Below are 56,991 nucleotides of genomic sequence, written 5' to 3' on the forward strand. Positions count from 1 at the left end.
GATTGAGTGCGATGGCAGTACAGGCAAATGAATTGCCGAATGGCCCGCATATTGTAACTTCGGGTACCGCCAGCGTAGCCGCTGTGCCGGATATCGCCACCCTGGCGATTGAAGTGAACGTTGCAGCGAAAGACGCCGCGTCGGCGAAAAAGCAGGCCGACGATCGCGTGGCGCAGTATCTCTCTTTCCTCGAAAAGAACGGCATCGCCAAAAAAGATATTAACTCAGCCAACCTGCGCACCCAGCCTGATTACGACTATCAGAATGGCAAAAGCATCCTGAAAGGCTACCGCGCGGTGCGCACCGTCGAAGTGACGTTGCGTCAGCTGGACAAGCTGAACGGTCTGCTGGATGGCGCGCTGAAAGCGGGTCTGAATGAAGTTCGTTCTGTTTCGCTGGGCGTTGCGCAACCGGATGCCTATAAAGACAAAGCGCGTAAAGCGGCCATTGATGACGCGGTGCATCAGGCGCAAGAGCTGGCGTCAGGTTTCCATAGCAAGCTGGGACCGGTTTATAGCGTTCGCTACCATGTTTCGAACTACCAGCCGAGCCCGATGGTACGCATGATGAAGGCTGCCGATGCGGCCCCGGTTTCGGCGCAGGAAACCTACGAGCAGGCGACCATTCAGTTTGACGATCAGGTCGATGTTGTTTTTGAACTGCAGCCTGCTCAGCCAGCCCCGGCCCCCGCTGCGCCGGCTAAGCAGCCTGATGCGGCACAGTAAGCCATAAAATAAAAAGCCACTTCATCTGAAGTGGCTTTTTTTATCGCCAGCGCTTAGTCCTGACGCAGCACCTTGTGGCCGTAATCGATCAGTGCGTCGGTGACCCGGCGCATCATCCGGCTTTCCGGCGCGAAGCGATGCCAGTAGAGCATCCGACGCTGAAACAGTCCCGGCGTGAGGTCGATAAGCTCGCCGCTGTTGAGCTCTTTTTCAATCTGCAGATGCGGGATCATGCAGCAGGTCGTGCCCTGGCGCGCCAGCTGTACAAAGGCTTCCGAAGAGTTAACGATATGGCACGGGACGCTGCCCGGCGGCAAATCGAAGTTCTGCTGTAAAAACGCCTGATGCATATCATCCAGATGATCGAACGCGACAACCGGCGCTTTCAGCAGCGCCGAGCGGGTTACGCCATTAGGGAAATAGCGTTGCGCAAACTCTTTCGAGGCGACGAACAGATAGTCCAGCGCCCCGAGTTGATCCACCAGGCAGCTCGGCAACGCCTGCGGCTGGATACTCACTGCACCGACCACTTCACCGCGGCGTAAGCGTTCCTGAGTACGCGTTTCATCTTCCACCTGCAGATTGAGGCGGATAGGGGAGTCGGAAAGGACGTTAGACAGCGCGGGCAGCAGCCAGGTGGCCAGACTGTCGGCGTTGACCGCCAGCGACAGCAGCAGCGGCGTCGATCCGGTCTGTTCATCGCCCAGCCACTCCTCTTCCAGCAGCTCAACCTGACGCAGCAGGGCCAGCAGTTTCTGTCCTTGTTCGGTCGGACGCGGCGGCACGGTACGGACCAGCAGCGGTTGGCCGAACATATTTTCCAGCTGTTTAATACGCTGAGAGACGGCGGACTGTGTAATGCAGAGCTTCTGCGCGGCGCGCTCAAACCCACGTTCTCTTATTACCGCATCCAGCGCCTGTAGTGTTCTGTAGTCCGGTCGTTTCATTATTCTGGCGTACCCCTATCACTTTTCATTAACTCGCACTATGACATAAATTCGTTTTTGATGAAGATGAAAAATGGTCTGTTCAGTTGTGTGACCCTGCCGCAGGGACAATTCCCCCCCCGGTGTTCTATAATGCGCCACAGGTATTCACATCTCGGACCATAATCATGACGCAAGATGAACTGAAAAAAGCAGTAGGCTGGGCGGCATTGCAGTATGTACAACCGGGCACCATTGTCGGTGTCGGTACGGGTTCCACGGCCGCGCATTTTATCGATGCGCTGGGCACCATGAAAGGGCAGATTGAAGGCGCTGTTTCCAGCTCTGATGCCTCCACCGAAAAACTGAAAAGCCTCGGCATTCCGGTTTTCGATCTGAACAGCGTGGACCGCCTGGGGATCTATGTTGATGGCGCCGACGAGATTAACGGCCATATGCAGATGATCAAAGGCGGTGGGGCGGCGTTAACACGTGAAAAGATTATCGCCTCGGTAGCAGACAAGTTTATCTGCATCGCCGATGCCTCCAAGCAGGTGGATATTCTGGGCAAATTCCCGCTGCCGGTTGAAGTCATTCCGATGGCGCGTAGCGCCGTCGCGCGCGAGCTGGTGAAGCTGGGCGGCCGTCCGGAGTATCGCCAGGGGGTGGTGACCGATAACGGTAACGTGATTCTTGACGTGTTCGGCCTGGAAATTCTTGATGCCATCGCGCTGGAAAACAAAATTAACGGTATTCCTGGCGTCGTCACCGTCGGCCTGTTTGCCAACCGCGGCGCGGATGTGGCACTGATTGGAACCGCCGATGGCGTAAAAACCATCGTAAAATAATATTATCGGGGGAGCGAATGGCTCCCTCGCAAATATTTTTTCTCCAGGCCAAATTTGGTGACTTCTGTCACATTTATGCGGTCAGCCTTAGTAACAATCTACCTTTTCTTTTCTTTCTGGTGTTTTGTCCTGCCATTTCCCTCTGTGTGATATTTCTTCAGGTCGTCGACGCAAACGTTCATATTGCCGCGATAGTTTTTTTTGATATGTTGCTGAGAAGAACTTTCGTTCGGCACGACATCAGATAAGACAAAACAGGACGGGGAAATGGCTAAGGTATCACTGGAAAAAGACAAAATTAAGTTTCTGCTGGTTGAAGGTGTGCATCAAAAAGCGGTGGAGAATCTTCGCGCGGCAGGTTACACCAACATCGAATTTCATAAAGGCGCGCTGGACAGCGAAGAGCTGAAAGCGTCGATCCGTGATGCCCATTTCATTGGCCTGCGTTCCCGTACTCATCTGACTGAAGAGATCTTCGCCGCTGCGGAAAAACTGGTGGCGGTCGGCTGTTTCTGTATCGGCACCAACCAGGTTGATTTAGACGCCGCAGCGAAACGCGGGATTCCCGTTTTCAACGCGCCATTCTCAAATACCCGTTCCGTTGCCGAGCTGGTCATTGGCGAACTGCTGCTGATGCTGCGCGGCGTACCGGAAGCCAACGCGAAAGCGCACCGCGGCGTGTGGAACAAGCTGGCGGTCGGCAGTTTTGAAGCGCGTGGTAAAAAACTGGGGATTATCGGCTACGGGCACATCGGCACGCAGCTGGGTATTCTGGCTGAATCTCTGGGGATGCACGTCTATTTCTATGATATCGAAAGCAAACTGCCGCTGGGCAATGCTACTCAGGTCCAGCACCTCTCTGACCTGCTGAATATGAGCGATGTGGTCAGTCTGCATGTGCCGGAAAACGCCTCCACCAAAAATATGATGGGCGTAGAAGAGCTGGCGCTGATGAAGCCAGGCGCGCTGCTGATCAACGCCTCGCGCGGTACGGTCGTGGATATCCCGGCGCTGTGCGATGCGCTGGCGCGTAAGCACCTGGCAGGGGCCGCGATTGACGTCTTCCCGACCGAACCAGCGACCAACAGCGATCCGTTCAGCTCACCGCTGTGTGAGTTTGACAACGTGATCCTGACGCCGCACATCGGCGGTTCCACTCAGGAAGCGCAGGAGAATATCGGTCTGGAAGTGGCCGGTAAGCTGGCGAAGTATTCCGATAACGGTTCGACCCTCTCTGCGGTGAACTTCCCGGAAGTGTCGCTGCCGCTGCACGGCGGTCGTCGTTTGCTGCACATCCACGAAAACCGCCCGGGCGTGCTGACCGCTATCAACCAGATCTTTGCCGCACAGAGCATCAACATTGCTGCACAGTATCTGCAAACCACGCCGCAGATGGGCTACGTGGTTATTGATATTGAGGCCGAAGAAGATGTGGCCCAGCAGGCGCTGCAGGCCATGAAGGCGATCCCGGGCACCATCCGCGCTCGTCTGCTGTTCTGATTGACGAAAGGATCCCTGCGGGGATCCCTTTAAATGATGAGCACATCGCTACAGAATACCGGTGTCTTCCTGCTGCTGCTGATCCTGGCATGGACGGGGTTGGGCACCCACGATAGCCTCACCTGGCTGATGGAAGTGACGCCGGTCATTATCATCGTTCCGCTGCTGCTTGTGACGCGTTCACGCTACCCGCTCACGCCGCTTCTCTACACGCTTATCTTCTTCCACGCCATTATTTTGATGGTCGGGGGGATGTATACGTATGCGAAAGTACCGATTGGATTTGATGTGCAGGCGTGGCTGAATTTAAGTCGTAACCCGTACGATAAGCTTGGCCACTTTTTCCAGGGGTTGGTTCCGGCGCTGGCGGCGCGGGAAATTCTACTGCGCGGCGGCTATGTGCGCGGGCGCAAGATGCTTTCATTTCTGGTGTGCTGCATTGCGCTGGCGATCAGCGCCACCTACGAGCTTATCGAATGGTGGGCGGCACTGGCGATGGGGCAAGGGGCGGATGATTTTCTCGGCACCCAGGGCGATCCGTGGGACACGCAGTCGGATATGTTCTGCGCGCTACTGGGGGCGCTGACGACGATCTTGTTACTGAGCGGATGGCATAACCGGCAACTGAAGAAGCTCGGGACGCCTTAGCTTACGGCCACTGCCACAGCGCCGAGGGAGTAATCACCGCGGGCAGCGGAATATCCCAGTGCTCGGTTGGCAGCGCGTCGACCTGCTGGCAATCGTGGGCATAGCCAACAGGCTGCAGGGAATAATCCTGCCAGTTCTGCAATGTTCTGTCGTAGAAGCCGCCTCCCATTCCCAGCCGCTGTCCGGCGACATCAAAGGCAACCAGCGGGACTATCAGTACATCGAGCTGGCTTAGCGGCAGGACGTCGCGTACATCGAGCTTCGGCTCGTCGATTTTAAGCCGGTTGGTCACCAGTTCACTGCGCGGGTGATAGTGCAAAAACAGCAGATTTCCCGGGCTGAACGGGTGGAGTACGGGCAGATAAACCTGCTTGCCGGCCTGCCACAGCCGATCGATCAGCGGTCGGGTATCGAGTTCGCCATCAAATGACAGAAACAGAGCGACGGTTTGCGCCTGTGCGACGGGCGGGTATGCCATCACGCGATCGGCACCCTGTCGGGCGAACTGTGCCTGCTGTTCTGCCGTCAGCGCACGGCGTTGCTGGCGAATCTGTTGACGAATCCGCTGTCGGGTAGTTTGCGTGTCAGAAAGTTGAGTCATGACGGGTCGCCTGATTTAGCATGAGCACGGTAATACGTGGGTCAGTTGCATGTTGGCGTAGTGTAATACACAAGGTGATAAAAACCGAAAAGGAAGCCACGAGGGATGGAACTGAAAAGAAGGGAATCTCCGAGATGCCGCCGCAGGCTGTAACCCTTGAACCCTTGGTTCAAGGTGAATGCGTCGTCACAGTTTTAAGGCTTCTCGGACGGACCGAGCATGCTCACCAACCATGGAGCGCCACATTCTTGTGGTATGAAATATCGGCTCAGGGGACTGGCCCGCTTGCAAACATCTCAGAGAAATTTTGTTCTTGCGCTTACTCTAACACAGTTAATTGCAAAGTGTTATTCAAACTTCGGCCCGGTTCTTTCGCTTATGCGACCTTGCTCAAGCAACGCTTGTTCGATGGTCTGCTGAAGCATCCGAATACGCTGTTCCATGCTGGAGGCGTAATCGCGGGTTTTCGCTTTTTCCTGAGTCAACTCATAGCTGATGTTCAACGCGGCGATGAAGACCAGCTGCTCAGTATTTGTGACTCTAGTGCGTTCTTTTAAATCTTGCAACCGCTGATTCAGGTCATCAGCTGCCTGATTCAAGGCATCCCTTTGTTCAGGCGGGCAATTCACGCGGAGTGAACGGCCAAAAATTTGGAGATCGACGGGTTGTGCAGACATGCCACCTTCCTGCTGATTGACTGCGCGGCCTTCACGCCCGAATCCGGGACTGCAAAGGGGCGACACTATAGCTACCCTGGTGCGAAGGTACAAGCCCTATTCTGGTTCACCAGGGTCCAAAGTGGTAGCATACCATGAATATTCCTCCCAACGATGACGAATGCGCATGTCTATACAGAACGAAATGCCTGGTTACAACGCCGTAGACCAGTTACTGAACCAACAGGGCGTGGGCTTAACCCCGGCCGAAATGCACGGTTTGATCAGTGGGATCCTGTGCGGCGGCAATAAAGACAGCAGCTGGCAACCGCTGGTGCACGACCTGACTAACGAAGGCCTCGCATTTGGTCACGAGCTGGCCGAGTCTCTGCGCACCATACATTCCGTGACCAGCGACTCGCTGGAAGACGACGGTTTCTTGTTTCAGCTCTATTTACCGGAAGGTGACGCGGTAAGCGTGTTTGAACGCGCCGACGCGCTGGCCGGTTGGGTTAACCATTTCCTGCTCGGTCTGGGCGTCACGCAGCCTAAACTGGATAAAATCAAAGACGAAACCGGCGAAGCTATCGACGACCTGCGTAACATTGCGCAACTGGGGTACGACGAAGACGAAGATCAGGAAGAGCTGGAGATGTCGTTGGAAGAGATTATCGAGTACGTGCGCGTCGCTGCGCTGCTGTGCCACGAAACCTTTTCTCGCCAGCAGCCAACCGCACCGGAAGTTCGCAAGCCAACATTACACTAATGATAATTTGTTGAGGGGGCGTCATGACACAGCAGGAATTTCTTTCTCGTCGCCAGGCATTGCTGGCGCAGATGCAGCCAGGCAGCGCCGCGCTGATTTTCGCCGCACCGGAAGCGGTCCGCAGCGCAGATTCAGAATACCCCTACCGGCAGAACAGCGATTTTTGGTACTTCACGGGATTTAATGAGCCGGAAGCCCTGCTGGTGTTGATTAAAAGCGACGACACCCACAACCATAGCGTGCTGTTTAACCGCGTCCGCGATCTGACCGCAGAGATCTGGTTCGGCCGTCGTCTGGGGCAGGAGGCCGCGCCATCGAAGCTGGGCGTCGACCGCGCTCTGGCGTTCAGCGAAATTAACCAGCAGCTGTTCCAGCTGCTTAACGGCCTCGATGCGATCTATTTTGCCCAGGGCGAATATGCCTACGCTGACAAAATCGTCTTCAACGCGCTGGAAAAACTGCGTAAAGGCGGGCGCCAGAATCTGCAGGCGCCCGGCTCTGTGATTGACTGGCGGCCGATGGTGCATGAGATGCGCCTGTTTAAATCGCCGGAAGAGCTGGAGGTGATGCGCCGCGCTGGTGAAATTTCCGCGCTGGCTCATACCCGCGCAATGCAGAAATGCCGTCCGGGCATGTTCGAATACCAGCTGGAAGGAGAAATTCTGCATGAATTCAACCGCCACGGCGCCCGTTTCCCCTCCTATAACACCATCGTGGGCGGTGGGGAAAACGGCTGTATTCTCCATTACACGGAAAACGAATCCGAGCTGCGCGATGGCGATTTGGTGCTGATTGACGCCGGCTGTGAATACCGCGGCTATGCGGGCGATATCACCCGCACCTTCCCGGTAAACGGGAAATTCAGCCCGGCGCAGCGCGAGATTTACGATATTGTCCTCGCGTCGCTGGAAACCGCGCTGGAGCTTTACCGTCCTGGCACCTCCATTCAGCAGGTTAACCAGCAGGTGGTGCGCATTATGATCACCGGTCTGGTGCGCCTCGGCATCCTGAAAGGGGATGTTGACGAGCTGATGGAGAACAACGCCCACCGTCCATACTTTATGCATGGTCTGAGCCACTGGCTGGGACTCGATGTCCATGATGTTGGCCGCTACGATGTCGATCGCTCGCGTCTCCTTGAGCCGGGCATGGTATTGACCGTTGAACCGGGTCTCTATATTGCCGCCGACGCCGACGTGCCGCCACAGTATCGCGGCATCGGCGTGCGTATTGAAGACGATATCGTCATTACCGAAGACGGCAACGAAAACCTCACCGCCGGCGTGGTGAAAAAAGCCGACGATATTGAGGCGCTGATGGCGGCGGCGCGGCGGTCATGAGCATCCTGATCGTTGGCGGGGGGATGACCGGGGCAACCCTGGCGTTAGCAATCTCGCGCTTAACCCACGGCGCGCTGCCGGTACATCTGGTCGAGGCGGCGCAGCCGGATTCGTCGCAGCATCCGGGGTTTGATGCCCGCGCGATTGCGCTGGCGGCGGGGACCTGCCAGCAGCTGGCGCGTACCGGCATCTGGCAAGGCATTGCCGATTGCGCGACGCCGATTCAGCGTGTTCACGTCAGCGACCGCGGACATGCGGGATTCGTGACCCTTGATGCGCAGGATTACGGCCTGGCGGCGCTTGGCCAGGTGGTAGAATTGCACGATATCGGCCAGCGATTGTTTGCGCAACTGCGCGAAGCGCCGGGCATTACCTTACACTGCCCGGCGAAAGTCGAAGACGTCACCCGGTGGCAGGAGGGAGTCAGCATCACCCTGGATAGCGGCGAGACGATCGAAGGCCGGCTGCTGGTTGCCGCCGATGGTTCGCGCTCCACGCTGGGCGCCCGCTGCGGCATGAGCTGGCAGCAGCAGCCTTACGAGCAGCTGGCGATTATTGCCAACGTCAGCACGGCGTTGCCCCATGAAGGGCGTGCCTTTGAACGCTTCACCGAACATGGTCCGCTGGCCATGCTGCCGATGTCACACGGACGCTGTTCGTTGGTATGGTGTCACCCGCAGTCGCGGCGCGATGAGGTCCTGGGTTGGTCCGATGCGCAATTTTGCGAGCAGCTGCAGCAGGCATTTGGCTGGCGGCTGGGGCGCATCACGCATGCCGGGAAGCGCAGCGTTTATCCCTTGACGTTGACCACCGCTATGCGCCCGGTTTCCCATCGCCTGGCGCTGGTCGGTAATGCGGCGCAGACGCTGCATCCCATCGCCGGGCAGGGCTTTAATCTCGGTCTGCGGGATGTGATGAGCCTGGCGGAAACGCTGGCGCAGGCCTGCGCTAACGGGCAGGACCCCGGCGATTACTCACTTCTTTGTCACTATCAGGCGCGGCGAGCGGATGATAAGGCCGCGACTATCGGCGTGACCGATGGGCTGGTGCATCTGTTTGCTAATCGTTGGGCGCCGCTGGTGGCGGGGCGTAACGTGGGTCTGATGGCGATGGAATTATTTACCCCGGCGCGTGACGCGCTGGCGCAGCGTACCCTTGGTTGGGTTCCTCGTTAAGGAGTTGAACGTGCAAAGTGTTGATGTTGCCATTGTTGGCGGTGGCATGGTGGGCCTGGCGGTAGCCTGCGGTTTGCAGGGGAGCGGGCTGCGGGTTGCGGTGCTGGAACAAGCCGAGCCGCAGCCGTTAAACGCCGATGCGCCGCCGGCGCTGCGGGTATCAGCCATTAACGCCGCCAGCGAAAAACTGCTGACCCGGCTGGATGTCTGGCCGGAGATTATCGCCCGGCGCGCCAGCTGTTATCACGGTATGGAAGTGTGGGATAAGGACAGCTTTGGCCACATCAGCTTTGATGACCAGAGTATGGGCTTCAGCCACCTTGGTCATATTATTGAAAATGCGATCGTTCATCATGCGCTGTGGCAAAAGGCGCAGCGTTGCGCCGACGTCACGCTGCTGGCCCCGGCTCAGCTGCAGCAGGTGGCGTGGGGAGAAAACGAAGCATTTCTCAGCTTGCAGGATGGCAAGATGCTGACCGCCAGGCTGGTGGTCGGCGCCGACGGAGCAAACTCCTGGTTGCGCAACAAAGCGGATATACCGCTGACGTTCTGGGACTACCGCCATCATGCGCTGGTTGCCACTATCCGAACCGAAGAACCGCATCAGGCGATTGCCCGTCAGGCGTTTCACGGCGATGGCATTCTGGCGTTTCTGCCGCTGAACGATCCGCATCTGTGTTCGATCGTCTGGTCGCTGTCGCCGCAGGAAGCACAGCGGATGCAGCTGGCCGACGAGGCGGTGTTTAATCAGGCGCTGAATATTGCCTTCGATAACCGGCTTGGCCTGTGCCAGCTTGCAAGCGAGCGTCAGACCTTCCCGTTGACCGGTCGCTACGCGCGCCAGTTCGCCGCGCATCGTCTGGCGCTGGTTGGCGATGCCGCGCACACTATCCACCCGCTGGCCGGCCAGGGGGTAAATCTGGGCTTTATGGATGCAGCGGAACTGATCGATGAACTCCGTCGTCTGCATGCGCAGGGCAAGGATATTGGTCAGTACCTGTATCTACGTCGCTATGAACGTAGCCGTAAGCACAGCGCCGCGCTGATGCTGGCGGGGATGCAGGGCTTCCGCGAAATGTTCTCTGGCAGCCACCCGGCGAAGAAACTGCTGCGCGATATTGGCCTCAAACTGGCGGATACGCTACCGGGCGTCAAACCGCAGTTGATTCGCCAGGCCATGGGCTTAAACGATCTTCCTGCCTGGTTACGTTAAGCGCGTCACACTTCTCTCTCCCGGCCCCGGCGCCGGGTTTTCTCCTCTCATTTGAAATAATCTAATCTCACCCATTTTTTCGCATTAGTTTTATTAATGCCTCTCTTTTTTTGCAACAGAAAACAGGCCTCTTTTTTCGCATAAAATACCATCATGCTCGGTAATATCAGGTCATGATGTTAATTTTATGTGGCATAAATCGCTTTTTTCCAGTCAATAACTCTGTAGTCTTTTTGGCGACTTTTAGTCATAAGCTAATGTGATGTCCTGATTTAGCTTATGGTTTAGCGCCGGGTTCGGTGGTAAGTTCAGGCAAAAGAGAACGTTTGCGTCGGTGCCCGGACATGGCGCCGACGGCGGATTTCGTGGTGCGAAATCGCCCCAATGACATCGCCCAACCCAGTAGCGGGTTCCGTTTTATTCGATGAGGAAAAGATGGCTCAACAGACTCCGTTGTATGAACAACACACGCTGTGCGGCGCTCGCATGGTGGACTTCCATGGCTGGATGATGCCGCTACATTACGGTTCCCAGATTGATGAGCACCACGCGGTGCGGGGCGACGCCGGTATGTTCGATGTCTCGCACATGACCATCGTCGACTTCCACGGCAGCCGCATCCGGGAGTTTCTGCGCTATCTGCTGGCTAACGATGTCGCGAAGCTGACGGTACCCGGCAAAGCGCTGTATACCGGTATGCTTACCGCGTCAGCCGGCGTCATCGATGACCTGATTGTCTATTTCCTTACCGAAGATTATTTCCGCCTCGTTGTTAACTCCGCCACCCGTGAAAAAGACCTCGCCTGGATTACTCAGCAGGCTGAACCCTATGGTCTTGAAATGACCGTCCGTGACGATCTTTCGCTGATTGCCGTACAGGGGCCACAGGCGAAAGCGAAAGCGGCAACCCTGTTCACCGACGCACAGCGTCAGGCCGTAGAAGGGATGAAACCGTTCTTTGGCGTGCAGGCCGGCGATCTGTTTATTGCGACCACCGGTTATACCGGTGAAGCCGGGTACGAAATCGCCATGCCGAATGAGCAGGCTGCTGATTTCTGGCGTGGCCTGCTGGACGCAGGCGTGAAGCCGTGCGGTCTGGGCGCTCGCGATACCTTGCGTCTGGAAGCGGGGATGAACCTGTATGGCCAGGAGATGGATGAAAGCATCTCTCCGCTGGCTGCAAATATGGGCTGGACCATTGCCTGGGAACCGGCAGATCGCGCGTTCATCGGCCGCGAAGCGCTGGAGCTGCAGCGTGAAAAAGGTACCGAGCAGCTGGTGGGTCTGGTGATGACCGAGAAAGGCGTCCTGCGCGGCGGTTTGCCGGTGCGCTTTAGCGATGCAGACGGTAATCAGAAAGAAGGTATTATCACCAGCGGCACCTTCTCCCCGACGCTGGGCTACAGTATCGCGCTGGCGCGCGTACCGGCCGGTATCGGCGAGACGGCCATTGTGCAGATTCGCAACCGCGAAATGCCGGTAAAAGTGACTAAACCTGTTTTTGTACGCAACGGCAAAGCCGTGGTGTGATTCCCCCTTTTTGGAGATTAATTGATGAGCAACGTACCAGCAGAACTGAAATACAGTAAAGAACACGAATGGCTGCGCAAAGAAGCTGACGGCACCTACACCGTCGGGATCACCGAACATGCCCAGGAACTGCTTGGCGATATGGTTTTCGTCGATCTGCCGGACGTTGGCGCAACCGTTGAAGCGGGTGACGACTGCGCGGTTGCCGAGTCGGTGAAAGCTGCTTCGGATATTTATGCCCCGATTAGCGGCGAGATTGTGGCGGTGAACGAAGAGCTCAACGACTCTCCGGAGCTGGTGAACAGCGACCCGTACGCGGACGGCTGGATCTTTAAAATTAAGGCCAGCGATGAAGCGCAGGTTGCGGCTCTGCTTGACGCGGACGCCTATGCGGCGCTGCTGGAAAACGAGTAAATATCTTGCCCCTTCACGCTGCGGGCATCTGCTGCCGGCAGCGTGAATGATTTTTGCCTGTTCAGGTAAGTAAAGACACATACGATTCACTGCACGTTTCAGGAACCATCGCTCATGACTCAGACTTTAGGTCAGCTTGAAAACCGCGGCGCCTTTATTGAACGTCACATCGGTCCGGATGCTCAGCAACAGCAGGAGATGCTGAACACCGTCGGCGCCGATTCGCTTAACGCCCTGATTGGCCAGATTGTGCCGCAGGATATTCAGCTGGCGACACCCCCGCAGGTGGGTGACGCGACTACCGAATTCGCCGCGCTGGCGGAACTGAAGGCGATCGCCGGTCGCAACAAGCGCTTCAAGTCTTACATCGGCATGGGTTACACCGCCGTGCAGCTGCCGCCGGTTATTCAGCGCAATATGCTGGAAAATCCGGGTTGGTATACCGCTTACACCCCTTACCAGCCGGAAGTTTCCCAGGGCCGCCTGGAATCACTGCTGAATTTCCAGCAGGTGACCCTCGATCTGACCGGGCTGGATATCGCCTCCGCGTCACTGCTGGATGAGGCGACCGCCGGCGCTGAAGCGATGGCGATGGCCAAACGCGTCAGCAAACTGAAGAATGCGAACCGCTTCTTCGTTGCCGCCGATGTACATCCGCAGACCCTTGATGTGGTGCGCACCCGCGCCGCAACCTTTGGCTTTGACGTCATCGTTGATGAGGCGGAAAAAGCGCTCGACCATCAGGACGTTTTCGGCGTGCTGCTGCAGCAGGTGGGTACCACCGGCGAAATTCATGACTACAGCAAGCTGATCGCCGATCTGAAAGCACGCAAAGTCGTGGTCAGCGTCGCCGCGGACTTCATGACGCTGGTTCTGTTGACCGCACCGGGCAAACAGGGGGCTGATATCGTCTTCGGCTCCGCCCAGCGTTTTGGCGTGCCGATGGGCTACGGCGGTCCGCATGCGGCCTTCTTTGCCGCAAAAGATGAATTTAAACGCTCGATGCCGGGCCGTATTATCGGCGTATCAAAAGATGCCGCCGGTAACACCGCGCTGCGTATGGCGATGCAGACCCGCGAACAGCATATCCGTCGCGAGAAAGCGAACTCCAATATTTGTACTTCCCAGGTACTGCTGGCAAATATCGCCAGCCTGTACGCGGTGTTCCACGGGCCAGAGGGCCTGAAGCGCATCGCCAGCCGCATCCACCGACTGACCGATATTCTGGCCGACGGGCTGCAGAAAAAAGGGCTCAAGCTGCGCCACGCTCACTACTTCGACACCCTGTGTGTGGACGTGGTCGACAAAGCGGCGGTGCTGGCACGCGCCGAAGCGCTGGAAATTAACCTGCGCAGCGACATCCATAACGCCGTTGGCATCACTCTTGATGAAGCGACGACCCGCGAAGATGTGCTGAACCTGTTCCGCGCTATTATTGGCGACGACCACGGCCTGGATATCGATGCCCTGGATAAAGACGTGGCCCTCGACAGCCGCTCGATCCCGGAAAGCATGCTGCGTAACGATGCGATCCTGACGCACCCGGTGTTCAATCGCTACCACAGCGAAACCGAGATGATGCGCTACATGCACTCGCTGGAGCGTAAAGATCTGGCGCTGAATCAGGCGATGATCCCGCTGGGATCCTGCACCATGAAGCTCAACGCCGCGGCGGAAATGATCCCGATCACCTGGCCTGAGTTTGCCGAGCTGCACCCGTTCTGCCCGGCAGAGCAGGCGGAAGGTTATCATCAGATGATCGCCCAGCTCTCCGACTGGCTGGTAAAACTGACCGGTTACGACGCCGTCTGCATGCAGCCAAACTCCGGCGCACAGGGCGAGTACGCGGGCCTGCTGGCTATTCGCCATTACCACGAAAGCCGCAATGAAGGCCATCGTGATATCTGCCTGATCCCAAGTTCTGCGCACGGCACCAACCCGGCGTCGGCACAGATGGCCGGCATGCAGGTGGTGGTCGTGGCCTGTGATAAAAACGGCAACATCGATCTCGCGGATCTGCGTCTCAAGGCGGAGCAGGCGGGTGAGAACCTCTCCTGCATCATGGTGACCTACCCGTCAACGCACGGCGTGTATGAAGAGACGATCCGCGAAGTGTGCGAAATCGTGCATCAGTTCGGCGGTCAGGTTTACCTCGACGGCGCTAACATGAACGCCCAGGTTGGTATTACTTCTCCGGGCTTTATCGGCGCGGACGTCTCGCACCTTAACCTGCACAAAACCTTCTGCATCCCGCATGGCGGCGGCGGTCCGGGTATGGGGCCGATCGGCGTCAAAGCGCATCTGGCGCCGTTTGTTCCGGGCCATAGCGTGGTACAGATCGAAGGGATGTTGACCCGTCAGGGCGCGGTTTCTGCCGCACCGTTCGGCAGCGCTTCCATTCTGCCAATCAGCTGGATGTATATCCGCATGATGGGCGCCGAAGGGCTGAAACAGGCGAGCCAGGTGGCCATCCTCAATGCCAACTACATCGCTACTCGTCTGAAAGAGGCGTTCCCGGTGCTTTACACCGGTCGCGACGGTCGCGTGGCGCACGAATGTATTCTGGATATTCGTCCTCTGAAAGAAGAGACCGGCATCAGCGAGCTGGATATTGCCAAGCGTCTGATCGACTTCGGCTTCCACGCACCGACGATGTCCTTCCCGGTGGCCGGTACGCTGATGGTTGAGCCGACGGAATCAGAAAGCAAAGTCGAGCTGGACCGCTTCATCGACGCGATGCTGGCGATTCGTGGGGAAATCGACCGCGTGAAAGCGGGCGAGTGGCCGCTGGAAGATAACCCGCTGGTGAACGCCCCGCATACCCAGGGAGAGCTGGTGGCGGAATGGCATCATCCGTATACCCGTGAGCTGGCGGTATTCCCGGCCGGTCTGGCGAATAAATACTGGCCGACGGTGAAGCGTCTGGACGATGTCTACGGTGACCGTAATCTGTTCTGCTCCTGCGTACCGATGAGCGAATACCAGTAATTCACTGACTGGACTATCTTTTAAAGGCGCTTCGGCGCCTTTATTTTTTGGGGGAGAGGATGGCGATAGCACTGATTACCGGCGCCAGCCGCGGAATAGGTAAGGCGACGGCGCTGCTGCTGGCACAGGAAGGGTATACCGTGGTGGTTAACTATCATCACAACATTAGCGCGGCGATGGCGGTGGTCAACGAGATTGTCGTCCTCGGCGGCAAAGCCGTTGCGCTGGGGGCCGATATCAGCGACGAGGCGCAGGTCATGGCGATGTTTGATGGGATCGACCGTCTTGAGGAGCCGCTGACCGCGTTGGTTAACAACGCCGGTATCCTGTTTGCGCAAAGCACCGTGGAAAACCTGACCGCCGGGCGGATTAATCAGGTGCTGAGTACTAATGTCACCGGCTATTTCCTCTGTTGCCGGGAGGCGGTGAAGCGGATGTCATATCGGCACGGCGGAAAAGGCGGGGCGATCGTCAATGTTTCATCGGCGGCATCGCGTCTGGGGGCGCCGGGGGAATATGTGGATTATGCCGCCTCGAAAGGGGCCGTGGATACGCTGACCACCGGACTGTCGCTGGAAGTGGCGGCGCAGGGGATTCGCGTTAACGGCGTGCGTCCCGGCTTTATCTATACTGAGATGCACGCCTCCGGCGGCGAGCCTGGGCGCGTGGATCGGGTAAAAGCGGGGCTGCCGATGCAACGCGGCGGGCAGCCGGAGGAGGTCGCACAGGCCATCGCCTGGCTACTGAGCGAGAAAGCCTCCTATGTGACCGGAAGCTTTCTCGAACTGGCCGGTGGGAAATAGTCCGCTGCCGGAGAGTCCCGGGCGGCGACGTGCGCCCTTCCCGGTCAGCCGTTTTGCGAGCTGATGTTATGACGCCAGCCACAGCCGCAGGCGCATTCCCCAACCGCTGGTCCAGCCGGTGGTGATCGACTTAACCTCGCCGCGAGAGATGACGATAAGCGTTGGCGTGACCTGAACGCCCCACTGGCGAGAAAGTCCGCCGTCGGGGTCGTTAACCGTGGGCAGCGCCATTTTCTTATGCGCCAGCCAGTTGGACAGCATGGCATCATCCCCGGAACGGAGCGCGACGGTCATGACATTGCCGCCGTTGCTCGCCAGCGCCGCTACGGATGGCGTCGTGTAACGGCACACTCCGCACCAGGTCGCCCAGACGTAGATCAGCAGCGGGCGCTGCTGGCTCATGGCGTGCAGATCGACCACGTTACCCTCCAGCGTCTGCAGCGGTGTAGTCGTCAGATTCGGCGGCAGCGCAGGCCGACGCAGATAATCCATCCCCACGATGAGCGCGCCGGCCAGCAGCAGCAGGATCATCAGCTCGCGCAGCCAGCGGCGTAATTTACTGACCATCGGCTTTTGCCAGCTGTTCTTTCACCAGCCCCTCCAGCTCCTGATAAGGAATCGCGCCGGCGACCATTTGATCGCCGATAATCGTCGCCGGGGTGCCCTGAATATTCAGCACCTGAGACAAAATCAGGTTCATCTTCAGCGAGTCCATTGTTTTATCATCGGTTTTCACCCCATCGGTCGCGGTTTTTTGCTGCGCGGCGAGAATACTCGCATTGTCGTGGTAGCCCTTTTTGGCCATCAGCCGCTGATGCAGCGCCCAGAATTTATCCGGCTGCTGGCGCCATGTGGAGAGCGCGGCTTTCGCGGCGTTAACCGAACTTTGCCCCTTAAACGGCAGCAGTTTTACAATCAGCAGGACATCAGGGTTATCGTGAACGATCTTCTCCAGCATCGGATCGAACTGCTTACAATACGGGCAGTTGTAATCGGTAAACGAGACGATAGTCAGGCGCGGCGCTTTGGCGCCCAGCCGCGGGCTGTCGGGATCGTTAAACAGCAGCTTTGCCAGCTGGTCGTTGGCGGAGGCATCCGCGGGTTCTGCCGGGGCGGCAAGGCTGAAGGTTGAAACGCACAGCAGAAGGAGTGCAGCGATGATTCTCATGATTATTGACCTTTTGCATCGGACAGAGTGGCGAGGAGTTCGTCGCGGCTGAGCAGCGGAGACAGCACGCGGCCCTGGGCTAATCCCGGTCCGTAAATTTGATTGAAGGGAACGGCGGCGCTGCCGCGAGTGGTCAGAAAGCGGCCGATCGCCGCCGACGGGCGACTCCAGTCGCCGCGCAGGGCCACCACGTCTGGTTCAGAGAGGGCGCTCTGAACGTCATCGCGCAACAATACGTTGTATTTATTGGCTTTGCAGGTGACGCACCAGTCGGCGGTGACGTCAATAAACAGTCGCTTATTGCTTGCCAGCGCATTGCTAATCGCCTGTTCGCTGAGCGGCTGCCAGTTCACGCGGTCGCGTCGCGATGTCTGGCCGTCAGGCGGTGACAGAAAAGCGACGACCCCGGCGACAGCTAACGTCAGCACGCCAGCCTTCAGCGTCGTGCGCCAGCGATAGCGCCAGAGCGTCGCCAGCAGCAGCGCGAGGGCCAGCAGCGCCGTCAGGGCGATAACCGGTATCCGACCGATATGCGCCGTCAGCAGGCTGAGCAGCCATACGGATGATCCCAGCATCATCAATCCGAGTATCACGCGCAGGACGTTCATCCAGCGTCCGGGGCGCGGCAGATGCCGGGCGAGACCTGGCCAGGCGGCAACCAGCAGCCACGGCAGACTCATGCCGACCCCTATGGCGAGGAAAATGCCCCACAGCAGCGGCAGCGGCGCGACCAGCGCGACCGAGATAGCGGTACCGAGAAACGGCGCCGTGCACGGCGTGGCCAGTAGCGTTGCGAAAGCGCCCTGGCAGAAATGGCCCATCAGACCCTTGCCGCCGCGGGTCGCCAGAAATGTACTGGTGCCGGAGGAGAGGCGAATCTCAAACAGCCCCAGCAGGCTGGCGCTGAACAGCACCATCACCAGCGCCATCGCGCCGATAAACCATGGGTTCTGAAACTGAATGCCCCAGCCCAGCGCCTGATTCCCCAGGCGAAGCAGAGTCATCATCAACGCCAGCGCCAGAAAGGACGCGACGATGCCGCAAACCGAGGCCAGAAACTGCCGGCGTACGGTTGCGCGCTCGCGCGTCCCGGTCTGCACCAGCGAACCGAGTTTCATGGCCAGTACCGGCAGGACGCAGGGCATAACATTCAGAATCAGCCCGCCGGCAAGGGCCATCAGCAAGACCCACCATAAAGCCGGCGCCTGCGCCGGGAGGCCTTCGCTAACGATCGACGTGCTCTCCTGCGCCAGACCGCTGTCGGCAAGGACCAGCGACAGACGTTTGCCGCTGAGGTCAGGTGCCGCCTCACCCCAGCTGTCGGTGACTGGGATCTGCGCGACCAGCGTCTCGCCGTTCAGTGAGAAGGTGGGTTTGCCGAAATCGACATTCTCCATGCTGTCGATAAACAGCGACGGCTGCCGCCAGCCGGCTTCGCGAACGGCGGTAACCGTGAGCTTTCCGCCGCCATAGGCCGAGGTCAGCCGGGACGTCAGGCCGTCCGGGCGCGGGAGCGTGCCCAGTGCGCGGGTAAAATCATAGCCAAAGCCATCTCCCGCAGCGGTGGTCATATCCAGCGCAAAGGGATAGTCGGTCAGAATGCAGACATTGCTACAGGTGGAAAGTGTCAGCACGCCGCTTAAGATCTGCGGCACCGGTCCGTGGATTTCCAGCGGAAAGCTGACGTTACCGTGGTAGCCCTGGGTGGTGATTCCCGCGACGTCAAATCGCTGCGGCGTTGGCCAGTGCCAGGTGACATCCAGCGGCGTTTTCCAGGCGATAGCGGGCGCAATGCCGCCTTCCCCCGGGGAGCGCCAGTAGGTTTTCCAGCCTTTTTCCAGCGCCACATCAAGCAGCAGGCGCGTTGTGCCGCTATCGTCGTTTTGTGCGCGCAGCCGGACGCTGGCGTGTTGATTCTCAGCGGCGCGTAGCCAGCCGCTGTCGGCGGCCTGGCTGACGGGCAGCCATAGCCAAAGCAGGCAGACCAGCAGTCGCCTGAATACCATAAGCATAAATTTTCTCCGTAAATGATTGATTAACCTGAACTGTCAGGGAAATCCTCATTCACGGAAGACGCACAATCGCAAATGCACCCGTAGCCGGGGAGGGGAAATAACGCGGGGAGGCCAGAGGCGGACAATGCGCGGCGGTATTGCCGCCAGCAGCGTGAGCAGTAGCGCGACGGCAAACAGCGCGCCTTCAAACAGCACCGGCGGGGCGGCGAGCAGTGATTTCGCACTCAGCTCGCAGGGAGTTACCGGCGCTTCGGCCGTATCCTCACCCTGCTGGATCGATTGCGTCACGGCGGTAGCATTCATGACCAGCGCGTGCAGCCCGGCCATACGCTGCGCGGTGCATACCAGCACCACCAGACAGGCAAGGGCTACAAGAAGAATGGCTTTTCGCTGTCGCTTAATCATTTTCGCCTCTGTGATTCACGAGGCTTATCTTATCGGGCGAACGCGTTTTAGCAATGTTAAAGCTGTAAAGAAGTGTCTGTAAGACCGGCAAGCGCCCTCTCCTCTGGCGAGGCGAGGGCGCGACTGAGAGGGAATCAGAGATTTTCGCCGTTGCTGGCAATGACCTCTTTATACCAGTTGAAACTTTTCTTACGCGAGCGGGACATGTCGCCGGTGCCATCGTCATGTTTGTTCACGTAGATAAAGCCGTAGCGTTTGCTGTACTGGCCGGTGGTAAAGGAGACGCAGTCGATACAGCCCCACGGGGTATAGCCCATCAGTTCGACGCCATCGTAAGTCACCGCTTTGATCATCTCTTCCACATGCGCACGCAGGTAGTCGATACGGTAGTCGTCGTTGATGCTGCCGTCTTCTTCAACTTTGTCGTAGGCGCCGAAGCCGTTTTCAACGATAAACAGCGGTTTCTGATAGCGTTCGTACAGTTCGCACAGCGAGTAGCGCAGGCCCACCGGGTCAATCTGCCAGCCCCAGTCGGAGGCTTTGACATGCGGGTTCGGCACGCTGCCTTCGAAGCCGGAGATGGCATCGCCGCTGCCGCCTTCCGCTTTGACCGCGTTGGTCATGTAGTAGCTGAAACCGAGGTAATCGCAGGTGCCTTCACGCAGGATCTGTTCATCGCCCGCTTCCATCACGATGTTAAAACCGCGGCGCTCCCACTCGTTGAGAACATAGGTCGGGTAGTAGCCGCGCAGCTGCACGTCGGTAAAGACGTAGCGTTCACGCATCGACTCCTGGGCGAACATCACGTCTTCCGGCTTACAGGAGAACGGATAGAGCGCCACCATTGCCAGCATGCAACCAACCTGCATCTGCGGATTGATGCGTCGCGCCGCTTTCACCGCCAGCGCGCTGGCAACGAACTGGTGATGCAGCACCTGGTACATGGTCTCTTCCGGGTTTTCGTAGTCGGTATAGACCACGCCGGAACAGCAGTAGCCGAACAGCGGGGCGCGCCAGTTGCGCTGGTTATTGATCTCGTTGAAGGTCATCCAGTATTTTACTTTGTGCTTATAGCGCTCGAAGACCACTTCGGCGAAGCGCACAAAGAAATCGACCACTTTGCGGTTGGTCCAGCCACCGTACTGCTGCACCAGATGCAGCGGCATTTCGAAGTGGGAGAGGGTGATCACCGGCTCGATGTTGTACTTCAACAGCTCATCGAACATGTCGTCATAGAACTTCAGCCCCTCTTCGTTCGGCTGAGTTTCGTCGCCGAGCGGGAAGATGCGGGTCCAGGCGATGGAGGTGCGGAAACATTTGAAGCCCATCTCGGCGAACAGCTTGATGTCTTCTTTGTAGCGGCCGTGGAAATCAATGGCTTCGTGGTTCGGGTAATATTTACCCGGCTCTACCTGGTGGGTAATCTCGCGCGGTACGCCGTGGGCGCCGCCGGTCAGCACGTCGCAAATACTCGGGCCTTTGCCGTCTTTATTCCAGCCGCCTTCCACCTGGTGCGCCGCGACCGCACCGCCCCATAAAAAGTCTTTCGGTAAGGTGATTTTTTTCATCTTTGCTCGTCTCATCAAATAGCATCTGTTTACGAGTCTAACAAAGGGAATATAAATGTCACGATATAACAATTTCCCTCAGCTGGAATATGTTACATCGAAAAAACAGGGTGTTATTTTCAGGCGAGTTTACGTGCTAATTTACGCCCCAGGGACTCCAGAATATAAATAACCGGAATTTGGGTGGTAATATCATACACGCCGCCGATGCGCGTTTGCGGGACGTGCCAGGAGAGGTTGAAGTCTGCCAGCTTCGCCAGTCGGGAGTGTTCATGGCTGGTCACCGACATTACTTTGCAGTTGTGCAGGCTGAACTGGCTGGCGAAGCGGAGAATCTCTTCGGTCTCCCCGGAAACGGAAAGAACGATCGCCAGCGCGTTACGCGCCATGTCGTTGGTGACCGGGAAATAAGGATCGTCGATATGATTGCTGAATTTCCCGACGTTGGAGAAAAAGCGTGCGCCATATTTTGCCAACGCGCCGGAGGTACCGGCGCCGACAAATATAATACGTTCTGACGCGAGAATAATATCGACGGCACGATCGAGTAAATTATCAAATTCGTCATTGTTGACGCTTTTAAAAAAACTCATTATTTCACTGGCACCGATATTTGCCTGTTGTGGCTGGTTCTGCTCGAGATATAATTTAAAGCGGACGCGAAACTCCGAGTAGCCTTCGCACTGCAGTTTGCGACAAAAGCGCAGGACGGTGGTCGTGGAGACCCCGGCGGCTTCTGCCAGCTCGCGGATGGTCATATACATCACTTTGTCACGATTCTTAATGACGTAGTGGTAGACCATCATCTCAAGATTATTGAGACTGGCAATAGCGGCGTGGGAGAACATACTCACGGTAATAACTCACAATTCATAATGACCAGGATGGAATTATATCATGCAGCCGAATGACATAACCTTTTTTCAGCGCTTTCAGGACGACATCCTCGCCGGGCGCAAAACCATCACCATTCGTAATGCCGCCGAGTCGCATTTTAAAACCGGCGACGTGCTGCGCGTTGGCCGCTATGAAGATGACGGCTATTTTTGCACGATAAGCGTGGTGGCGACGTCCACGGTAACGCTCGATACGCTCACGGAACGTCACGCCGAACAGGAGAATATGACCCTCGCGCAGCTGCGTCAGGTCATTGCGGAGATCTATCCAGGCGAAGACCAGTTTTATGTTATTGAATTCAAAAGGCTTTGATAAAACAGCGAACGACTGTTAGTTGAAATTTTAATGTAACATTATGATTTTATAGTGTTTACAAATATTAATCTTTTTATTTTAGCTAACAGGTGTTCACTGGAATCATTCTCAGTTACCCTAGGTGAGCATTGAAAGCGTTCTTGTTTTCGGAGTCAAATATGGTTCGCAAACCATTAATCACACAGGGTTATTCTTTGGCAGAGGAAGTCGCCAACAGCATCAGTCACGGTATCGGGCTGGTATTTGGCATCGTTGGCCTCGTCCTCCTGCTGGTGCAGGCGGTCGACAGCAACGCCAGCGCAACGGCGATTACCAGCTATAGCCTGTACGGCGGCAGCATGATTATGCTGTTCCTCGCCTCTACCCTCTATCATGCTATTCCCCATCAGCGAGCCAAGCTGTGGCTGAAAAAATTCGATCACTGCGCCATCTATCTGCTGATAGCGGGAACCTATACGCCTTTTCTACTGGTAGGGCTCAATTCACCGCTTGCGCGCGGCCTGATGGTGGTCATCTGGAGCCTGGCGCTGCTGGGGATCTTGTTTAAGCTCACCATTGCGCACCGCTTTAAGGTCCTCTCACTGGTGACCTATCTGACGATGGGCTGGCTGTCGCTGATCGTGGTTTATCAGCTGGCGATCAAACTGGCGGCGGGGGGGGTAACGCTGCTGGCGGTCGGGGGCGTGGTGTATTCGCTGGGGGTTATCTTCTACGTCTGCAAGCGCATTCCTTATAACCATGCAATCTGGCACGGTTTTGTGCTGGGCGGCAGCGTATGTCACTTCCTGGCCATTTATTTGTACGTCGGTCAGGTATAAATAAGAGGCCGCATCGGCGGGGAATTTCCCGGCGATGCGGCGCTTGCCGAAACGACAGCACCGCACAGTCCGGGATGTTGCCGCCTGAAGAGCCTGGCAGCGTTAAGGCGATCTTCGCACTTTAACTCTCTTCCAGTGAATAGGGCAGCGGAACGATGCTTAATGTACCGGCATCATCGCGCACGCGGAAGACGCTGTCTGGTTCCATATCGTTATTCATCACGACCTGCACCAGCAGTTGACCATCATCCAGCAGCACAGCTGCCAGCACGGTGCCGGTCCGGCGCCAGTTCTCACCCATCTTCAGCTCAAGGTCTTCTCCGGCTTCCGGGACGCGGCTCGCTTTCCCGGCCAGATACCACAGGGCGCGTTTGTTCGCACCGCGGAATTTCGCCCGGGCGACCATTTCCTGACCGGTATAGCAGCCTTTCTTAAAGCTGATGCCGCCCAATGCCTGCAGGTTTGTCGCCTGCGGGATGAACTGCGCGCTGTTGGCGCTGTCTATGACCGGCAGGCCGGCTTCGATGTTGAGCGCCAGCCACTGCTGGCTGTTGTTCAACTGCGCATCGCTGCGCAACGCGTCGGTTACGCGGGTGGCGGTTGCCACATCGGTCACCAGCAGAAAGCGCTCCGCCGGATGTTCAAACCACAGCAGGCTGGTCACGCCGTCGGTGACGAGCGGTTTGTCGCTGCCCGGAAGTTCGCTGAACAGCGGCGCCAGCGCGGCGCGGGCCTGGAAACCGGCAACGCCCAGCAGGACGTGTTCATCATCGGCGGCAATGGTCACTTTAGAGAACACCGCATATTTCTTCAGTTCAGCGAGCTGGGAATCGCGCAGGCTGCGGCGTTCAATCCAGGTAAAACCACCGTCGCGGCGGAAAACCCGCAGGTTGCTCCACATCTTGCCCTTGGCATCGCAGTGCGCGGCAAGCAGATGCCGATCGTCGGTTAATGCGCTGACATCGGCGGTAATCTGCCCCTGCAGATACTTCTCGCCATCCTGACCGGTAATCGTTGCCAGCGCCCAGTCATCCAGCGTCATCAGCGTTAACGGCAGACGAGAGGAAGAAGAAGGCTGACGCGGAGGAAAAGGTGTAAAAGCCATAGTCATGTCCTGAATAGCTTAACGCAGAGTGAATAGCTAATGGTAAAAGAGCTATGGTGCAATGCAAGTGCTTTTGGCAGGCCATTTGTGCCCTGAAAGCACAAACGGGGAAACAAAGGAGAAAGATAAAGCCATATTTTAAATGTGGTTTTTGTGGAATGGCGTTCTCTGTTCTCGATATTGCTGTAAAGTAAGTGCAAAAAACGGGTTAAACTAACCTATCAACAACGTCTTGTCAGGCAGCGCTTCGGCGACCTGAAGGGCGCGTAAGACTCTCTTTATGCTGGAAGGACAACATGGACATTACGAATAAAGCCCGCATCCACTGGGCATGCCGCAGGGGTATGCGTGAACTTGATATCTCCATCATGCCGTTTTTCGAGTATGAGTACGATACGCTCAGCGATGAAGACAAACAGCTGTTTATCCGTCTGTTAGAAAACGACGATCCGGATCTGTTTAACTGGCTGATGAATCATGGCGAACCGGCTGATGCGCAACTGCAACGGATGGTAAAATTAATCCAGACTCGGAATCGGGAACGTGGTCCTGTGGCAATCTGATTTACGCATCTCCTGGCGCTCACAGTGGTTCTCGCTGCTGCTGCACGGCATTGTGGCGGCTATTGTGCTGCTGATGCCCTGGCCGCTGAGCTACACGCCGCTATGGCTATTGCTGCTGTCGCTGGTGGTGTTCGACAGCGTGCGCAGCCAGCGGCGGATCCACGCCTGCCGGGGGGAAATAAAGCTGATGACCGATTCGCGTTTGCGTTGGCAAAAAGCGGAATGGGAGATTGTCGGCACGCCGTGGGTGATTAATAGCGGGATGTTGCTGCGTCTGCAGGATATGCAAACGCGTCGCCGCCAGCATCTGTGGATCGCTGCAGACAGTATGGACGCCAAAGAGTGGCGAGATCTGCGCCGGTTGGTGTTACAAAAACCGGCACAGGAGTAAAAGCCTGTCAGGCGAACTGCTCAGCCATTTCGCCGAGGATTTGCTCGCACCAGTTCTGGATGCGATCGTCGCTCAGGTCATACTGATTCGTCTCATCGAGCGCCAGGCCAACAAACAGCTGGCCATCGGCGATAATCGGTTTCTGGCTGGTGAATTCGTAACCTTCCGTCGGCCAGTAACCGATAAACTTAACGCCTTTGGCGCTCAGTTTGTCGTGCAGCATTCCCAGTGCGTCAAGGAACCATTCGCCGTAACCCAACTGGTCACCCATGCCATACAGCGCCACAATTTTATCCTGCAGATCCAGTGCGTCCAGCTGTTGCCAGACGGCTTCCCAGTCTTCCTGAATTTCGCCGAAATCCCACGTCGGGATACCGAGAATCAACACGTCATACTGTGTCATCAGGGAAGGGGAATCATCTTTCAGATTATGCAGCGTCACTAATTCCGGGCCGATGATATCGCGGATCTTCTCCGCTGCCATCTCGGTGTAGCAGGTACTGGAGCCGTAAAAAAGACCTATGTTCATGGCGTAAACATCTCAATTCATGCGGTGATTTTGCGGCTAGTTTATCAGAAAGCCGTCGTCAGCCGCATACTTAAGCTGTTCCGCCAGCCGGCCGGGAAAAAACAGCGCCGCCGTTTTTGCCAGCCGGGCCACTTATTTGGGTATACTGAAGCCGTTTTAACGAGCAAAGAGGGCGATGTGAAAGAGGATCTCGCACGAATCGAACAGTTTCTTGATGCCTTGTGGCTGGAGCGCAATCTGGCGGAAAATACGCTGAGCGCCTACCGTCGGGATCTGACGATGGTAGTGGAATGGCTGCATCATCGCGAGTTATCGCTGGTTAGCGCCAGCGGCGAGGATCTTCAGGCGCTGCTGGCCGAGAGACAAACGGGCGGCTATAAAGCCACCAGTACCGCGCGGCTGTTGAGCGCCGTGCGCCGTTTCTTCCAGCACCTCTATCGGGAGAAAATTCGTCCGGATGACCCCAGCGCGCTGCTGGCGTCACCGAAACTGCCGCAGCGGCTGCCGAAAGATCTGAGTGAGGCTCAGGTCGAACGTCTGCTGCAGGCGCCGCTGGTCGAGCAGCCTCTGGAACTCCGCGATAAAGCGATGCTTGAGGTGCTGTACGCGACCGGCCTGCGCGTGTCGGAACTGGTGGGCCTGACGATGAGCGACATCAGCCTGCGTCAGGGCGTCCTGCGGGTGGTGGGTAAAGGGAACAAAGAACGGCTGGTCCCGCTTGGCGAAGAGGCGGTGCTGTGGGTTGAGAACTACCTGGAGTACGGGCGCCCCTGGCTGCTGAACGGCGTGGCATCTGATGTGCTTTTTCCAAGTCAGCGCGCGCAGCAAATGACGCGCCAGACCTTCTGGCATCGGATTAAGCACTATGCCGTGCTGGCCGGAATAGATAGCGCGAAGCTCTCCCCGCACGTTTTACGCCATGCGTTTGCCACGCATTTACTTAACCATGGCGCAGATTTACGCGTGGTACAGATGCTGTTGGGACACAGCGATCTCTCAACGACGCAGATCTACACCCATGTCGCGACCGAGCGTCTGAGACAACTTCATCAACAGCACCACCCGCGGGCGTGAGTGCTGAATAAAAGGACTGAGTATGAAAAAAGGTTTATTGATGTTTACGCTGCTGGCGGCGACGCTGTCCGGTGCGGCCCATGCGGATAACGCGGCTATCAAACAGTCGCTGGCTAAACTGGGCGTACAGAATACGGATATTCAGCCATCGCCGGTTGCCGGAATGAGCACCGTACTGACCGACAGCGGCGTGCTGTATGTGACCGATGACGGTAAACACGTCATCCAGGGGCCGATGTATGATGTCGGCGGCGCACAGCCGGTAAACGTCACCAACGCGCTGCTGGTGGGCAAGCTGAATGCGCTGGAAAAAGAGATGATTATCTATAAAGCGCCGCAGGAAAAACACGTTATCACCGTTTTCACCGACATCACCTGCGGCTACTGCCACAAGCTGCACGAAGAGATGAGCGACTATAACGCGCTGGGAATTACCGTTCGCTACCTGGCCTTCCCGCGCCAGGGTCTGCAAAGCCAGACCGAGCAGGATATGAAAGCCATCTGGTGCGCCAAAGATCGTAACAAAGCGCTGGATGACGCGATGAGCGGTAAAGGTATTCAGCCGGCGAGCTGCCAGGTCGATATCAGCAAACACTACACGCTTGGCGTGCAGTTCGGCGTTAACGGCACGCCGGCGATGGTGCTGAGCAACGGCTACGTGCTTCCGGGTTATCAGGGGCCGAAAGAGCTGAAAGCCTTCCTTGATGAGCATCAAAAACAGACAAGCGGTAAATAATTCGCGTGAAACAACAGATACAACTACGCCGCCGTGAGGTGGTTGAAGGGGCTGAGCTCCCCGCCGACCTGCCGCCGCTGCTGCAGCGGCTGTACGCCAGCCGCGGCGTCCTGCATGCCCAGGAGCTCGAACGCAGCGTCAAAGGCATGCTGCCGTGGACGCAGCTGAACGGCATCGAAAAAGCCGTTGAGATGCTCTACGACGCATTCAGGCAAGAGCGGCATATCGTCGTGGTCGGTGATTTTGACGCCGATGGCGCCACCAGTACCGCGCTGAGCGTGCTGGCGCTGCGCGCGCTGGGCTACAGCAATGTCTCCTATCTGGTGCCAAATCGTTTTGAAGATGGCTACGGGTTAAGCCCCGAAGTAGTCGATCAGGCCCACGCCCGCGGGGCGCAGATGATTATGACCGTGGATAACGGCATCTCTTCCCATGCCGGCGTCGATCGTGCCCACGCATTGGGGATCCCGGTGGTCGTGACCGATCACCATCTACCGGGTGAGACGCTGCCGGCAGCGGAAGCCATTGTGAACCCCAATCTGCGCGACTGCGATTTCCCCTCGAAATCGCTGGCCGGCGTCGGGGTAGCGTTCTATTTGATGCTGGCGCTGCGCACGTTCCTGCGCGATAAAAACTGGTTTGAAGAACGGGGCATCACGCCGCCGAATCTTGCCGAACTGCTGGATCTGGTCGCGCTCGGGACGGTGGCTGACGTTGTGCCGCTGGATGCCAATAACCGCATTCTCACCTGGCAAGGGCTGAGCCGTATCCGTGCCGGTAAGTGCCGTCCGGGGATCAAAGCGCTGCTGGAGATTGCCAACCGCGATCCGCAAAAGCTGGCCGCCAGCGACCTGGGGTTTGCCCTGGGACCGCGGCTGAATGCGGCAGGCCGGCTGGATGATATGTCGGTCGGCGTGGCGCTGCTGTTGTGTGATAACGTCGGCGAAGCGCGGATGCTGGCTAATGAACTGGATGCGCTGAACCAGACGCGCAAAGAGATTGAGCAAGGGATGCAGGCGGAGGCGCTCACGCTGTGCCAGCAGCTGGAACGCAGCGGCGACACGCTGCCCGGGGGGCTGGCGATGTATCATCCGCAGTGGCACCAGGGCGTGGTGGGGATTCTGGCGTCACGGATTAAAGAGCGTTTCCATCGCCCGGTTATCGCCTTCGCCCCAACCGGCGACGGGCTGTTAAAAGGCTCCGGGCGCTCTATCCAGGGGTTGCACATGCGCGATGCGCTTGAGCGCCTTGATACGCTGCATCCGGGGCTGATTCTCAAGTTCGGCGGCCATGCGATGGCGGCGGGGCTGTCGCTGGAAGAGGCGCGTTTTGAGGAGTTTCAGCTGCGTTTCGGCGAACTGGTCACCGAGTGGCTGGATCCGGCGCTGTTGCAGGGAGAAGTGATCTCTGACGGCCCGCTGGAAACGGCTGAGATGAGCATGGAAGTTGCGCATCTGCTTCGTGAGGCGGGACCCTGGGGACAGATGTTCCCGGAGCCGCTGTTTGACGGTCGTTTCCGCCTGTTACAGCAGCGCCTGGTGGGCGAGCGACATCTTAAAGTGATGGTCGAACCGGTTGGCGGCGGCCCGCTGCTGGACGGGATTGCCTTCAACGTTGATACTTCGATTTGGCCGGATAACGGCGTACGCGAAGTCACTCTGGCCTATAAGCTCGATATTAATGAGTTCCGAGGCAACCGCAGCCTGCAGCTTATCATTGACCATCTCTGGCCGGTCTGACGAAAAAGCCGTCAACAAACAGGCTGACGGAAAGCCGAAGTATATATAAAAGAGAGCGGGGATCCGGTACAATTCCGCTCTTATCACCGCATTTTGTCGAATCCATTAAAAGAAAATCGATCATGTTTGAAATAAATCCGGTAAAAAACCGCATTCAGGACCTCACGGAGCGCTCTGACGTTCTTAGGGGGTATCTTTGACTACGATGCTAAGAAAGAGCGTCTGGAAGAAGTAAACGCCGAGCTGGAACAGCCGGACGTGTGGAACGAACCTGAGCGCGCACAGGCGTTGGGTAAAGAGCGTTCTTCACTGGAAGCCATCGTCGAGACGTTGGATCAAATGTCCCAGGGGCTGGAAGATGTTTCCGGACTACTGGAGCTGGCTGTCGAAGCCGAAGACGAAGAGACCTTCAACGAAGCCGTTGCCGAACTTGACGTGCTGGAAGAGAAACTGGCGCAGCTTGAGTTCCGCCGCATGTTCTCCGGCGAGTATGACAGCGCCGATTGCTATCTCGATATTCAGGCCGGTTCCGGCGGTACGGAAGCCCAGGACTGGGCCAGCATGCTGACACGTATGTATCTGCGCTGGGCCGAAGCGCGCGGCTTCAAGACCGAGATTATTGAAGAGTCAGAAGGTGAAGTGGCGGGCATTAAGTCCGTGACCATCAAGATTATCGGCGATTACGCCTACGGCTGGCTGCGTACCGAAACCGGCGTCCACCGCCTGGTGCGCAAGAGCCCGTTCGATTCCGGCGGCCGTCGCCACACCTCCTTCAGCTCCGCATTTGTCTATCCGGAAGTGGATGACGATATTGATATCGAAATCAACCCGGCGGACCTGCGCATTGACGTTTACCGCGCCTCCGGTGCGGGTGGTCAGCACGTTAACCGTACGGAATCCGCGGTGCGTATCACCCACATTCCGACCGGCTTAGTGACGCAGTGCCAGAACGACCGTTCACAGCACAAGAACAAAGACCAGGCCATGAAGCAGATGAAAGCCAAGCTTTATGAGCTGGAAATGCAGAAGAAAAATGCCGAGAAGCAGGCGATGGAAGATACCAAATCCGACATCGGCTGGGGCAGCCAGATCCGTTCTTACGTGCTGGATGACTCCCGCATTAAAGATCTGCGCACCGGGGTGGAAACCCGCAATACTCAGGCCGTGCTTGACGGCAGCCTGGATCAATTTATCGAAGCAAGTTTGAAAGCAGGGTTATGAGGAACCAACATGTCTGAACAACAAGCACAGGGCGCTGACGCGGCAATTGACCTTAATAATGAACTGAAAGCCCGTCGTGAAAAGCTGGCTCAGCTTCGTGAGCAGGGTATCCCGTTCCCGAACGATTTCCGTCGTGACCATACCTCTGACCAACTGCACGCTGACTTCGATGCGAAAGAAAACGAAGAGCTGGAAGCACTGAACGTTGAAGTCTCCGTTGCTGGTCGTATGATGACCCGCCGTATTATGGGTAAAGCCTCTTTCGTCACTCTGCAGGATGTCGGCGGCCGCATTCAGCTGTACGTCGCGCGTGACGATCTGCCGGAAGGCGTCTACAACGAGCAGTTCAAAAAATGGGACCTCGGCGATATCATCGCGGCGCGCGGTAAGCTGTTTAAAACCAAAACCGGCGAGCTGTCTATCCACTGCACCGAACTGCGTCTGCTGACCAAAGCCCTGCGCCCGCTGCCGGACAAATTCCACGGCCTGCAGGATCAGGAAGCGCGCTACCGTCAGCGCTACCTGGATCTGATCTCCAACGACGAATCCCGCAAGACCTTTAAGGTTCGCTCCCAGATTCTGGCCGGTATCCGCCAGTTCATGGTCGGTCGCGGCTTTATGGAAGTCGAAACCCCGATGATGCAGGTGATCCCTGGCGGCGCGTCTGCCCGTCCGTTCATCACCCATCACAACGCGCTGGATATGGACATGTACCTGCGTATCGCGCCGGAACTGTATCTGAAGCGTCTGGTTGTGGGCGGCTTCGAACGCGTATTCGAAATCAACCGTAACTTCCGTAACGAAGGCATCTCCGTGCGTCATAACCCAGAGTTCACCATGATGGAACTCTATATGGCGTACGCGGACTATAAAGATCTGATCGAGCTGACCGAATCCCTGTTCCGTACCCTGGCGCAGGATATTCTGGGCAACACCGCGGTTCCTTATGGCGATCAGACCTTCGACTTCGGTAAGCCGTTTGAAAAACTGACCATGCGTGAAGCTATCAAGAAATATCGTCCGGAAACCGAGATGGCGGATCTGGATAACTTCGATTCCGCAAAAGCGATTGCAGAGTCTATCGGCATTCACGTTGAGAAGAGCTGGGGTCTGGGCCGTATCGTGACGGAGATCTTTGAAGAAGTGGCGGAAGCGCACCTGATTCAGCCGACCTTTATCACCGAATACCCGGCGGAAGTCTCTCCGCTGGCGCGTCGTAATGACCAGAACCCGGAAATTACCGACCGCTTTGAGTTCTTTATCGGCGGCCGTGAAATCGGTAACGGCTTCAGCGAGCTCAACGACGCGGAAGATCAGGCGCAGCGCTTCCAGGACCAGGTGAATGCGAAAGCCGCTGGTGACGATGAAGCCATGTTCTACGATGAAGACTACGTGACCGCGCTGGAACACGGCCTGCCGCCGACCGCCGGTCTGGGTATCGGTATTGACCGTATGGTGATGCTGTTTACCAACAGCCATACCATCCGCGACGTCATCCTGTTCCCGGCAATGCGCCCGGTTAAATAAGAGCGACCGTCAAAAACATAACCCCGGCTACAGGCCGGGGTTTTTTGTTTGTGCCCCGCTGCGCGAGTCGCGGGAGGATGCGGACAGGCGGCGAAAAACCGCTATCCGGCAAGACCGTTAATAGCGCAGCTGCGCGACATAGTTTCTCAACGCCTGCCGGGCATTATCGTCAGCCGCTTCGAGCACCATCCACGGACTGTAGGCCCACGGGGTGAGCGCCAGCGCTTGCAGTAAATCTTCCAGCTCACACCACTGATAGTCCATGACCTCGTCGCTATTAGCCAGCACCGGACTGATAATGCGTGCGGCGTAAACCGGGCAGACTTCGTTTTCGACAATTCCGTTTGGGGCCACCGCCCGGTAACGAAACGCCGGATGAACGGAGGCGATGTTGGCAATGTTAACGCCCAGTTCAAAACGGCTGCGCCGCGTCACGGCCTGTTCAAACGTCTCTCCGCTCTGGGGATGTCCGCAGACGGAGTTGGTCCAGACCCCGGGCCAGGCTTTTTTACCCAGTGAACGACGCGTCACCAGCAGCTGGCCGTGGTCATTAAACAACCAGCAGGAAAAGGCGAGGTGCAAAGGGGTATTAAGGGTATGGGCGGCATATTTTTCCAGCCTGCCAACAGGCTTATCTTGCTCATCGAGCAAAATGACATGTTCCCCGGTCATGACAACTCCTGATAATAAAAATGACCCGGCATACGCTCGCCTGGTCACACACTCGGCACTAGGGTAGCCGATAACCGCTCGAAAGGCATTACCAAAACAGGCTTCGGGCGCTGCAGACGGGGAAACACGAATCCGACAACGCAAGCGTATCGATTGGGGATCTGCCTGCGGGCTGGTATGATAGTTGTCCGTTGTGACGAGATGAGAGCTGTGCTGAGTGCAGGACGCCTGATGAGAAAACGCTTTTTTATCATGATGATGTTGGTCAGCAGCCTGGTGATTGCAGGATGTTCCAGTTCATCTGATTCCGGTTCCGTCTACACCGTGAAACGCGGCGATACGTTGTACCGTATTTCCCGGACAACCGGTACCAGCATTAAAGATCTGGCCCGACTGAATAATATCTCCCCACCGTATACTATTGAGGTTGGACAGCGTCTGAAGCTGAATCCGGCCTCGGGCGCCACAAAGGGCGGTTCATCCGGGAAGAGCAGCGCCGGTAAGCGCACCGCGGCCAGCAAGCCGCCGGCCACGCTGCCGCCGGTCTCCTGGCCACCGGTGGGGCAACGCTGCTGGCGCTGGCCGACCAACGGTAAAGTTATCCTGCCTTATTCATCAAATGATGGTGGTAATAAGGGGATTGATATTGCCGGCACGCGCGGCCAGCCGGTCTATGCGGCAGGGGCGGGTAAAGTGGTGTACGTCGGTAATCAGCTCCGCGGTTACGGTAATCTGATCATGATTAAACATGGTGAGGATTACATCAGCGCCTATGCCCATAATGACAAAATGATGGTCAATAACGGTCAGAACGTGAAGATTGGTCAGCAGATAGCCACGATGGGAAGTAGCGACGCCGATTCCGTGCGCCTGCATTTCCAGATTCGCTACCGGGCGACGGCTATCGATCCACAGCGCTATTTACCGCCGCAGGGCAGTAAGCCAAAGTGCTAAGAGGTTATTTTATCAGCAGTTAGCGTGATTCAGTCTTGTAAGACGGTGCGTAAGGTCTATAATGGCCCTCGCACCTCAACGCGGGCGTAGTTCAATGGTAGAACGAGAGCTTCCCAAGCTCTATACGAGGGTTCGATTCCCTTCGCCCGCTCCAGAATTTCTCCTGTGATAACATATCTTAGATAACATACTGTTTTTGAAACAAGTTTCTGAAATTGTATTGCATATCAGCCTCTCGTTTTAGCGCTCAAAAATACACCGGCAGTTGTCACGGAAAGTTACGGTTAGATGAACGTTTAACTTAACTCGGCGACGGTTCCAGATTGACGCCGCGATAGCAAAACGCAAACGAAAAAGCCTGACCGGGCATTGTCATTTCATCCCCTCCTATTAAAACAACGGCTTTTCTCGACAAATAGCCATCTGAAATCCGGGTACAGTAGGGTCGGTGTTGTCCATTCCGGAAACTTAATTTGACCCGCGGGAGCCCGTTATCATGTTCAGCCATATGCGTATTGCCAGACCCGTCACCGACCTGGCGCGCGCTTGCACCATGTACAGCCAGGGATTAGAGCTCCAACGAATTGCGGATTTTACCGACCATGCCGGCTTTTGTGGGATAATGGTGGGCCGTCCGGAGCTGGCCTGGCATATTGAGTTCACCCACTGTCACGATCATCCGCGTCAGCCTGCGCCGACCGATGAAGATCTGCTCGTGCTCTATTACCCCGATAAAGCAGCCTGGCAGCAGGCGTGCGCCAGAATGACGGCGGCGGGCTTTCGTACGATGAGGTCGTTTAATCCCTACTGGGATACCAACGGCAAAACATTTGTCGATGATGACGGTTATCGGGTGGTGCTTCAGAACCGCGACTGGCCATAGATTGAGGGCTCTCGTGGAACAGAGCGGCGGTTCAGGTGGCCCTGTCGGCGGCAGAACTCCAGGCGTTGAGTGCGGATATTTGCTATTCTGCATCACGTCAGGTTATTGAAGAGATTGAGAAATGGGGTCGTTTATCGTCGTCGTCTGTGTCATATGGCTTTTGTATCTAGGCGTGAAAATGCTGACCCGGACTCTGTATAAAACGGAACCCATAAACGCCAAACCAGAGCGCGATGTCTGGGGGCGCAGGGAAGGTGAAGGTCCGCTGTACCGTCGCGTCAATCGCGCAACGAAAGATGAAGATGACGAGGGATTGTTTCAGTCGGTCAACCGGCGGCAACAGGCCAGGACAGAGGAAAAAGACGTGAACGCCTCTGCTGCGTTCTACCAGTCCAGAGAGTGGCGCGCGCTTCGCTATCAGGCACTCAAAAAATATGGCGGTGCCTGTAGTGCCTGCGGGCGTTCGGCGGCAAAACATGGGGTGGTCATCCATGTCGATCATATTCGGCCCCGCAGTAAATACCCGCATCTGGCGCTGCGCCTGGATAACCTCCAGCTGTTATGCCACGAATGTAATCTTGCAAAAGGCAACCGCGACGAAATTAAATGGCGTTAGCAGCCGGTCTGGGTGCGCTTTTTTATCCCCTGGTTCGGAGTCAGGGCTCTGCGAATCGCAGGAAAAATACCCTAAAAATGCGCGCAAAGCGTCGTGTTTGATGCAGTCGTTGCGTCATACCGGTTTCTGTCCGGCCTGGCGTCGGTTGCATATGTGAACGTCACTCTGTGACTAAATAATCAAGAGTGTGACTTATCGATACTTTCCCCTGTCGCGAAGACCAACCTCGTATTTACCCTACTTTTTATCGCGTTTTATTCGCAGCGCGCCTCAGCCTTGAGTATGAATATCTGTTTGTTCAACTTGTTGTTTATAAACATATAATTGCATTCATTGTTATCATTTGAGATGTCAATCACATTTTGTTGTCAGCCAACTTTAAATCTATAAAAGTAGACGTTTGTCGACTTTTCATCTAAAAGATGGGGGTGAGGGGCTAGACAAAACCAGAAGCTGGTTATCAAATAGTTAAAAAATATCGTGCCTCATGTAAATGATTGGCCAGTGTAAACATGGCTAACACGCTTTCCGCAGTCTCTCTGCGCTGCGGTGCATCTTATCTGGAGAAGTTATGCATTCCTCTGTGAATAAAAATGAAAGCCGGACCTTCTTTGGTCATCCATATCCGCTAGGTTCGTTGTTCTTTACCGAAATGTGGGAGCGATTCTCGTTTTACGGCATTCGCCCCTTATTGATTCTGTTTATGGCCGCCACGGTTTACGACGGCGGTATGGGGCTGGCGCGTGAAAATGCCTCGGCGATCGTCGGTATCTTCGCCGGCAGTATGTACCTTGCGGCGTTACCGGGCGGCTGGCTGGCGGATAACTGGCTGGGCCAGCAAAAGGCGGTCTGGTACGGATCGATTCTCATCGCGTTGGGTCATCTGTCGATTGCTCTGTCAGCGGTGCTGGGTGACAACCTGTTCTTTATCGGGCTGATGTTTATCGTACTGGGATCGGGTCTGTTCAAAACCTGCATCTCGGTTATGGTTGGCACGCTGTACAAGAAAGGGGATGCGCGTCGTGACGGTGGATTCTCGCTGTTCTACATGGGCATCAATATGGGGTCGTTCATCGCGCCGCTGATTTCCGGCTGGTTGATTAAATCACACGGCTGGCACTGGGGCTTTGGCATCGGTGGCATCGGGATGCTGGTGGCGCTGGTGATCTTCCGGGTCTTTGCGGTACCGGCGATGAAGCGCTACGACAGCGAAGTGGGCCTCGATTCAACCTGGAATAGCCCGGTGGCGAAGAAGAACGGCGTGGGCGCCTGGCTGCTGGCGCTGGCCGTAGGTGCCGCGGTGATTATCACGCTGATTGCGCAGGGCGTGATTGTGGTTAACCCTGTTGCCGTTGCCAGTATGCTGGTATACGTGATTGCCGCTTCGGTCGTTCTCTATTTCATCTATCTGTTTGCCTTCGCCGGACTGAGCCGCAAAGAGCGCGCCCGTCTGCTGGTGTGCTTTATTCTGCTGGTTTCCGCCGCCTTCTTCTGGTCGGCATTTGAGCAGAAGCCGACCTCCTTCAACCTGTTCGCCAATGATTATACCAACCGTATGATCGGCAGCTTTGAGATCCCGGCGGTCTGGTTCCAGTCAATCAACGCGCTGTTTATTATTCTGCTGGCGCCGGTCTTTAGCTGGGCATGGCCGGCCATGGCGCGTAATGGCGTCCGTCCGAGCAGCATCACCAAATTCGTCATCGGCATTCTCTGCGCCGCTGCGGGCTTTGGCCTGATGATGCTGGCGGCACAGAATGTGCTGAACAACGGCGGGGCCGGCGTATCACCGTTCTGGCTGGTAGGCAGTATTCTGATGCTGACCCTGGGCGAGCTGTGCCTGAGCCCGATTGGCCTGGCAACCATGACGCTGCTGGCGCCGGAAAGAATGCGCGGCCAGATGATGGGGCTGTGGTTCTGCGCCAGTGCGCTGGGTAACCTGGCGGCCGGCCTGATCGGCGGCCATGTGAAAGCTGATCAGCTGGATATGCTGCCAGATCTCTTTGCACGTTGTTCGATTGCGCTGCTGATCTGCGCCGCCGTACTCTGCGTGCTGATCGTTCCGGTGCGCCGGATGCTGGAAAATACGCAGAACAAAACCGCACAAAAACCGGCTACCCACGCCTGACGGCAACGGAAACTGACAGTCGGTAAGCTGGCGCGTAAAGCGCCAGCTTTTTTTTCGTCTGAAATTTAACGGGAAATATCCGTCGGCCACACCATCGCCAGCGAGATATCCCCTTGGGTGAGTCCGCGACTTTTTCCCGGGCATATTATGAATGACCAGCGAACGGGCTGGAGGCAGTGAACGTCAGCGCCATGGCGGGGCAGGGGAAACCGTAAGAAAATGAGGCTGGCGGGATCAGCGCGGGCCGTCTGTCGGAGACGACCCGCTTCGGGTATTAACGGTAAACAATCCCGCCATCGATCAGGATCGACTGACCGGTCATATAGTCGGAATCCGGGCCGGCCAGATAGGCGACCAGGCTCGCCACATCGTCCGGCGTTTCCGCACGGCCAAGCGCAATCCCTTCTACATATTTTTTATAGGTCTCACCGACCGGCGCACCGGTAATTTCGGCAAAGCGCTTATCGATTTCGGTCCACATGCCGGTCCCGACAATCCCCGGGCAGTAGGCGTTCACGGTGATCCCGCGGCTGGCGTACTCTTTCGCTGCCGCCTGGGTCAGGGCGCGAACGGCAAATTTAGTGGCGGAATAGATCCCCAGCAGGGCAAAACCGTCGTGCCCGGCAATGGAGCAGGCGTTAATGATTTTGCCGTTTTGCTTGCGGTCGATAAATTTTTTCGCCGCGGCCTGAATGCCCCATAGCGTCCCCTGAACGTTGATACGCATGATGCGATCGACCTCTTCAGGGGTCACGTCGGCGAGCGCCTGTACCTGAGCAATCCCCGCGTTGTTCACGATGATATCAAAGCCGCCCAGCTCCTTTTCCGCCCGATCAATGGCGGCATACACCTGGTCACGTTCAGCAATATTCGCCACGAAGGTGGCGGCCTTACGGCCCAGCGCTTCAACTTCGGCGGCGACCGCCGCAATCCCTTCCGGGTTCACGTCGACAAGCATCAACGACGCACCCTCTTTGGCCAGACGTAAAGCAATACCGCGGCCGATGCCCTGACCGGCACCGGTGACTAATGCAACTTTATTTTCGATAGCCATTTCTGTACACACCTTGTACTGATTAAGAAACGATGGATGCCTGATGGAGAAAAGATTCGCTGCACGAAGGCGCAGGCCTGGCGTACTGCCCATCGGCGGCAAAGGATAAAACTACTCTATAGGTATGGATAAACGTGGCCTACCCCCCGGTTGGGGGGGATAATGGCGTATGCACGGGATGAGGAGGTTATGGCGCTATGGAATTGTTACCCCCGACGGATGACGCATTAAGCGAGTTTGTTCATCAGGAACCGTTTCGCCTTGCGCGCACCTTGCCGCTTATCGCGACGCGCTTTACGCCGCCGCGCACACCGGGGGTATTGCAGTCGCGCGATCGTCTGCTGCAGCGGCTGGACGCCGCGCTCACCAGTACGCTAACGCTGGTATGCGCCCCCGCCGGGTTCGGCAAAACCACGCTGCTGGCCCAGTGGTATCAGCATCGGCAGCAGCAGGGGAGTACGCTGGCCTGGCTGAGCATTGATGAAGATGACAACACGCCCTTCCTGTTTATGCGCTATCTGCAGGCGGCGCTGCGGCCGCTCTGGCAAGCGGCGAATGCTCTGCCGGAAAGCGCCCCCGGAGACGACTTTCGGCTGTTTCTCGCCGGGCTCGTCAACCAGCTGCACAGCTATCCGATTTCGCTGTCTCTGATCCTCGATGATTACCAGAATATTGCTCACCCGGAGATTCATGATGGTTTGAACTGGCTGCTGAACCACGCGCCGCCGTCTCTGCATCTGATTATTGCCAGTCGCAGCCAGCCGCCCCTGGCGCTGAGTCGCCTGCACATGGAGGATCGGCTGGTGGAGATCGATGATCGTGCGCTGCGGTTTAATGCTGAGGAGGCCAGAACCTATTTTGCCACGTCGATCTCCCCGGCACCGGATCCGCAGGAGATTCCGCGCCTGATTGCCCGCACGGAGGGGTGGGTTGCCGGTATGAAAATGGCGGCTTTAGCAAGCGGCAGCGCCCATAGCGCCCATTGTTGCCCGACCGACGGCAAGCTGAATACCGCTTCCCGCGCCCTCTCTCGCTACCTGGAAGAGGTGATCTTTGCGCCATTGCCCGCCGGGGTGTTGGACTTTCTTCTGCGAACCGCAATACTCAACCGCCTGCATCCGTCGCTGTGCGATGCCGTGACCGGGAAAGGCAACGGAGAGGCGATGCTGGCGTGGATAGCCCGGCACAATCTGTTTCTCTCGGCCCTGGATGCGGACGGGTTCTGGTTCCGCTACCACCCGCTGATGCGCGAAGCGCTGCTGTATCGTCTGCAGCACAGTGCGCAGGTGGATATCCGCGTACTGCATGAACAGGCCAGCAACTGGTTTGCCGGCCAGCAGCTGTGGGCCGAGGCGATTCGCCATGCGCTGGCCGCCGGGAAAACGGGGGCCGGACACGCGGAAGCCGGCGTGCAGTCGCTGGCGGAAGAGGGCGATATCGAGACGATGGTGCGCTGGATCCGCTATCTGCCGGCAAATCTGGACCCTTCCCGCATCGAGCTGCAAACGAACCTCGCCTGGGCGCTCGCACACCGTTTTCGTTTCCACGATGCCCGCCAGCTGCTGGACGCCATTGAGTCGCTGGCGGTCGCCAACCGCAGCGCGATGGCCCACAGTTCGTGGGTGAAGCTCCGCGTGGTTCGGGCGATCTGCGAAGCTTTCGCCGACAATATTGCCCAGAGTATTGCTATCGTGGAACCTCTGCTGCACGAGGTGCCCTGCGGCGATATCTGGGTGGATGGCCTGGTGTGCAATATTCTCAGCTACTGCCATCTGGCGAACGCCCGGCCGCAACAGGCGCTGGATGTCCAGCAGCGGGTAGCGGGTATGCGGGTGGCGAACCGCAATCTGTTCGTCGAGGTCTACCGGGCGTTTGTGATGGCCCAGGGATACCTGCGCCAGGGCAATCTGGCCGAAGCGCAGCGGCAGGCGGGGCGGGCGCTACAGTATGCCGAACAGCAGACCGGTCCTCACTCCAGCAGCGGCGCCACCCTGGCGCCGATTCTGGCCGAAATCGCCTGGGAGCAGGGGGAGGTACAGCGCATCCCCACTCTGCTGACGCTCCGTCTTGAGATGATCGATGACTTTTGCCCGCCGGATGGGTTTAGCCGCTGCTATATCGTGCTGGCGAAGCTGGCGCAACGTGATGGCCGGACGGATGAGATGACATCGCTGCTGCTGCATGCCGAAGGCCTGGCGGTTCAGCGTGGATGGCTGCGGGCGCAGGCGCCGCTGCTGGCTGAGCGTATTGCCAATGCGCTCCACGCCGGCGATCGCGCTGCGGCTGACAGTTTACTTCGTCGCCTTCAGGGACTGTCTCTCGGCGCGGAGAAAAATGATGTGGTGAGCGCCTGTTTAACCCTCAGTCAGAGCCGGATGCTGATGGCCGACGGACAACCGCTGGCGGCGGCGCGGCAGCTCGATACGCTGGCCGCTGAGCAGGAGCGCGGCGGCGAGTGGTTGTTTGCCGTACGCCTGCGGCTTATTCAGGCCGTCTCCCTGTGGCGCGCCGGGGAACGGGAGCGGGCGATAACGGTGGGGATCCCGACGCTGCATCGCGCCTTTCAGCAAAAACTGTGGCGCAGCCTGCTTGATAGCGGAGAAGAGATGGCCTCATTACTGGCGGCTACCCGGCAGCGTGGGGGGCACGACGAGGTCTTCAGCGATGCGCTGACGCAGCACCTCGCCAGATTCAACGCTGCCGGGATCTTGCCGACCGTCAGCCGTCGGGCGCCCGCGCAGCTTCGCCTGACCGAGCGGGAGCAGCAGACGCTGGAGCTGATCGCCGAAGGCTACTCCAACAAAGAGATCGCGCGGGCCCTGGGAATTACGGCCGAAACCGTGAAGTGGCATCTCAAGCAGCTGTACGACAAGCTGCAGGTCAATGGTCGGATTCAGGCGGTGAATCAGGCGCGCGAGTGGCAGCTATTTCGCTGACGCCCGCTCGCCGGCACGCAAGGGGCGCCTCAGCGCGCCTGTTTGCCCAGATTCTCCAGCGCCGGGCCGCGGTAATCTCCGCCTAATGCCTTAATCAGCGTAATGTCGCTGCTCAACCGCTGCGCCTCGATATCCAGCAGGAGCAATTGCTGGGCGATGACGGGACGACGCGCTTCCTGAGCCGCATAGTAGCTGACCAGCCCCCGCTGATAGTGGGCGCTGGCGCTGCGGGAGGTGGCCATGGCGGCCGTCACCTTCAGCTTCTGCAGCACCACCTGCTGATTAAGATCGTTCAGCTCGCTGGAGCCGATCGCCACATCGCGCACGGCATCCAGTACCGCCTGGTTGTACTGTTTGATCAGAATATTGCTGGCGGTGCGGACCGATTGCAGATTGGCATTCAGCCGGCCGCCGTCGAAGATCGGCAGATACAGCCCCGGCAGCAGGTTGATCTGCTGGAAGGACGATTTAAACAGATCCCCGACGCTCAGGGCGTTGTATCCCCAGAAGGCCTTGATATCAAAGTGCGGGTAAAACGCCGCCTTCGCCGCATCGACCTGGCTTAATGACGCCGTGACGTAGCCGCGCAGCGCCTGGAGATCCGGGCGGCGGGCCAGCAGTTCAAAGGAGAGCGAGTCGGGCAGCGTTTCCTGTAGCGTCGGCAGGGGGACCGGATGGATCTCCGGCATGCTGCGCGCATCGGCGCCGATCAGCGCCCGCAATGTTTCCCGGTACTGCGTCAGCGTCCCGTTTGCCGTAATGATCTGCTGCTGCGCCGCCAGCAGCTCGGCCTGGGCATTGGCGATATCCACGCTATCCTCAACGCCGCGCTGGGTACGGTGCTCATGCGCCTGCACCGAGAGACGGGCAATCTCTTCCAGCTGATGCAACAACGTCATCTTCTGGAAGGTGGCCTGCATGGCAAAGTACAGCTGCGCCACGCTGCTGGCGAGATCCAGCTCGATTCCCGCCGTTTCCGCCTGACGCGCATTTTTCTCGCCAATGGCGGCGGCAACGCGGGCGCGATCGGCTCCCCATAAATCAATATTCAGCGTGGCACCGACGCCGACGGTATTCAGGGTGTACCACGGACCATTTTTATCGACCGGCAGCGAGTAAGAGTAGGGCCAGGTGAACTGTTTGTTGGTAACCCGCAGCCGGTTCTGAGCCGCCACCGCGGTGGCCTGGACGCCCATTGCCGACTGCGCCAGCTCTACGGTGGACTGCGATTGCGCAATCCGCAGCCGGGCGGCCTGCATGGTCGGGGAGTTTTGCAGCGCGCGGTTGACCAGCATATTAAGCTGGGCATCGTGATAGCCCTCCCACCATCTGGCCGCTGGCCAGCCGCTGTTGGCAAGGTGAATCACCTGCGCGAGTTCAGCCTGCTGCGGGTTCACGATGGTGACCTGGCCCGGATCGTCCTGAATTAACGCGCAGCCGGTGACCAGCGTCAGAAGGAAGGCGAGCGGTGAGTAGCGCAGGAAGCGGGCTGCGGTGTCCATTTTTCTCATGACTTATCTGCCTGTCGCGAAAGCGGTAAAGGTGCGGACGACCAGCTCGGTAATGTCGTCAGCAGAGTGATCAGCGGGCGGCCAAAAGGATTACCGGGGTCGGGCCGAAGCTCGCCGAACGGCACGGGCGCCTGCTGCCGGTCGATATCATCGGCATAGGCCTCGAGCGACCCGGCGCAGTGGCGCAGAAAGGTATCTCCCGGCGCGGCGTACAGCCGGTACCCTTCGCTGAAGCGTACGATTTCGAGGGCCTGCGTCCAGGTGGCCTTCACCGGCCAGGTTTTTGCCTCGGGATGCGGGTGAGCATAAGCATTCAGCGGTTCAGCCGCCACCCGATGCATCAGCGTTTCGGCGCTGTTGAGGGCATGAAACAGCGGCACTAACTGCACCTCATCGCGACTGGCGCGCAGGTCATCGGCAATCCGCCGGTAGAGATCGGCCAGCCGCGATTTGAGCTGCGGGGCCTCGCTATCCGGCCACAGGTAGAGGTGGACAATCGAAGAGACCAGCACGCCGAGCAAAATACCGATGACGCGATCGCGCAGCTCGGTCAAATTGGTCAGCGGGCCAAACCAGCTGAGAAACGCCAGTGAGAAGGTAAAGCCGATCTGAATCCCGGCGTAGGCGATGCGTTCAGACCCCGCTGCTATCCAGGCCGACAGCGCCATCACCGGCAGGGTCATCGCCAGCAGGCCGACGATAGATTCGGTATGCGGCTGAATAAAGACGATCATTAACAGCGCCAGCAGGGTCGCGAGCAGGGCACCGCCTGTTCGCAGCCAGGTTTTCTGCAGCGTCGCGCCGAGCCCCGGCTGGGCGACAATGACACAGCTGAGCATAATCGTATGGATACCCTGCCAGTCGGCGGCGGTATAAAAAACGTAGCACAGCAGCGTTGCCAGCAGCGTTTTAAGCGCGAAGTGCAGATACGCGGGGTTCGACCAGGCGTCAGGCAGCAGCAGGGGCGCTTTTTCCTCTTCGCCAGCCGGCAGCGGCACCGGTTCGCCGCGCGCCAGCTGGCTCAGCGTCGTGGCCATCTCTTGCAAAATGACGCCGTTCGCCGTATCCCGCGCGCTGGCCTCCGGCAGGGTTGCCGGAAGCGTGCTGAGGTCCAGATTGTGCGCCAGCGTCGAGAGCGCGGCGGCAAGCTGCAGACGCCCGGCGGAAGGGGACTCTTCCGGCTGAAGCAGCGCGGCCAGATGATAGCAGTGAAGGGTGGCGGCCATCAGGGATTGCCACGCCTGCGGGTTATCGGCTATCTCTGGGCTGGAGCGGGTCGCCTGCTGATACAGAGACTGAAGCTGGGCGAACTGTTCGGCAATTTCTTTGAAAGTTGGCGGAGAACCGGCGTCCGGCCTGGCGAGAAGCGCCGCCACCCGGCGGAGCAAGAACACCATTCTCGCTTTGAACTGGTAGCCGGGAAAAGCCTGCTGAAAACCGGCGTTGACCAGCAGCGTGACCACGATGGCGAGGTTGATGACGACCCATAGCCAGAGCAGCAGACGCACCAGAATCTCACTCTGGCTGGTCATCGAGGGGAAAGTCTGCGCGTAGATAACGACCAGCGCGACGACGAAAAAGGCCAGCCCCAGCTTGCCCAGCACCCGCATCAGATAGATGGCGCCGAAAAACAGCGCTACCGAGGCGACCAGGCGGATCAGCGGATAGTCATAAGTCCATTTGATGATCAGCAGCACACAGCCCAGCGCCACGCTGACGGTGAGGAAAAAGACCACGCTCACCAGCTTTATCATCAGCACGTTAGGCTGGCTGACGTAAAACACCACGATCAGCGCCACGGCCAAAAAAGGGATCTGCAGGGTCATAAACAGGACGATCAGCACCGCGCAGCTCAGGGTCAGGCGCAGGGTGTAGTTTGCCCTCCCCGGCGCGTCGCGGAGTTCCCGGTGCAGAAATGACCAGACGTTCTGCATAGCGCCTCCTTACTGAGGCTGAAGAACGGCGCTGGCAGAGGCGCCCATACGGAAGAGTTCGGGGTCAGGATCTTTCACCGCGATCTTCACCGGGAAACGCTGCGAAACATGAACCCAGTTGATGCTCTTCTGAATAATCGGCAGACCTTCAATCACGCTCCCGCCTTCAGGCAGCACGCCGGAGCCGACGGAATCGACCACGCCGGCGAACGATTTATCATGATTGGTCATGATGGTGACTCTGGCCGCTACGCCGGGGCGGACGTTTTTAAGATCGGTTTCGCGGAAGTTGGCGATGACATACCAGCGGTCGTCATCCATTAAGGTAAATACCGGTTTTAACGCCGAGGCGTACTGGCCGACGGTGGTTTTCAGCGCCACCACCACGCCGTTAAAAGGCGCCCGGACTTCGGTAAATTCCAGGTGCAGTTCCGCCAGCGCGATCTGCGCCAGAATCCCCGCCCGCTGGGCAACCATGGCGTCAACGCCGGTCACAGCGGCCGAAGCCTGTTTCGCTTGCAGCAGCGTGGCGTCGAGTTCTGCGCGTGCGGCTTTTTCGGCGGTTCGCGCCTGGTCGAGATCCTCTTGTGAAGCAAAGCCCTGCGGGACTAATGGTTCAAGACGCGTGCGTGACGAAGTGGTCTGTTTTACCAGCGCCTTCGCCCGTTCTACCGCGGCGGCGACGGACTGGGCGTTGTACTCCTGGGCCTTAATTGTGCGCCGGGTCAGCATGATTTGCGCATCCAGCGTGGTCAGCCTGGCCCGGGCGTCATCGAGCATCGCCTGATAGGGGCGCGGATCGAGACGAAACAGCAGATCGCCTTTTTTCACCCGCTGGTTGTCGCGGATGGGCATCTCCACGATCCGGCCGCTCACTTCCGGCACCACGTCGATGGTATCGGTATAGACGTAAGCATCATTGGTTTCCGGCGAGGTCTGAAGCTGCCAGATAACCAGGATAAGCGCCACGATCGCGGCGAGGACGAGGGCCAGCAGAGGCCACTTTTTCCGTAATACGCTTGGGCTGGAGTTTGTCATAGGGGCTTAGTAAACAAAGAAAAGGAACCACAGGAGCGTGGCGAACAGGAACATCAGAGCCAGGTAGCTGAATACCAGCGGAGAAAAACGTGATTGCCAGCCTTTGCGGACGATCAGGATATGACAGGGAATGAGTAACAGCACGCCGCCCAATAAACAGAAAAACCAGCCAGGAAATGCGGCGCCTAATACCGGAATCGCTGGTGATAATGAACAACCAGAGAGAAATAAAAACATGAATAATAGCGCCGGACGTGCCAGCTTCACTCGATAATTCAAAGGATAGTTCCTGAGCGCTCATACCATTGTGGAGTGAGTTTAATCGCCCTCACGGGGAAATAAAAGCAAAGGGAAGAGACGGGCTGTCTATTTTATGGGGGGCGTCAGTGCCGCTCCTGCAGGAAAAGTGAATATAAAAGCGTTTATTTCGCATTAATGCGATAAATCTTATGACATATATGAAGGTGATTTTTGATTTCACCATAGCTGGCGTTCCGCGGCGGGGCTATGCTTAGCTCCTGAACAAGAAAAATAATTGAGGCAATGTCATGGATAAGGAATTACTGGAGGCGGGCTACCGGGCATACACCGGCGAGAAGATTGATGTCTACTTCAACACGGACATCTGCCAGCACTCGGGGAACTGCGTTCGCGGTAGCGCAAAACTCTTCAACCTGAAGCGTAAGCCGTGGATCATCCCGGATGAAGTGGATGTCGCCACCGTCGTGCGTGTGATCGACACCTGCCCGAGCGGCGCCCTGAAGTATCGCCAGAAATAAGTGAGGAAATGATGGAAATACTGGAAGGCCATAACAAGTTTTACGTCAACGATGCGGCAGGGAATCAGGTCGCGGAAATTGTTTTTGTTCCCACCGGCGAACATCTCAGCATTATTGAGCATACCGATGTCGACGAGAGCCTGAAAGGGCAGGGGGTAGGCAAACAGCTGGTGGCGAAAGTGGTGGAAAAGATGCGCGGAGAACAGCGTAAAATTATCCCGCTATGTCCCTTTGCGAAACATGAGTTTGATAATACCCGCGAGTACGATGATATCCGGGCCTGAAATAAAAGCACCGGTCTCAGCCGGTGCTCAGTTTTAGATGATGAAGGGCTTTTGCATCCGGGATGCCTGTTATTGGCGATGATGGCGAATAATATTCTGGCGCCAGCATGGTTCCGGCCTGTCGCCTGACTTCCGGCGTAGCGACCGGGAAGCGCTTCTGTCGTCAGCCCGGGCCCTCGTTTTCCAGCTTCTGCCTTTTGCGCAGGTGCGGGAAAATGGTCATCCATATCGCGACCACCACCAGCGTGCCAATCCCGCCAAGCGCCGCGGCCGGTACGGCACCCATCCACGCTGCCAGCAGGCCAGACTCAAACTCCCCAAGCTGGTTTGAGGTATTAATGAAGATAGCGTTCACCGCATTGACCCGGCCGCGCATATCATCCGGCGTATCCAGCTGTACCAGCGCGCCGCGAATCACCATGCTCACCATATCAAACCCACCCAGCGCGGCTAACGCCAGCAGGGAAAGCCACAGCTGAGCAGAAAGCGCAAACACCAGCGTCGCCAGGCCAAAGCCGGCCACCGAGGCGAACATGATCAGACCCACGTTTTTCTCCAGCTTGTGGCGACTGAGCCAGACGCCCACCAGCAGCGCGCCAACCGAAGGGGCGCCGCGCAGCATCCCCAGCCCCCATGGGCCGGTATGGAGAATATCCTGGGCGAAGATCGGTAATAGCGCCGTCGCGCCTCCGAGGAGGACGGCAAACAGATCGAGCGAAATCACGCCCAGCACATCTTTTCGCTCGCGGATAAAATGCACCCCGGCAAACAGGTTTTTGAGGTTCATCGGCAGACGGGTTTGCGGCGGCCGCTCGTAGCGCAGTCGGCTTACCAGTACAAGAGAGAACAGATAGAACAGCGCCGATACGCCGTACACCACTTCCGGACCCGCCACGTACAGCAGACCGCCAAGCGTTGGGCCGATAATGACCGCCGCCTGTCCTCCGACGGAGCTGGCCGCCATCGCGCGCGCGAGGATCGGCGGCGGTACCAGCGCCGGCAGCATAGAGGTGATTGCCGGCCACTCCAGCGCTTTTGCCACCGAGATTAAAAAGACCAGCCCCCAAATCTCAATCTTGTCCGCCCAATGCAGCAGCGTCAGCGCAACCAGCCCGAGTAACGCTATCCATTCAATGAACTGGCCAAGCAGTACAATCCGTCGCCGATCGAACTGATCCGCAAGGTGTCCCGCAGGGAGCGCCAGCAGGACCGAGGGTAAGAATTGCATCAGGCCGATCATCCCGAGCGCCATCGCGCTATGGGTGATGGCATAAATTTGCCAGCTAACGGCAACCGAAAACATTTGAAAACCGAATGATGAGCAGGTGCGCGCCAGCCAAAAGGTGACGAACGACCTGTGCCGCAGCAGTGAATCTTCCGCTGCGGATACCTGTGAACCCATAGTCTTATCCCATTTAAAGCCAATATTCCGGCCAGCATCGTCGTACCGGCCTGGTGCGAAGTCCGTCAGGGACTTTTATTATTTTTTACCACCTGACAAGGTGCGATATCTTGTGAGTTCGGGCAGTGGCAAGGCGTGCGCTTTGCTACCTGGCGCTTAGCGTCAATGGGGTTGATTATATGCATCCCCCTGGTCACAGGCGCGTTATTTGAGGGGCGGCAGTGATGCGCCGCCGGCCGTGGCAGAGGGTAAGAGGCCGGCAATGAGAACCGCAGGCTATCTCGCCGATGTGCGGCTGCGACCCGGAAAATGACCGTATGCTATAGTTTTATGCTTCTTTGGGGAGGAAATCGCGTGTTCTCCATCCCGCTACGACAGGAAATCTCATTTGTCTCAGCGCCAGCAACAGACCAGGCGTCGGACTGCATTTTTGGCAGATACCGTCGCGCTGATCCTCTTTTTCACGACCACCGGCATCATTAATGAACGCATGATTGCCGGTATGACGTGGGAGCAAATTTTCCACGCCCGTCTTTTAGGGGCGGTCCTGATGGTTCCGGTAGCAAGACCCTACGGCATATGGCGGGACTGGTTGATGAAGCGAGCCGGAGAGAGTCAGGTATCCAGGCTGTTATGGGATAGCATTGCTCTCGTCAGCTTTCAGGTCCCCCTCTATGCATCGATCATTGCTTTCAGCGGTGCCTCGGGAGGCGGCCTGGTCCGAGGCACGCTCGGCGCCGCCTTGATGATGCTTTTTCTGGGCCGCCCCTATGGCGCGTTTCTTAACCGGGTGCGTAAATTATTCGGCCTGCCGCTGGGGGGCAGTAAGCCAATGTCGTTGGGGGAGTGAGTGGCTGGTTTGTGTCAGGCGGGGACGTTGCCCGTGAATCACCTTTGACCCAATGAGGATAAGGTCAGCCGCTTTTACTTAGAGCGTTTCATTGCATCCTGCTTCCCGGGATTGCATTGCTGTTTTGTACCGGGAAGATAAAATTTTCCCGAACGGTCTGGATTGGTTCCGCCCGGACAACCCGCGCGGCCCGGAGTAGAGACAGTATTACTACCGTCTGAACCGTTTCCTCCATCAGAAAAATTCCCTCCATCACCACCATTACCGCCATCAGCAGCATTTACCGCAAATGCGGATAACATAAAAAAAAATGCAAAAACACACCTGGCCATAAAAACTCCGTTGTTTAACAATCAAATGTTCAATCAATCATCCCGGCATGCATCCATTGTTGGGAATGTCAAAAGATCGGGTACGCCGCTTGCTCACAGGGGACCTTCAGCCCAGTCAGCTCGTCCGCTTCGTGCCAGGAGTGGATTGCAGGTCCGATTAATACAATCAGCGCAATTCTTTTGAGAAACAGACGGCTTCTGTCCTACCTATGTAGGGGCCGTAATTCTCGATGCGTATATATCCATATTTCTCGTAGAAATTTACAGCCCGTTGGTTGATGTGTCGAGTTCCCAGTCTAAGTTCGCTATATCCCATCTCTTTTGCAGATGTTTCCAGAAAAGTAAGTAAAGCTCTCCCAACTCCTGGCACACTTCGGTCTGAGAACATTCTTTTAAGCTCGGCTATATTTGGCGTTAACGGCCGAATAGCTCCGCATCCTATTGCATCGCCATGAGCATTCTTTGCCAATGCCCATAAGGCTTTGTCCTCATACATTGCTTCAACGGTGAAATTGCTTTTGCCGTTATCACCCGTAATAGCGGCAAGTTCTGCCGACAGCATTTCGATTAAGCGATGGGATTCTGAAGAAAATGGATCTGACTTCTCTACGGTTATCATGTTCATATCCTGCAAAATGAATGTGACAAGCATAAAGTATGCTGCCAGGTAAAACATCAGCCTGAAACGGTTGACGGGACAACACCATTCCCACACTATCCCGAAGATGTTACGCCCGCTTCTCGCTCAACCTAACCCTCAGATTCATCCTCTCTACCGTCAAATGCCTCTTTGAGATGTGCCGCCGATCTCACCAGCTGAACGGCCTGACAGGTAACCAGACTGGGAAATGGAGACGGCTGAGCAGTCCAGCCCGCTGCCAACGGCCCGCTGCTGCTCATCGAGAGCCGGTGGATTACGCCCGTTAGTCCCGCCGCGAAGCCGAACCCGGAGCCAGGGGTTTTACCCCTGATTCGCCATAGCCATCTGAATTGATATCAGGGCTGAAGTTTAATGGAGAATCCCGACCCGGATGGTCGGGTTTCTCATGCTGGACGGAGCTGAAAATGGATGGGATTTACCCGGCAATGCTGGTGGGATAGCGTCCCGGCGAAAAACGCTGAATAAGATCCTCCAGATTATCGCCAGTGACCGGCGGTGAGATCAGATAGCCCTGAAAGCGATCGATGCCCAACGCCTTCAGCATATTAAATTTTTCCAGGCTATCGACCCCTTCGGCAATGCAGCGGCTACCGGAAAGCTGGCAGTAATAGATCAGGCTTTTGATCAGCGCCAGGGCGTGGGGATCTCGCTGCAGATCGTTGACGATACTGATATCCAGCTTGTACTCATTAAAGCGCACGGTGCGGACCGGAAACAGGACGCTGCTGCGCGAAAAGCAGTCGTCAAGCATGATGCGAAAGCCCTGCTGCTGTAAGCGGGCGATCGTATCGCCCGTTTTACTGTGACGATTGAGATCGACAGTTTCGGCAAATTCCAGTACCAGCCTCTCACCCTGCTGCGGTTCCTGCAGCTGCTGACGGGCCGACTCCATCATCCGGATAATGTTGCTGTTGTTGGCGATGACCGGCGGGATGTTAACCGCGAAATAATAGTCGCCCGGGTATTGATTGATATTCTGCACGGCCTCCTGCAGGACAAATGCCGTGAGCAGCAGCCAGGCATATTCCGAGCGTATCTGCGGCAGAAACTCGGCTGGCAACAGTACATCGCCATTGCGTCGCCAGCGTGACAGCATTTCGATGCCCTGCAACATCAGGCGGCCATCGGTGATGGGCTGAAACACAGGAAACACTTGCCGGCAGTGAATGGCATGGATGAACTCGCGTTCAAAAGCGGAGAGCGCGGTAACCGCGCTCGTTTTCTGTCCTTTGGTCTGGCTACCGGGAAAACGGTTGGCCAGATGGGGATGATGTTCAACCATCTTTTTCAGTCCTGAGCTTCTCTGGGTGTAGAGGGTTTTGTGACTAAGCCCCCGACGTTGTGCCTGATGATTGATGCTGAATCCCCGCAGCCAGTCCAGCGCGGTGCTCAGTTCTGGTTTGGTCACGCCGGCGGCCGGTTTAGCGCAGATAATCATCTCCTGAGACGCCAGCTGCGCCAGCAGGGGATAGCGTTGTCCGCCGTCGGGTCTGAGCAGCGCCGCCAGCTGTCGACAGGGTAAATCAGAGGCGACGGCCCGTACCCTGGCCAGATGGCGCGGCTTGCCGACCTGATGTAACAGCGTCTGCCACAGCCAGTTGGCCGGGCTGCGGCTGAGGATCAGCATCGGCAGCGGAACGGCGCTGTGTTTCAGCAGCAGCCCCGCCTGCCGCAGAGTGAGCAGCAGCCAGAACGGATCGTCGGGTAAAAAAACCACGATACGCCTGACGGTCACAATATCGGGGATTAACAGCGCCTCGTGAAGCTGAGGGAACAGGCGCCTGGGCCGCAGCAGGCCGCCGTCGTCCATCAGGGAAGACAGCCCCTCGGCGGCTATCGCGCAGGGCGAAAGAATATAGTCCACCGGCGGGGAGGCCTGCGTCGCGCAGCCCTTACTGGTAGACAAACGTCACCCCAATGATGGACTGCACATTACCTGCCGTCACCTGACCCGTGGTTCGCGCATAGGTCGCGGTGAGCCCCAGATTGACCGGCGAAGTGCCGACCGTACCCAGCGACACCGTGCTGTTGGCGGGCACGATGCTGCCGTTACGCGTCATCTGTACGCCAATCCCCTGCGCCGCCGACGTCGAAGCGGTATTGCTGAAGATCGAATTGGCGGTATCGGCGGTGGTGCCGGAAAGGTAGTAGCCGAGATTCTGGTTTTGCGCGCAATGAACCGTCACCGGAACGGCCATTGAGCCAGGATAATCCGGAAGCGTTACCGTCACATCGCGAGCGGAGACATCGCAGCCGCCGGTCGGCACCACCACATCATTGTTGGCGTAAATGTTCCAGACAAACTGATAGGAGTCGCTGTTATAGTTGTTGGTCTGGTGAAGAATGAGCACCGCGATCAGGGAACCGGAGGTGATCGCCACCCCGCCAGCGGTGCTGACCGGCGTCAGATAGAGCACGGTAGGCCACGGTTTATCGGTGGTTGAATCATAGATGACCCGCGCGGTTTCCGTGGTGGTGGGGAAGGGATAGGAGGTACCGTTGTACTTTACGGTGCCGGAAAAACTCGACAGCACCCCGCCATAGGCGGAGCCTCGTTGCAGGGTCACGTAGTCGGTAATGGTTTGCGGATAGTCGTTATGGCAGAAGATTTGCGTGGAGAGATCGACCACCAGGTTCTGCCCGACGTTCACCGCCGGCGTCAGGTTGACGTAGACGTTCGCGCTGCCGCCGCCGATGGGGATCGTCGCCCCGGTAGCGGTTTTGCAGGCAAAGGACCAGGCATTAACCGACCAGCCCAACAGCAGCAGCGTGGTCAACAGGGTCATCATTTTTTTCATCAACTTACTCTCCTGATTCAGGCGTAGGTGTAGGTGACGCTAATCACCGCCTGAATGGTTCCCTGGGTGGCGCCGCCGTTAACCGTCAATGCTCTGACCTGTAGCGGGAAGCGGGCGGACTGCGTTGAGTCATCGACCTGGACTGCTTTAGTGGCGCCGTTGTTCAACGTGGTTCCGCCGTCATCCTGCAGCTCCAGCTGGATATTGCCGGCGGTACCCTGGTTTTTGTAATACCCGGTGGCGTCCGCGGTACCGCTAAAGCTGGCGGTGACGCGCGAGGTGCCGATGGGGCAGTTGCTCAGATCGAGCGACACGCCGTGCCAGGCCGAAGCGGCGCCTGCCGAGACCAGACTGAAGGTATACAGGTCGCCGAGCTCGACGGTGGCATTCGTGGTCGAGACCGTACAGGGTTTGGCGACCACTTTGCCGTTAACGGTGATCGTGATATCGGCCGCCTGTAGGGGAGGGCAGGCCAGTGCCAGCGCGCCCGCCAGAAGCCATTCTCGGGGAATGCATTTCATCTCAACCTCCGGTTACTGAAATTCCAGCGTGAATGTCGCTGTCGCGTTGACGTGCCCGGCGGTAACCGGCACCTGGGTGGCCATCAACCGCGCATAAAAGTTCAGGGTATTGGTCTGCCCGGGCGTCAGCGTCGTCCAGGCGATCGCCGTTGAGGGGGCGTTCAGCGGCAGCATCGTCTGCTGACCATTGAGAATCTGCACCCCCATGCCCGCCGCGGCCGACGCGCCGCTGTCCAGCTTCAGTAAGCTGGTGTTGTCGTTATCCGCCACGCCGATGAAGCCCACTTTGACCGCGGTCACCGAGCTGCCGCAGGGCGACAGCACGATGCGAAACGGCACCACCGGCGTTGTCGCGCCGATGGTGTTGAACTGTTTAGCGGCGTTATCCATCAGGTCGACGGTAAAGTCTTTTGACTCACCCGCCACCGCGCAGGCGTTATCCCGGACATATCCGCTGATGGTAATGGTACTGTCGGCCGCGAAAGCGTTGGCGATGGCCAGCGACAGCACGGCTCCCAGCAGATACAGCGATTTGGTCATCATCATTTCTTCCTTAGCGACAGACGGCAGACAGCTGGCTCAACGCCTGCTGCTGGCTCTCTTGCGGCAGCTGATACTCGGCCACGCAGCTGGCATCGGGGCCTTCACCCCATGTCACCTGCACTTTGCCGGCCAGCGGCATACCGCTCAGATAAACCTGCCCGTTATCGGCCACGATACTGCCGCTCTGGTTATTGGCTGAGGTCACCATGGCGCCAAACGGAACCGGCTTGCCATTACGGGTTAGCGTCATCAGCAGCTTCATGCCGACGTGCGCTTTGAAATCTGCGCGCACGATGGCGCCGTGCGTGGGCACCACGCTGACCACCGCATCATCCAGGTCGACGTTGTCAGCCAGCGTGTTGGTATCCAGCGCCACGCGGTTTTCACGATATTCGGTGGCGTACGGCAACACCGCATAGCCACGCCAGTCGGTACGCACCCCGGTCTGGTTTTCCACTTTCACGTTGTCGGCCCCCGGGGCCTTAACCAGCACCACCGTATCGTTCAACGGCTGGCTCAAGGTGACGCCGTTGCCGTGGGCAAGCACGCCGCCGCTTACGCCGTAGTACAGCTGTTTCAGGCCATCGCTTCGGCTGTAGCCGACGTTGGCGTTACCGTAGCCGCCGCGATAGTTCAGCGCCGCGTATCCGGTACCGCCGCTCCCGCCGTTGCCGCCGCCGGCATAGCCGGTCTGCACGCTGTAGCTCAGGTTATTGTCCTCCAGCAGCGTGCCGTACAGCCCGGCGAGGTTGGTCATCCGGCCATCGAGGTCGTGCGACATGCTGTAGCTGGCGCTGGCATGGCGCCATACTGATTTGCTGTCCGAGCGCAGCCAGTGGCTGAACGGAATATTGACGTTAACCGCCAGCATCTGGTCGCGCCCCTGCTGCCAGGCGTTTTTGGTCAGGCTGTAGCTCAGCGTCCAGTTGATGTCGTCAACCGCAGTGTTCAGTCCGGCCTGCAGCTGCTGGTCCGCTTTGCCGGTTGACCAGTAGGTCTGATGGCTGCCGCTCAGGTAGAGCGTGGCGGTGCGTCCCAGCTGCTGGGTGACGCTGACCTGCACCTTGCCGCGTTTGCTGTAGGCGAGGTTGTAGTAGTCGGTGAATTTAGGCTTCACCTGGATAACGCCATCCTGGGTCTCGACGTCGTAGCCGCTCATCCGGCTATAGGTGGTATCGGCAAAGCTGTAATAGCCCCGCGTGGAGTAGCGGTAGCCGACCAGCTGAATATTGGTGCCGACTTCGTTAAGCGATTTGTTATAGAGAAAACGCAGCGACTGCCCCTGATGCTTGCTGTCATCAGGTAACGTGGCGTTGGCCTGGGTCACGTCCAGCGATACGGCGCCGAACTCGCCCATGTTTTTGCCGACGCCGAGGTTAAAGGCACGGTAGCGGTCGGCAAGCTGGGAGCCGCCGTACAGCGTCCAGCCCGCCGCCAGGCCGTGCAGCAATGTCCCCTGGAAGAATTTCGGCTTCTCCTGCTGGTCGTTACCGCTGCGATATTCCCCCGCCGTCAGGGCGAAGCGCGAATGGCCCTCACGCTGCAGCACCGGCACCGTTGACCACGGCACGGTAAAGACCTGGCGGGTACCGTCGGTCTCTTTGATGGTGACCTGCAGATCGCCGCCGTTCCCGGCGGCATAGAGGTCGTCGATCGTAAACGGTCCCGGCGGCACCGTGCTCTGATAGATCTCATAGCCGTTTTGCCTGATCGAGACCTGTGCCGTCCCGCGGGCAATCCCGTGAATGACCGGGGCGAAACCTTTCTGGCTGTCCGGCAGCATATTGTCGTCAGAGGCCAGCTGGGCGCCGCGGAAGTTGATGCCATCGAACACGTCGCCGTTGGTATAGCTGTCGCCGAGCGTCAGGCGCGAGCGTAGGGGAACAATATCCCTCTCCAGCCAGCTGTTGACGTGCTGCCACTTATTCTCGTTGCTCGATGAACTGCCGCCGCTGCTGTAGCTCCAGGTGGTGTTATCGCGCAGGCGCCAGGCGCCGAGGTTGAGGCCACTTTGCAGATTCAAATAGGCATAGTTGCTGCTGCCGCCGATATCGTTATGGACATTGTTGCCGGTAAAGTTGTAGTTCAGCAGCCCGGCGGTGATGCCGTCATCCCACAGTTCGGGCGGGATATATCCGCGCGCACGATTGCCCATAAAAGCCTGTGGCACGGTCAGATACAGGCGCTGTTGGCCCACGTCAAAACGGCTGGTCGACTCTTTGATCATCTCCGCCATCGGCACGCAGGCATCGGCCGCGAGGGCATTCATACCGGACACGGCGGCGGTGTTGACGCCCATGCTGGCCAACTGGCCGCGGGTCAGGCAGGGAGCCAGACCGTGGTGGTTCTCTCCGCTCTTAAAGGTGACATCGCGAGTCGTCATAAAGCCGTTATTCAGATAGATATCGACGCGATAGGTGCCCGGTGGCACCTCTTGACCCTTTTCGAAATTCGACAGATCCGCCACTGCGGCAGGATCATCGGCGAGGAAACGCGGGTTAAAGTAAAGTTCCGCCTGCGCGGAAAAAGCCTGCATGGCAAGCAAAAGGGCAAAAGGGAACCGGGCAAAGACGCGAGCCGATCCCGACGCGCGGCGCCGCGCACCCAGGCGGTCCGATCCATATTTCAGATGTGACATAGTCCCTCCGGTCCGAAGTCGCCCGGCTGTCAGTTCTTTTTATATTTCAGGGGAGAACGCTATTTCCCCGTGGTTATTGCAGTGCGCCCTTCATCCGTGGGGTCAGTGCGCCGTAGTCGTTAATCGTCCGGTAGGTGATGTCGCGTCCGGCGTCGGACGGGATTTTTACCGAGGCTTCCCCCATCGGCGGAACCAGCGCATTTTCCAGCACCCGGGTGCCGGCATTGAGTTCGGTCACCGTCAGGTAGTAGGGCGT

55 protein-coding genes, 1 tRNA gene and 1 other RNA gene (2 of these 57 only partly in view) are annotated in these 56,991 nt (G+C 57.6%); 30 read left to right on the forward strand and 27 right to left on the reverse strand.

The genetic code is table 11. The features are described 5' to 3' along the window. Nucleotides 1-725 carry the 3' portion of an oxidative stress defense protein gene (locus tag DSD31_RS04205; protein WP_015585769.1) on the forward strand. The gene continues 37 nt to the left of window position 1, outside the view, so the window shows 725 of its 762 coding nt (coding positions 38-762); the start codon falls outside the window, past its left edge; it ends in the stop codon at nt 723-725. Nucleotides 726-778: 53 nt separating this feature from the next. Here the strand turns inward: DSD31_RS04205 and argP are convergent, their stop codons facing one another. Further along, nucleotides 779-1,672, reverse strand: coding sequence for a DNA-binding transcriptional regulator ArgP (argP, locus tag DSD31_RS04210; RefSeq protein WP_004867418.1), 894 nt, complete (start codon nt 1,670-1,672; stop codon nt 779-781). A gap of 167 nt (nt 1,673-1,839) precedes the next feature. On the opposite strand from argP, the gene rpiA reads away from it, so the two are divergent. The 3 genes from rpiA (at nt 1,840) to DSD31_RS04230 (ending at nt 4,647) form a co-directional block, all read left to right on the forward strand. Then, on the forward strand, nt 1,840-2,499 hold the full coding sequence (gene rpiA, locus DSD31_RS04215; protein ID WP_004867416.1) for a ribose-5-phosphate isomerase RpiA: 660 nt from the start codon (nt 1,840-1,842) through the stop codon (nt 2,497-2,499). 267 nt (nt 2,500-2,766) lie between these two features. Further along, nucleotides 2,767-3,999, forward strand: a complete 1,233-nt coding sequence (gene serA / locus DSD31_RS04225) for a phosphoglycerate dehydrogenase (protein WP_004867414.1) — start codon at nt 2,767-2,769, stop codon at nt 3,997-3,999. Nucleotides 4,000-4,032: 33 nt separating this feature from the next. Next, nucleotides 4,033-4,647 carry a DUF2238 domain-containing protein gene (locus tag DSD31_RS04230; protein ID WP_032690801.1) on the forward strand — a complete coding sequence of 205 codons (615 nt, stop codon included), beginning with the start codon at nt 4,033-4,035 and terminating at the stop codon, nt 4,645-4,647. Between the two features lies 1 nt (nt 4,648). Here DSD31_RS04230 and DSD31_RS04235 read toward each other — a convergent pair whose 3' ends face one another. The 3 genes from DSD31_RS04235 to zapA form a co-directional block, all read right to left on the reverse strand. Continuing rightward, nucleotides 4,649-5,248, reverse strand: a complete 600-nt coding sequence (locus tag DSD31_RS04235) for a 5-formyltetrahydrofolate cyclo-ligase (RefSeq protein ID WP_015585771.1) — start codon at nt 5,246-5,248, stop codon at nt 4,649-4,651. A 122-nt stretch (nt 5,249-5,370) separates the two neighbouring features. Further along, nucleotides 5,371-5,554: non-coding RNA, 6S RNA (gene ssrS, locus DSD31_RS04240), on the reverse strand. A 41-nt stretch (nt 5,555-5,595) separates the two neighbouring features. Continuing rightward, complete coding sequence (gene zapA / locus DSD31_RS04245; protein ID WP_004867406.1) at nt 5,596-5,925, reverse strand: cell division protein ZapA; 330 nt, start codon at nt 5,923-5,925, stop codon at nt 5,596-5,598. Nucleotides 5,926-6,091: 166 nt separating this feature from the next. Here zapA and DSD31_RS04255 point away from each other — a divergent pair, with 166 nt between their 5' ends. From DSD31_RS04255 to DSD31_RS04290, 8 genes are all read left to right on the forward strand, one after another. Beyond that, the gene (locus DSD31_RS04255; protein ID WP_015585772.1) at nt 6,092-6,670 is read left to right on the forward strand and encodes a YecA/YgfB family protein; all 579 of its coding nucleotides are present in this window, start codon (nt 6,092-6,094) and stop codon (nt 6,668-6,670) included. 23 nt (nt 6,671-6,693) lie between these two features. Next, nucleotides 6,694-8,010 carry a Xaa-Pro aminopeptidase gene (pepP, locus tag DSD31_RS04260; RefSeq protein WP_015585773.1) on the forward strand — a complete coding sequence of 439 codons (1,317 nt, stop codon included), beginning with the start codon at nt 6,694-6,696 and terminating at the stop codon, nt 8,008-8,010. Next, complete coding sequence (gene ubiH / locus DSD31_RS04265; RefSeq protein WP_004867400.1) at nt 8,007-9,185, forward strand: 2-octaprenyl-6-methoxyphenyl hydroxylase; 1,179 nt, start codon at nt 8,007-8,009, stop codon at nt 9,183-9,185. The genes pepP and ubiH overlap by 4 nt, the downstream gene beginning before the upstream one ends. Nucleotides 9,186-9,195: 10 nt before the next feature. Next, a complete protein-coding gene (gene ubiI / locus DSD31_RS04270; protein WP_004867398.1) occupies nt 9,196-10,398 on the forward strand; it encodes an FAD-dependent 2-octaprenylphenol hydroxylase in 1,203 nt (400 codons plus the stop codon). Nucleotides 10,399-10,833: 435 nt separating this feature from the next. Beyond that, entirely contained in the window at nt 10,834-11,928 is a 1,095-nt protein-coding gene (gene gcvT / locus DSD31_RS04275) for a glycine cleavage system aminomethyltransferase GcvT (protein ID WP_015585775.1), read from the forward strand. Nucleotides 11,929-11,952: 24 nt separating this feature from the next. Then, on the forward strand, nt 11,953-12,342 hold the full coding sequence (gcvH, locus tag DSD31_RS04280; protein ID WP_004867393.1) for a glycine cleavage system protein GcvH: 390 nt from the start codon (nt 11,953-11,955) through the stop codon (nt 12,340-12,342). 114 nt (nt 12,343-12,456) lie between these two features. Next, nucleotides 12,457-15,330 (forward strand): aminomethyl-transferring glycine dehydrogenase, encoded by a 2,874-nt coding sequence (gcvP, locus tag DSD31_RS04285; RefSeq protein ID WP_015585776.1) that lies wholly within the window; start codon nt 12,457-12,459, stop codon nt 15,328-15,330. 59 nt (nt 15,331-15,389) lie between these two features. Beyond that, nucleotides 15,390-16,133, forward strand: coding sequence for an SDR family oxidoreductase (locus DSD31_RS04290; protein ID WP_015585777.1), 744 nt, complete (start codon nt 15,390-15,392; stop codon nt 16,131-16,133). Nucleotides 16,134-16,199: 66 nt separating this feature from the next. On the opposite strand, the gene DSD31_RS04295 is transcribed toward DSD31_RS04290, so the two are convergent. From DSD31_RS04295 to DSD31_RS04320, 6 genes are all read right to left on the reverse strand, one after another. Next, complete coding sequence (locus DSD31_RS04295) at nt 16,200-16,700, reverse strand: protein disulfide oxidoreductase (protein WP_015585778.1); 501 nt, start codon at nt 16,698-16,700, stop codon at nt 16,200-16,202. Beyond that, entirely contained in the window at nt 16,690-17,301 is a 612-nt protein-coding gene (locus DSD31_RS04300) for a DsbA family protein (protein WP_048024954.1), read from the reverse strand. The genes DSD31_RS04295 and DSD31_RS04300 overlap by 11 nt, the downstream gene beginning before the upstream one ends. Nucleotides 17,302-17,303: 2 nt before the next feature. Continuing rightward, the gene (locus DSD31_RS04305) at nt 17,304-19,313 is read right to left on the reverse strand and encodes a protein-disulfide reductase DsbD family protein (RefSeq protein WP_113990846.1); all 2,010 of its coding nucleotides are present in this window, start codon (nt 19,311-19,313) and stop codon (nt 17,304-17,306) included. 48 nt (nt 19,314-19,361) lie between these two features. Next, nucleotides 19,362-19,721 carry a hypothetical protein gene (locus DSD31_RS04310; protein WP_004867377.1) on the reverse strand — a complete coding sequence of 120 codons (360 nt, stop codon included), beginning with the start codon at nt 19,719-19,721 and terminating at the stop codon, nt 19,362-19,364. A 134-nt stretch (nt 19,722-19,855) separates the two neighbouring features. Further along, a complete protein-coding gene (locus tag DSD31_RS04315) occupies nt 19,856-21,289 on the reverse strand; it encodes a 6-phospho-beta-glucosidase (protein ID WP_004867372.1) in 1,434 nt (477 codons plus the stop codon). A gap of 119 nt (nt 21,290-21,408) precedes the next feature. Next, nucleotides 21,409-22,137, reverse strand: a complete 729-nt coding sequence (locus DSD31_RS04320) for a MurR/RpiR family transcriptional regulator (RefSeq protein WP_004867368.1) — start codon at nt 22,135-22,137, stop codon at nt 21,409-21,411. Nucleotides 22,138-22,186: 49 nt separating this feature from the next. On the opposite strand from DSD31_RS04320, the gene yqfB reads away from it, so the two are divergent. Continuing rightward, nucleotides 22,187-22,498, forward strand: coding sequence for a N(4)-acetylcytidine aminohydrolase (gene yqfB / locus DSD31_RS04325; protein WP_004867365.1), 312 nt, complete (start codon nt 22,187-22,189; stop codon nt 22,496-22,498). Nucleotides 22,499-22,659: 161 nt separating this feature from the next. After that, entirely contained in the window at nt 22,660-23,319 is a 660-nt protein-coding gene (gene trhA / locus DSD31_RS04330; protein ID WP_004867362.1) for a PAQR family membrane homeostasis protein TrhA, read from the forward strand. 121 nt (nt 23,320-23,440) lie between these two features. On the opposite strand, the gene ygfZ is transcribed toward trhA, so the two are convergent. Beyond that, nucleotides 23,441-24,424 (reverse strand): tRNA-modifying protein YgfZ, encoded by a 984-nt coding sequence (gene ygfZ / locus DSD31_RS04335; protein WP_004867359.1) that lies wholly within the window; start codon nt 24,422-24,424, stop codon nt 23,441-23,443. A 296-nt stretch (nt 24,425-24,720) separates the two neighbouring features. Between ygfZ and sdhE the strand changes: the two genes are divergently transcribed. Beyond that, nucleotides 24,721-24,987 (forward strand): FAD assembly factor SdhE, encoded by a 267-nt coding sequence (gene sdhE / locus DSD31_RS04340; protein ID WP_004867358.1) that lies wholly within the window; start codon nt 24,721-24,723, stop codon nt 24,985-24,987. Beyond that, entirely contained in the window at nt 24,968-25,378 is a 411-nt protein-coding gene (locus DSD31_RS04345; RefSeq protein ID WP_004867355.1) for a protein YgfX, read from the forward strand. Before sdhE ends, DSD31_RS04345 begins: the two co-directional genes overlap by 20 nt. Nucleotides 25,379-25,385: 7 nt before the next feature. Here DSD31_RS04345 and fldB read toward each other — a convergent pair whose 3' ends face one another. Further along, nucleotides 25,386-25,907, reverse strand: a complete 522-nt coding sequence (fldB, locus tag DSD31_RS04350) for a flavodoxin FldB (protein ID WP_004867353.1) — start codon at nt 25,905-25,907, stop codon at nt 25,386-25,388. Between the two features lie 177 nt (nt 25,908-26,084). Here fldB and xerD point away from each other — a divergent pair, with 177 nt between their 5' ends. The 5 genes from xerD to lysS all read left to right on the forward strand — a co-directional run bounded on the left by xerD (nt 26,085) and on the right by lysS (nt 32,204). Further along, complete coding sequence (gene xerD / locus DSD31_RS04355; RefSeq protein WP_015585784.1) at nt 26,085-26,981, forward strand: site-specific tyrosine recombinase XerD; 897 nt, start codon at nt 26,085-26,087, stop codon at nt 26,979-26,981. 22 nt (nt 26,982-27,003) lie between these two features. After that, nucleotides 27,004-27,717: a bifunctional protein-disulfide isomerase/oxidoreductase DsbC gene (gene dsbC, locus DSD31_RS04360; RefSeq protein WP_004867349.1), complete on the forward strand. Its 714-nt coding sequence runs from the start codon at nt 27,004-27,006 to the stop codon at nt 27,715-27,717. Between the two features lie 5 nt (nt 27,718-27,722). Beyond that, entirely contained in the window at nt 27,723-29,456 is a 1,734-nt protein-coding gene (gene recJ, locus DSD31_RS04365; protein ID WP_015585785.1) for a single-stranded-DNA-specific exonuclease RecJ, read from the forward strand. 122 nt (nt 29,457-29,578) lie between these two features. After that, a protein-coding gene (prfB, locus tag DSD31_RS04370; RefSeq protein ID WP_099001586.1) for a peptide chain release factor 2 occupies nt 29,579-30,677 on the forward strand; the annotation gives its coding sequence in 2 pieces (ribosomal slippage) (nt 29,579-29,653 and nt 29,655-30,677; 1,098 coding nt in all). Nucleotides 30,678-30,686: 9 nt separating this feature from the next. After that, nucleotides 30,687-32,204 carry a lysine--tRNA ligase gene (gene lysS, locus DSD31_RS04375; protein WP_004867343.1) on the forward strand — a complete coding sequence of 506 codons (1,518 nt, stop codon included), beginning with the start codon at nt 30,687-30,689 and terminating at the stop codon, nt 32,202-32,204. 117 nt (nt 32,205-32,321) lie between these two features. Here lysS and idi read toward each other — a convergent pair whose 3' ends face one another. Then, nucleotides 32,322-32,876, reverse strand: coding sequence for an isopentenyl-diphosphate Delta-isomerase (gene idi, locus DSD31_RS04380; protein WP_015585787.1), 555 nt, complete (start codon nt 32,874-32,876; stop codon nt 32,322-32,324). A 231-nt stretch (nt 32,877-33,107) separates the two neighbouring features. On the opposite strand from idi, the gene actS reads away from it, so the two are divergent. The 5 genes from actS (at nt 33,108) to DSD31_RS04405 (ending at nt 37,454) form a co-directional block, all read left to right on the forward strand. Continuing rightward, on the forward strand, nt 33,108-33,830 hold the full coding sequence (actS, locus tag DSD31_RS04385; protein WP_015585788.1) for an amidase activator ActS: 723 nt from the start codon (nt 33,108-33,110) through the stop codon (nt 33,828-33,830). 80 nt (nt 33,831-33,910) lie between these two features. Continuing rightward, nucleotides 33,911-33,984, forward strand: a tRNA-Gly gene (locus DSD31_RS04390). A gap of 342 nt (nt 33,985-34,326) precedes the next feature. Then, the gene (locus DSD31_RS04395; protein ID WP_113990847.1) at nt 34,327-34,713 is read left to right on the forward strand and encodes a VOC family protein; all 387 of its coding nucleotides are present in this window, start codon (nt 34,327-34,329) and stop codon (nt 34,711-34,713) included. 121 nt (nt 34,714-34,834) lie between these two features. Continuing rightward, nucleotides 34,835-35,329, forward strand: a complete 495-nt coding sequence (locus DSD31_RS04400; protein ID WP_004867334.1) for an HNH endonuclease — start codon at nt 34,835-34,837, stop codon at nt 35,327-35,329. Nucleotides 35,330-35,900: 571 nt separating this feature from the next. Then, nucleotides 35,901-37,454 (forward strand): peptide MFS transporter, encoded by a 1,554-nt coding sequence (locus DSD31_RS04405; RefSeq protein WP_004867331.1) that lies wholly within the window; start codon nt 35,901-35,903, stop codon nt 37,452-37,454. A 274-nt stretch (nt 37,455-37,728) separates the two neighbouring features. Here DSD31_RS04405 and DSD31_RS04410 read toward each other — a convergent pair whose 3' ends face one another. Continuing rightward, complete coding sequence (locus DSD31_RS04410; protein WP_004867328.1) at nt 37,729-38,508, reverse strand: acetoin reductase; 780 nt, start codon at nt 38,506-38,508, stop codon at nt 37,729-37,731. 197 nt (nt 38,509-38,705) lie between these two features. Here DSD31_RS04410 and DSD31_RS04415 point away from each other — a divergent pair, with 197 nt between their 5' ends. Beyond that, nucleotides 38,706-41,444, forward strand: coding sequence for a LuxR C-terminal-related transcriptional regulator (locus DSD31_RS04415; RefSeq protein ID WP_113990848.1), 2,739 nt, complete (start codon nt 38,706-38,708; stop codon nt 41,442-41,444). Nucleotides 41,445-41,473: 29 nt separating this feature from the next. Here the strand turns inward: DSD31_RS04415 and DSD31_RS04420 are convergent, their stop codons facing one another. Genes DSD31_RS04420 through DSD31_RS04435 form a run of 4 tightly spaced genes read right to left on the reverse strand, consistent with a single transcriptional unit; the run spans nt 41,474 to nt 46,164 of the window. Continuing rightward, nucleotides 41,474-42,946, reverse strand: coding sequence for an MdtP family multidrug efflux transporter outer membrane subunit (locus tag DSD31_RS04420; protein WP_172412546.1), 1,473 nt, complete (start codon nt 42,944-42,946; stop codon nt 41,474-41,476). Nucleotides 42,947-42,951: 5 nt separating this feature from the next. Next, entirely contained in the window at nt 42,952-44,889 is a 1,938-nt protein-coding gene (locus DSD31_RS04425) for an FUSC family protein (protein WP_088402283.1), read from the reverse strand. A gap of 9 nt (nt 44,890-44,898) precedes the next feature. Further along, complete coding sequence (gene mdtN / locus DSD31_RS04430; protein ID WP_015585795.1) at nt 44,899-45,927, reverse strand: multidrug transporter subunit MdtN; 1,029 nt, start codon at nt 45,925-45,927, stop codon at nt 44,899-44,901. Between the two features lie 6 nt (nt 45,928-45,933). Then, on the reverse strand, nt 45,934-46,164 hold the full coding sequence (locus DSD31_RS04435; RefSeq protein WP_369974010.1) for a YtcA family lipoprotein: 231 nt from the start codon (nt 46,162-46,164) through the stop codon (nt 45,934-45,936). Nucleotides 46,165-46,475: 311 nt separating this feature from the next. Between DSD31_RS04435 and yjdI the strand changes: the two genes are divergently transcribed. Both yjdI and DSD31_RS04445 read left to right on the forward strand, forming a co-directional pair. Then, nucleotides 46,476-46,706 carry a 4Fe-4S mono-cluster protein YjdI gene (gene yjdI / locus DSD31_RS04440; RefSeq protein ID WP_015585797.1) on the forward strand — a complete coding sequence of 77 codons (231 nt, stop codon included), beginning with the start codon at nt 46,476-46,478 and terminating at the stop codon, nt 46,704-46,706. Between the two features lie 11 nt (nt 46,707-46,717). Beyond that, nucleotides 46,718-46,990: a GNAT family N-acetyltransferase gene (locus tag DSD31_RS04445; RefSeq protein ID WP_004867312.1), complete on the forward strand. Its 273-nt coding sequence runs from the start codon at nt 46,718-46,720 to the stop codon at nt 46,988-46,990. A gap of 163 nt (nt 46,991-47,153) precedes the next feature. Here the strand turns inward: DSD31_RS04445 and DSD31_RS04450 are convergent, their stop codons facing one another. Then, entirely contained in the window at nt 47,154-48,392 is a 1,239-nt protein-coding gene (locus DSD31_RS04450) for an MFS transporter (protein WP_015585798.1), read from the reverse strand. Between the two features lie 388 nt (nt 48,393-48,780). On the opposite strand from DSD31_RS04450, the gene alaE reads away from it, so the two are divergent. After that, nucleotides 48,781-49,242, forward strand: coding sequence for an L-alanine exporter AlaE (gene alaE / locus DSD31_RS04455; RefSeq protein ID WP_113990849.1), 462 nt, complete (start codon nt 48,781-48,783; stop codon nt 49,240-49,242). A gap of 74 nt (nt 49,243-49,316) precedes the next feature. On the opposite strand, the gene DSD31_RS04460 is transcribed toward alaE, so the two are convergent. The 8 genes from DSD31_RS04460 to DSD31_RS04495 all read right to left on the reverse strand — a co-directional run. Further along, a complete protein-coding gene (locus DSD31_RS04460; RefSeq protein WP_113990850.1) occupies nt 49,317-49,574 on the reverse strand; it encodes a hypothetical protein in 258 nt (85 codons plus the stop codon). A gap of 166 nt (nt 49,575-49,740) precedes the next feature. Further along, a complete protein-coding gene (locus DSD31_RS04465; RefSeq protein WP_224050117.1) occupies nt 49,741-50,193 on the reverse strand; it encodes a GNAT family N-acetyltransferase in 453 nt (150 codons plus the stop codon). 457 nt (nt 50,194-50,650) lie between these two features. After that, nucleotides 50,651-52,099 (reverse strand): EAL domain-containing protein, encoded by a 1,449-nt coding sequence (locus DSD31_RS04470; RefSeq protein WP_113991377.1) that lies wholly within the window; start codon nt 52,097-52,099, stop codon nt 50,651-50,653. 28 nt (nt 52,100-52,127) lie between these two features. Continuing rightward, a complete protein-coding gene (locus DSD31_RS04475) occupies nt 52,128-53,024 on the reverse strand; it encodes a fimbrial protein (protein WP_054829215.1) in 897 nt (298 codons plus the stop codon). 26 nt (nt 53,025-53,050) lie between these two features. Then, nucleotides 53,051-53,554, reverse strand: a complete 504-nt coding sequence (gene fimG, locus DSD31_RS04480; protein WP_048024969.1) for a type 1 fimbrial minor subunit FimG — start codon at nt 53,552-53,554, stop codon at nt 53,051-53,053. Between the two features lie 12 nt (nt 53,555-53,566). Then, nucleotides 53,567-54,097 carry a type 1 fimbrial adaptor subunit FimF gene (gene fimF / locus DSD31_RS04485; protein ID WP_015585804.1) on the reverse strand — a complete coding sequence of 177 codons (531 nt, stop codon included), beginning with the start codon at nt 54,095-54,097 and terminating at the stop codon, nt 53,567-53,569. Between the two features lie 10 nt (nt 54,098-54,107). Beyond that, complete coding sequence (locus tag DSD31_RS04490) at nt 54,108-56,735, reverse strand: fimbrial biogenesis usher protein (RefSeq protein ID WP_015585805.1); 2,628 nt, start codon at nt 56,733-56,735, stop codon at nt 54,108-54,110. A gap of 73 nt (nt 56,736-56,808) precedes the next feature. Then, a protein-coding gene (locus DSD31_RS04495) for a fimbria/pilus periplasmic chaperone (protein ID WP_103073061.1) crosses the window boundary here: on the reverse strand, nt 56,809-56,991 show its 3' portion. It continues 558 nt past the right edge of the window; 183 of the gene's 741 nt are visible here — the last part of the coding sequence; its start codon lies off the right edge, out of view; it ends in the stop codon at nt 56,809-56,811.

Source organism: Klebsiella sp. X13, assembly GCF_003323835.1.
Lineage (GTDB): Bacteria > Pseudomonadota > Gammaproteobacteria > Enterobacterales > Enterobacteriaceae > Klebsiella > Klebsiella ornithinolytica.

Coding starts and splice junctions, on each gene's coding strand:
- argP (WP_004867418.1), bottom strand. CDS start 1,672: ATGAAACGACCGGACTACAGAACACTACAGGCGCTGGATGCGGTAATA.
- rpiA (WP_004867416.1), top strand. CDS start 1,840: ATGACGCAAGATGAACTGAAAAAAGCAGTAGGCTGGGCGGCATTGCAG.
- serA (WP_004867414.1), top strand. CDS start 2,767: ATGGCTAAGGTATCACTGGAAAAAGACAAAATTAAGTTTCTGCTGGTT.
- DSD31_RS04230 (WP_032690801.1), top strand. CDS start 4,033: ATGATGAGCACATCGCTACAGAATACCGGTGTCTTCCTGCTGCTGCTG.
- DSD31_RS04235 (WP_015585771.1), bottom strand. CDS start 5,248: ATGACTCAACTTTCTGACACGCAAACTACCCGACAGCGGATTCGTCAA.
- zapA (WP_004867406.1), bottom strand. CDS start 5,925: ATGTCTGCACAACCCGTCGATCTCCAAATTTTTGGCCGTTCACTCCGC.
- DSD31_RS04255 (WP_015585772.1), top strand. CDS start 6,092: ATGTCTATACAGAACGAAATGCCTGGTTACAACGCCGTAGACCAGTTA.
- pepP (WP_015585773.1), top strand. CDS start 6,694: ATGACACAGCAGGAATTTCTTTCTCGTCGCCAGGCATTGCTGGCGCAG.
- ubiH (WP_004867400.1), top strand. CDS start 8,007: ATGAGCATCCTGATCGTTGGCGGGGGGATGACCGGGGCAACCCTGGCG.
- gcvT (WP_015585775.1), top strand. CDS start 10,834: ATGGCTCAACAGACTCCGTTGTATGAACAACACACGCTGTGCGGCGCT.
- gcvH (WP_004867393.1), top strand. CDS start 11,953: ATGAGCAACGTACCAGCAGAACTGAAATACAGTAAAGAACACGAATGG.
- gcvP (WP_015585776.1), top strand. CDS start 12,457: ATGACTCAGACTTTAGGTCAGCTTGAAAACCGCGGCGCCTTTATTGAA.
- DSD31_RS04290 (WP_015585777.1), top strand. CDS start 15,390: ATGGCGATAGCACTGATTACCGGCGCCAGCCGCGGAATAGGTAAGGCG.
- DSD31_RS04295 (WP_015585778.1), bottom strand. CDS start 16,700: ATGGTCAGTAAATTACGCCGCTGGCTGCGCGAGCTGATGATCCTGCTG.
- DSD31_RS04300 (WP_048024954.1), bottom strand. CDS start 17,301: ATGAGAATCATCGCTGCACTCCTTCTGCTGTGCGTTTCAACCTTCAGC.
- DSD31_RS04305 (WP_113990846.1), bottom strand. CDS start 19,313: ATGCTTATGGTATTCAGGCGACTGCTGGTCTGCCTGCTTTGGCTATGG.
- DSD31_RS04310 (WP_004867377.1), bottom strand. CDS start 19,721: ATGATTAAGCGACAGCGAAAAGCCATTCTTCTTGTAGCCCTTGCCTGT.
- DSD31_RS04315 (WP_004867372.1), bottom strand. CDS start 21,289: ATGAAAAAAATCACCTTACCGAAAGACTTTTTATGGGGCGGTGCGGTC.
- DSD31_RS04320 (WP_004867368.1), bottom strand. CDS start 22,137: ATGTTCTCCCACGCCGCTATTGCCAGTCTCAATAATCTTGAGATGATG.
- yqfB (WP_004867365.1), top strand. CDS start 22,187: ATGCAGCCGAATGACATAACCTTTTTTCAGCGCTTTCAGGACGACATC.
- trhA (WP_004867362.1), top strand. CDS start 22,660: ATGGTTCGCAAACCATTAATCACACAGGGTTATTCTTTGGCAGAGGAA.
- ygfZ (WP_004867359.1), bottom strand. CDS start 24,424: ATGGCTTTTACACCTTTTCCTCCGCGTCAGCCTTCTTCTTCCTCTCGT.
- sdhE (WP_004867358.1), top strand. CDS start 24,721: ATGGACATTACGAATAAAGCCCGCATCCACTGGGCATGCCGCAGGGGT.
- fldB (WP_004867353.1), bottom strand. CDS start 25,907: ATGAACATAGGTCTTTTTTACGGCTCCAGTACCTGCTACACCGAGATG.
- dsbC (WP_004867349.1), top strand. CDS start 27,004: ATGAAAAAAGGTTTATTGATGTTTACGCTGCTGGCGGCGACGCTGTCC.
- lysS (WP_004867343.1), top strand. CDS start 30,687: ATGTCTGAACAACAAGCACAGGGCGCTGACGCGGCAATTGACCTTAAT.
- idi (WP_015585787.1), bottom strand. CDS start 32,876: ATGACCGGGGAACATGTCATTTTGCTCGATGAGCAAGATAAGCCTGTT.
- actS (WP_015585788.1), top strand. CDS start 33,108: ATGAGAAAACGCTTTTTTATCATGATGATGTTGGTCAGCAGCCTGGTG.
- DSD31_RS04395 (WP_113990847.1), top strand. CDS start 34,327: ATGTTCAGCCATATGCGTATTGCCAGACCCGTCACCGACCTGGCGCGC.
- DSD31_RS04400 (WP_004867334.1), top strand. CDS start 34,835: ATGGGGTCGTTTATCGTCGTCGTCTGTGTCATATGGCTTTTGTATCTA.
- DSD31_RS04405 (WP_004867331.1), top strand. CDS start 35,901: ATGCATTCCTCTGTGAATAAAAATGAAAGCCGGACCTTCTTTGGTCAT.
- DSD31_RS04410 (WP_004867328.1), bottom strand. CDS start 38,508: ATGGCTATCGAAAATAAAGTTGCATTAGTCACCGGTGCCGGTCAGGGC.
- DSD31_RS04415 (WP_113990848.1), top strand. CDS start 38,706: ATGGAATTGTTACCCCCGACGGATGACGCATTAAGCGAGTTTGTTCAT.
- DSD31_RS04420 (WP_172412546.1), bottom strand. CDS start 42,946: ATGGACACCGCAGCCCGCTTCCTGCGCTACTCACCGCTCGCCTTCCTT.
- DSD31_RS04425 (WP_088402283.1), bottom strand. CDS start 44,889: ATGCAGAACGTCTGGTCATTTCTGCACCGGGAACTCCGCGACGCGCCG.
- mdtN (WP_015585795.1), bottom strand. CDS start 45,927: ATGACAAACTCCAGCCCAAGCGTATTACGGAAAAAGTGGCCTCTGCTG.
- DSD31_RS04435 (WP_369974010.1), bottom strand. CDS start 46,164: ATGTTTTTATTTCTCTCTGGTTGTTCATTATCACCAGCGATTCCGGTA.
- yjdI (WP_015585797.1), top strand. CDS start 46,476: ATGGATAAGGAATTACTGGAGGCGGGCTACCGGGCATACACCGGCGAG.
- DSD31_RS04445 (WP_004867312.1), top strand. CDS start 46,718: ATGGAAATACTGGAAGGCCATAACAAGTTTTACGTCAACGATGCGGCA.
- DSD31_RS04450 (WP_015585798.1), bottom strand. CDS start 48,392: ATGGGTTCACAGGTATCCGCAGCGGAAGATTCACTGCTGCGGCACAGG.
- DSD31_RS04460 (WP_113990850.1), bottom strand. CDS start 49,574: ATGGCCAGGTGTGTTTTTGCATTTTTTTTTATGTTATCCGCATTTGCG.
- DSD31_RS04465 (WP_224050117.1), bottom strand. CDS start 50,193: ATGATAACCGTAGAGAAGTCAGATCCATTTTCTTCAGAATCCCATCGC.
- DSD31_RS04475 (WP_054829215.1), bottom strand. CDS start 53,024: ATGATGACCCTGTTGACCACGCTGCTGCTGTTGGGCTGGTCGGTTAAT.
- fimG (WP_048024969.1), bottom strand. CDS start 53,554: ATGAAATGCATTCCCCGAGAATGGCTTCTGGCGGGCGCGCTGGCACTG.
- fimF (WP_015585804.1), bottom strand. CDS start 54,097: ATGATGACCAAATCGCTGTATCTGCTGGGAGCCGTGCTGTCGCTGGCC.
- DSD31_RS04490 (WP_015585805.1), bottom strand. CDS start 56,735: ATGTCACATCTGAAATATGGATCGGACCGCCTGGGTGCGCGGCGCCGC.